Source organism: Selenomonadales bacterium 4137-cl, from assembly GCA_032334055.1.
GTDB classification, from domain to species: Bacteria; Bacillota; Negativicutes; order Sporomusales; family UBA7701; genus Anaeroselena; species Anaeroselena agilis.
The window spans coordinates 3010179-3052500 of sequence record JAUOZS010000001.1; the positions used below are offsets into that span (position 1 = coordinate 3010179).

A 42322-nucleotide genomic window follows, 5' to 3' on the forward strand; every position below is an offset into this window, starting at 1 on the left:
AGATAAGCAGCTCCTGACCCGGCTCGGCCGTCCACGGGCGGCGCGGCCAGCCGAAAACCATCACCAGCGCCGCGGCCGCCGTCAGCAGCAGGTACGCCCGCCGCACAAACCTGCCGCGCCAGAAAATGAACAACCGCGCCAGCAGCCGGTAATTAAGCCAACTCAAAAACACCGTCAGCGCCAGCAGCGAAAAAATGGCCACAACAAAACGCATCCATACCTCCGTTACCTTATCGACATACAATACAACCTTTGACACCCGCCGCCCCGATACCTGCCTCATCCCCCCGCCATAATCTTCCCCGTTCCGCCGCCGGAAATAAGCCGGTCGGCCCTCGAAAACGCCGCCTGCCGCATGGTATAATTATCCTGAAATCCCAATTCAGGAGGTGACGGCGGGACCACGTCCCGCGCCCAATGACCGACACCGTCCGCATCCACGACCTGGCCCTCGACGCCGACATGTTCGGCACCAGCATCACCATCCACCCCGTCCTCCTCTGGGACGCAACCGACGGCGCCACCCTCGTCGACGCCGGCGTCCCCGGTCTTTTCCCCCTCCTCCGGCAGGCTGTCGAACGCGCCGGCGTCCCCTTCCGCCAGCTCCGCCGCGTCATCCTCACCCACCAGGACTGGGACCACACCGGCGCCCTGCCCGACATCCTCGCCGCCGGCGAAGGCATCACCGTCTGCGCCCACCGCCTCGAAAAACCCTACATCGAAGGCGCCCTGCCCAACTACAAACTCACCCCCGAAAAAATCGCCGCCCGCATCGCCGCCCTCCCGCCCGAGGCACAGCCCAAGGCGGCCGCCGTCTTTGCCGCCCTCCCCGTCTCCCCCGTGCACCGCGCCCTCGTAGACGGCGAGCTCCTCCCCTTCCACGGCGGCCTCGAAGTCATCCACACGCCCGGCCACACGCCCGGCAACCTCTGCCTCTACCTCAAAAACCGCCGCCTCCTCATCGCCGGCGACCAACTCCGCGTCGTCGACGGCGCCCTCGTCGGCCCCGCTCCCGAGCACACCCCCGACATGCCGACAGCCCTCACCTCGCTCAAAAAACTCGCCGCCTACGACATCGACCGCGTCCTCTGCTACCACGGCGGCCCGTACGGGCCAAACGCCGCCCCCAGCATCGCCACCCTCGTCGGCTGCCGATAAGGCCCCATCTGCTGCGTTGCTCCTCGACTGCCATCCTCAGCGTACGTTCGTGTACGCTTCCGGTGTCAGCCTCCGGTGCGCCTTGCATCTGAAGCCTTCTCGGCAACCTTGGCTAGTCCCTATTTCGCTTATAGAGCCGGGCCGCTCTCACCCCGGAAACATAAAGGCTGCTCCGTTTGGAGCAGCCTTTATCATATATATTGCGCTACATCGTGCCCAGTTCTTCCGGCGGCGTCCTGGTGATAACACCCGCCGCCATCAACTGATTGACGATGTCCTCATGGACCGTCAGCGATCTCACAAAGCCCTCCAGCGGCATGATTATCCTGCTGCTGACGTCCATGACCGGCTGGCCGTTGTCGCTCGCCAGTTGAGGCTGCACCGTCACAAAATCGATGCGGACAAGATTTCCGGTTATGTGGATGGCGCTGATCCCGTCAGCGAAAATCTCCTGCTGCATTGTCTGTCATCCTCCCTCAATGCTTTTATAATACCCCCAAAAGCCAATTAAACAAGTTTCGTCGATAACCGCCTTTTTCCTCCTCCGGATCCGGCCCTCGCCGTATTTTTCCAGTCCCCGCTCCGTTACCATTCCCCCGCCGGCGTCGTTTAATAGTACGTGGCAAATAATAAATAAAGACAGGAGGTCTCGATGAACACCATGCGCACCAAAAAAGCGGCCAGCTTCTTCGCCGTGCTTCTGCTATCGGGAACCCTGCTTCTCGGCGGCTGCGTCAACCTCACCCAAACCGACTCCCCGTCCACGCCGTCCGTGCCCTCCGGACCGTCGACCGGCGCCAGGGAAGTCAAAGTCGTCTACAACTACAACGACACCGACAAAGTACAGCTTTCCGGCAACGACCTCGTGCTGAAAGTCGGCGAAAAACTCGTCCTCCAGCCCGCCGCCGGCCTCACCAAAAACACCCGCTTCAAATCCGCCGGCAAATACTTCATCGGCGACATCATGAAACAGGAAACCGACCAGCACGGCAAAGTCGTATTCACCGCCGTCAAAGCCGGCAAAGGTCAGCTCCAGATTATACCGGATACCGACAAAGAAGACCGCGCCGTCGATCTCCGAGTTACTGTAGAGTAAAGTTCAGGGGGATTGGCGATAAGGCCCCATCTGCGGCGTTGCTCCTCGGCTGCCATCCTCAGCGTACGTTCGTGTACGCACGATGCTGTTAAACCGATCCTGTGCAAACAACGCATCTAAACATCGTCGCGGAGGAAACGGTGGTGTCAGCCTCCGGTGCGCCTTGCATCTGGTGCCTTCTAGCCAATCCCGGCTGTCAAGGGAAGGCCGGAGGCGTCGGGGAAAGCAGGCGTGCTGCGCCGTTGGCGACGGTACGGCTGTGTCGGCCCGAGCCTACGGCGCGTTCAGCCGCAGCCACGCGAGCGGCGATGCGGCTTTCGCCCGCAGCACTAACATTGTGCCCAGGAACGATAAAGACCGTCTAAAGCAGTAGCTTCAGACGGTCTCTTTTTTATCCCCTCGCGAACGCTTCGCGGAGCTTGTCCGCGATCAGGTCCCACGCCGCCAGCGCCGCCTCCTGCGGTCCAAAGTGAGTGAAAGCGTGCATGCAGCCGGCAAACTCCCGGTAAGCGACCTCCACCCCCGCCGCCTTAAGGCGCGCCGCGTACCGCTCCCCGTCGCCCCGGATCGGGTCCAGTTCCGCCGTGATCACCAGCGCCGGCGGCAGTCCTGAAAGATCGTCGGCTAAGAGCGGCGAAAGCAGCGGATTGCGCTTATCTTCCGGGGAATTCACATAGCAGGCGGTGAAAAACTCCCGCGTCGCCGGCGTCAGCAGCTTGTCACCGGTCACCACCTCATAAGGGTCGACCGTCAGATCGAGTGGCGGATAATCCAGCACCTGATACACGATGGAAAACTCCCGCCGCTCTTTCGCCAGCAGGCATAGCCCCGCCGCCAGGTTGCCGCCCGCGCTGTGGCCGCCCACGGCAATCCGCCCGGCGTCCACGCCCAGCCCGGCCGCATTGGCGCACAGCCACCTCGCGACAGCGTAGCACTCCTCCAGCGCCACCGGGAACTTGTGCTCCGGCGCCAACCGGTAATCCACGCTGACCACCGCGCATCCCGCCGCGTCGGCGAGCCTGCGGCACCATCCATCGTCGTCCGCGGCGCTGCCCATCACAAACCCGCCGCCGTGCATGCTCACAAACACCGGCAGAGGCTCCTGCACCTGTCTCACTGGCCTGTACACGAGCACCCGCGTATCGCCCGCGCCCGTCCTCACGGCAAGCTCGTCCGCCCCGCCCCCGAGCGCGCCCCTGCGGCCGCCAGCCCCGCGGAGCGCGGAATCCCGCCGCGCCGCGATCGCCGCCTTCGCTATACTCACCATATCGAATGCCATCAGTTACTCCCCCGGGGTCCGGCCGCTCAACGCATAAAGAAATACCAGTACGACACGGCCGCCAGCACGAAGCGATAATAAGCGAACGACGCCAGCGTCGACCTGTTCAGGAAACGCAGGAACCACACGATCGAGATATAGGCGACGACGAACGACACCACGAAACCGACGGCGATCATCGCCAGATCGTCGCCGCTGAGCCTGTCCAGGATTTTCAGCAGGTCGTACACGCACGCCATCAGCATCAACGGCACAGCGATAATAAACGAAAACTCGGCCGCCGCCGTGCGGCTCATGCCGAACAGCAACCCGCCGGCGATCGTCGATCCCGACCGTGAAAAGCCCGGCCACAGCGACAATATCTGGAACAGGCCCACGAAAAAAGCCTGCCTGACAGTCATATCCTCTACGTCGCGGACCACCGGCCGCCTGGCGGCCTTCTCGGCGACCAGCATCAGCACCGCCCCCGCCACCAGCCCGATAATGACCGTTAAATCGGAAAACAGGTACATCTTGATCGGCTTGTGGAGCAGGTAGCCCACCGCTCCCACCGGCACGATGCCGGCGGCCACATGCCAGGCCGACAGCCCGTCGGTGCTGGTAAGGCGCCTGAGGTCCATCATCCGCAGGAACTTGTCGCGATACAGGATGAAAACCGACAGGATGGCCCCCAACTGGATGAACACCATGAAAACGCTGGCCTTCTCCCCCTCGTAACCCAGCAGCGATCCGGTCAGGATCATATGCCCGGTGGACGAAACGGGCAGAAACTCGGTCAGCCCCTCAACGATGCCGATGATAATTGCGATCAGGTACTCATTCAAAGATTATTTCCCCCCGCTGTTCAGACACACTAATATACATTATATCCCTCCGTCGGCCGAATGCAAGCGTTTCAGCATATCGATGACCGCCGCGTCCGTCGGGAAGGCCAGCGGCGGCGGCGCCTCCAGCGGGAAGTACCCAACCGCGTCAAGGTCGTCCCCTGCCGCCAGCCGGCCGCCCGTCGGCCGGGCCCGAAACCAGATGCCGACAGTATGCGCCTCGGGGTTATGCCAGTTCGACAACACCGTGAAAACCCCGTCCACCTCAATTGTCAATCCCGTCTCCTCGCTGAATTCGCGCCTGATCGCCGCGTACACATCCTCATCATATTCCACATACCCGCATGGTATGCACCACAGTCCCGGGTAAGTCGACCAGCCCGCCCGGCGGCCGAGCAGGATCTTCCCTCCGTCCAGCACGATCGCCGCCACGCCGACGACCGGATTCTCGTACATGACATAACCGCAGGCCGAACACGTCAGCCGCTCCCGCTCCCTGCGGGGCTGAAGGGCCAGCGCCCCGCCGCACTTGGGGCAGAAATTAAAACGCTGCTTTTTCGTCAAACTCCGTCACCTCTCCCCTCCCTTCGCCGCCCGCCAGCCCGTTTCCTCCGCTCAGTGCAGAAAGGAGCCGTTCTCGGCCACATCCTCGCGGATGACATGAATCTTCCCCTCCCGGTCCATCAGCGCGATAAAAACCTCTTCCAGCCGCTCGCCGTGCCGGTCGCGGAAGTCTTCGATCTGTTCGGCCGAAAACCCCATCTTCGCCAAGGTCTTCGCCTGCAGCTCGCCTTCCACCACCACCGGCACCAGCACCCGGTTGGACGCCACCTTATATCCCAGCTGGCTGGCGGTCAGCGGCAGATACTCCGCCTTTTTCAGCACGCTCAGCTTGCCGGTCGGCTCGAAAACCGCCAGCTCCACCTCGGTGATATCGAAAACCTCTTTCTCGCGCAAAAGCTGCAGCAGCATCTCGGCCGTCAGCCTCGCTCCCTTGAGATTCGCCTTGATGATCTGCCCATCTTCCACCACCACCGTCGGCGCATAATTCAGTCGCGTATACACGCCCCGGAACTTCAGGCTTATCATGCTGACCGCAACCTGGATCGCCCCCAGCAGCACCAGGGCGACCAGCGCGTGGCCGAGGCTGATGCGCGGGTCGGCGATGCTGGCCCCGGCCACCGTCCCGGCGGTAATCGACAGCGCGAAATCCACCGGCGTAAGATCGGCCATCTGCCGCTTGCCGGCCACCAGCCAGACGGCGACCAGCACCGCCATCGTCGCCAACACGGTGAAAGCGATCGAACCGAGTTCACCCACGTGCATACCTCCCGTAAAGATAGTGTAACCGCCCGCAGCCCCGAACAAACGAAAAAGAGGACGGCAAGAACCGTCCTCTTAAAACAGCCCCCATAGAAGTCAAAGGCCGTTCAGAAACGAGACTAGCGAGGCGCCGGGGCTTTCGCGACCGGAGGCGTACACGAAAGTACGTTGAGGATCGCGGAAGTCCCGGCAACAAAGCTAGGCGACGTTTATCAACGGCCGCGATTACAAGGTACGGTCGCCGGGATGCCAATCAATGGGACACATCCCCCCGCTCTGCAGCGCCTGCAGAACCCTGAGCGTCTCGTCCACGCTGCGGCCGACGTTGAGATCGCTCACCACCGAATAACGCAGCATCCCCTCGGGATCGATGATGAACAGGCCGCGCAGCGCGATGCCCTCCTCCTCCACCAGCACCCCGTAGCGGCGGGCCACCTCCTTCGTGATGTCGGACGCCAGCGGGTAGTCAAGACCGCCGAGGCCGCCCTCCTCCGGCGAGCTCTTCACCCACGCCCGGTGGCTGTAGACGCTGTCCACGCTCACCCCCAGGATTTCCGCCCCCGCGGCCCGGAACTCGGCGAGGCGGGAATTGAAGCCGCGGATCTCGGTCGGGCATACGAACGTGAAATCGAGCGGATAAAAGAACAGCACCAGCCACTTTCCTTGATAATCGGACAGCTTGGCTACATGGTCGAGCGCCTCAAGATTCCTGGTTGTCGGCATAGCGAAGTCGGGAGCTTTCTGACCTACCTTGGCTGACATATGTATTCCTCCTTTAATTTATAATTATTATTTATTAATAATTATTCTATTTATTTTAAAAAACTCCTGCCGGCGGATGAAAATAATTTTCGATAATCCTGAAAAAAATATACGCCGGTTGTTCTATGAACAACCGGCGTCGCTGTCAGATATGCCGTCAGAATATCAGTCAGGCATTTTGCCTGCTTTTGTCAGGGTAAATGTCAGGGTGGTCAGCCGATCTCGATAACCTTCAGCTCGGTCACGGGGTAGCGTTTGGGCTCCGGCAGCCCCGGCTCCATGTACCCCAGCCGGCTGTCGACGTAATCGCCCGGCCAGGCGGCGACGATGGAATGCTTCCTGCTAAGCTGGCGCAGCAGCTCCAGCGGCTCGAGATTCAGAATTGGGGTGAAAAGCACCTGGATATTGTCCAACAGGATAACATCCGCGCGCTCACGCTCCAGCATCTTGTCCATGATGCCCGGCGCCTCGCGCGGCCGCGCCTTGGGCACAAGCTCCAGCAGTTCGTCGGTCACCAGTTCGCGACAATCGACATAGCGCCAGCCCCGGTTAAGCCCGAGTTCGCGCATGATCTTGCTCTTGCCGCTGCCCGGCCTGCCCACTATCAGTACGAGGCGTTCTTGCGAATCCTTCAGTTCCTGGACGTAGTCTACAACCATCTGTATTGCTACCGGCATGGCACGGCCCCCTCGCCCCGCGAAATTTGCACTAGTCATATTCGGCAACTCGAGGCAAAATCCTGCCCGAATTGACAAAAAACTACTCGGCGACGGAAATGATCGCCCGCGCGTTGACCGCTCCGAGCGGCGGCCGGTGGTCGATGAGCACGCTCCGGCAGGCCATCACGAACTTGAGAACATAGTCGTCGCCACGATAACAGAAGAACTCGTCGGGCACAATATACACTATCAGGTCAATATCATCGACGACGCAGGCGCCGCCCGCGAATTCGACCGTCAGGTCGTGAGGCGCCTTGAACTCGATCCGCGACCCGACCCGCTGCTTGGCGATGATTTCCGGCGTTATTTCGGCCACCGCGGCCGGCTCACCCTCAGGCGTTTTGATGATAAATTCCAATGCCTGTCCCTCCGCTATCATAACCAAAGTATGTGACGGCGATAACATTCTCCTATGTAGGCAACGCCGGTTTATCGGCCGGCGAGCGGACAAGTGTGTTATAATCAATTTGGCCCTATTTTGACCGAAGGGAGCGAACCTGATGCAAAAATTCACCTGCGGCTGCGGGCGGTCTGTCCGCGACGTCTATTTCAAAAACGGCGAGTACATGTGCGGCAAGTGCTTCTGGCTCAACACCGAAAGCCCGTACGATTACCTCATCAACCTGCTGGCCTCCAAGGGCCTCGTCATCACTTACAAAAACACGCCGGTGCTGGTAGTCAAGCAGTTCAGCGCCGACGACGACCGCGAGGCGGCCATCCGTCCCGACGAAAACTGGGTGGTGGTGGAAGGCGACGACTTCTGGCAGAATTACTCCGGTTCGCCGGCCGACCTGCGCGACTACATCAGCGAATACGGCCAGAAGAAGGACAGCGGCTGCGAATCCAAGGAAGACTGATCTAGGCAAACCAAAAAACGACACCGTCTGGTGTCGTTTTTTTCTGCCTCAGTCGTCGATAGCATCCAGGTCGTCCAGCTCGCCCTGCAGTTCCTTGTTCAAGTTGGCCAGTCCCTTGTACATGCTGCCGACTTCGCTGTCGTCGGCGCGGTTGTCAAGGTAGCGTTCCAGCTTGCGTTTCACACGCTGCAGTGCGTTGTCGATCGACTTGACGTGCCGGTCGAGCTCGACCGCGATCTCCTGGTAGGATTTGCCGTCCAGATAGGACATGAGCACTTTCCATTCGAGATCGCTGAGGATTTCGCCCATCTTTTCCTCGATATCGACGAATTCCTCGCGGCTGATGACCAACTCCTCGGGGTCGGAAATCTTCGACCCGGAAAGCACGTCCAGCAGGGTGCGGTCGGAGTCCTCGTCGTATATCGGCTTATTAAGGGAGACATAAGAGTTCAGCGGGATGTGCTTCTGTCGGGTGGCGGTCTTGATGGCGGTAATTATCTGGCGGGTTACGCACAGCTCGGCAAAGGCGCGGAAAGAGGAAAGCTTGTCATTGCGAAAATCCCTGATGGCCTTGTAGAGCCCGATCATGCCTTCCTGGATGATGTCCTCCCGGTCGGCGCCGATGAGGAAGTACGATCTGGCCTTAGCCCGGACGAAATTGCGGTATTTGTTGATCAAATACTCCAGAGCGACCGTGTTGTCGTTGTCTTTTGCGTCGATTACAATTTCTTCGTCTGTCATGTTTTCGAAACAACCGTACAGATCGCGTTGGGTATTAGCCCGCATCACATCGCCCCCACTCTTCAACTTGCCGGCCGTAAAAAGAAAACGCACTAAATAACTTAGTGCCACAATCGATTGTACATGCCACTTTCAAACAGAATTATAACCCACACCCGCCACTTAGTCAAGCTATTCTTGGGCGCCGAAGGGCCTCAGAGCCCGCGGCGCAAGGCGTCAAGGCGCTTTCTGACTTCCTCGTCGACCCGCCCGCCGAGCTCCTGCCGTCGGTGCTGACGGTCGGCCTCCGTATACCCCGCGCGGACCTCCTTTTCGGCGGCCAACACGCTCAGGCGCAGTTCACGGGCCGATATCCGCCACGCCCCCGAACCGAGGACGGCGAACTGCTGGTCCCGGTCGGAGGTTACGACGTAAACCCCCTGGCCGGAGCGAACCAGTTGATAAGTTAGTCTTTCTATATAGCTGTCGGCCGTCTCACCCTCGGCGGTGAATACCACCTCCGCGCCGCCTGGCAGAGTCTCGCTCCTGCTCGCGGTCCCGGACACGGCATGGGCGTCGAATACGATGACAACCCTATAATCTTTATATGCGCCATAGCTCGCAAGAATGTCCATTAATTTCGCCCGGGCGTGCTCGAGGCTTTCTTCCTTCACCGCCGCGAGCTCCGGCCAGGCCCCGAGCACGTTGTAGCCGTCCACCAGCATGATGTCAGCCAAATCCGCTTCCTCCGCGCTTAGTTTTTCCCCTGGACCTGGTCGATTTTCTCCTGGACGAAAGGCGGCAGCTTCGTGCCCACCTTGACGATCGTGTTCTCCGGCTGGTAACGGTCCTTGGTCAGCACTTCGCGCTTAAGCTCCCGACCGCCCGCGCTCACCACTCTCAGGGTGGTCACCTCGTAGCCGGGCTTGCCCTGCTTGTCCACCTTGGTCTCGCCCAGGAATAGACCGGGGTCCTGCTTCTTGACCACCGCTGGCGGAATGACCTGGCGGTCGGCGGACAGCAGTTCGACCGCCACCGCCAGCGGCTCGCGACCGACGATACCGACGGTCAGCCTGTTCTTGGCCGTTTCGGCCATAATAACGACCGGCGAACCGGTATTGTTGGCGAATTTGAAGTCCAGCGCCCCGAACACGACGGTCGCATCACGCCCAAGGCCGACATAACCGAGCGGCTTGGAATGGTTGGACCGCTCGACGACCGTCAGGTTGGCGAGCAGCACGGCGTTGTACAGGGTGGACGACACCTGGCACACACCGCCGCCGATGCCGGGGACGAATTCCCCGTCCACGATCTCCAGCGCCTCCTTGAAGCCGTGCTCCCGGTCACGCGGCCCCACCACCTGGTTGAAGGAAAATGTCTCTCCGGGATAGACGATGTGGCCGTTGATGCGGCGGGCCGACAGGCGAATGTTGGCGGTGCGGTTGGCGTCGGCCGGATCGAAGGCGGTCGTGAACGACGACCACAGCTCCTTGATGCCGGTCTGGCGCAGGTCGGCCACGGTGACATCGGGATACAGCGGCGTTACTGGCAGCGGCAGGTTGGCGTCGCCGGCGTGCAGCGCCTTGAGGACGAGCGGCTTGACCGCCGCCACGTCGAGCCTGCGCCCCTGCTCCTGGGGCACGATGCCGCCTTTCTCAAGACTGAGGGCGGCGTTGCGCGGCGGCCGGTCGATGGCTTCCCGCCACGCTTCGAGCAGCGCGGCCAGTTTATTCTCATTATACCTGACCCTTAGCGGGATGCGATAGCCCTCCCGGCGGGCGGCGCCGATATTTTTCAACCGCTCCCCCCACGAGCCGCGGCGGCCGTATGCCCAGGCCTCTTCGGCGGTCGCTTCGACATCGAGGTCGTAGTCTATGCTGGCGGCGTCGAGCCGGAAGGCGGTATCGCCGTAATAAACGACAACATGGCGGCTATGGTATTCCTGCCGCCACGCCGCCAGAAGCTGCCCGAGTTCGTCCCGGCCGAGACCGCCTACGGCCACGCCTTCCACGGCCACACCCTCATAGACCCCGCCGCCGACAAGCGGACGCACCAAAACGGCGGCAAGGGCGAAGACGATAATTGCGGTTGCTGCGGCCAAGCGGGATTTCCGCGTCACTTAATTCAAGACTCCCTTTGTCGATAGACTTCGTACATCAATAGCGAGCACGCCACCGAAGCGTTCAGCGACGTGATCCGCCCCTTCATCGGGATGCTAACGAGAAAATCGCACGCCTCCTTGGCAAGCCGGCTGAGACCGCGCCCTTCGCCACCCACCACCACCAGCACGGGGCCCTTGAGGTCCGCCCGGTAATACGGCCGGTCGCCAGCCATGTCCGCGCCGACGACCCACAGGCCCTCCTTCTTGAGGGCCTCGATGGCCTGAACGACATTGCCGATCCTCGCGACAGGCACGTACTCGACCGCCCCGGCCGAGGTCTTGGCGACCGCCGCCGACAGGGGTGCGCTGCGCCGTTTGGGGATAAGGACGCCATGGGCGCCGGCGGCGTCGGCGGTGCGGAGGATGGCGCCAAGGTTGTGGGGGTCCTCCAGTTCGTCGAGGAGAACGATGAAGGGCGGTTCCCCAAGATCGCGGGCCTTGGCGAGGATGTCCTCGACCTCGGCGTAAGCCACCGGCGGCACCATGGCGACCACGCCCTGGTGGCGCATGCCGCCGGTCAGCTCGGCCAGCTTGGCGGCGTCCACCTCCTGGACAACCAGCCCCCTGGCCTTGGCCTGGCCGGCTATCTCCCGCAGCGAGCCCTGCCGCTCGCCTCTGGCCACCAGCACCTTATTGATCGGCCGGCCGCTCTTTAGCGCTTCGAGAACGCTGTTTCGCCCGGCGACGAATTCTTCGCTCATTTCCTCAGACCCCTCCGGCCGCAACAAGGCGGCCTTTTATTATTTGCCCGATGGGCGGGTGTTTATAAGTAATAGTCGGACACTTACAAAGAAACCGGGGATTCCCCCGGCTATTCCCGAATTATGCGGGCCGTTCAGAAGCTCCCAGATGCAAGGCGCACCGGAAGATGCGAAGCGCCGCGTACTCGGAACGTACGCAAGCTAGCATCTGAGGAGCAACGCCGCAGATGGGGGCTTATCAACGGCCCCCCTGTTTATTGAGCGAGTCAAGCCGCCCGCAGGTTAGATCGCCTTCGCCGCAGAGACCCTGCGTCACGCAGGTCGGCCCCGCCTTGCGGAATAGGTGCGGCGCGACCTTACGGACCTCGACCAGCATGGCGTCGGCCAGGCGGCGGATCTCCCACTGAGCGCGCGCGCAGCAGCGCAGCTCGAAGAAATGCAGCAGCGAGCGGGCGTTCATGGTGACGACGATCTTGGTCTCGGTGGCGTTGGCCAGCACGTAGCGGGCGTCCTCCTGGTGCACGCCGAGGGCGGCGAGCTCATCATAGGCGGCGCGGACCTGGTCCATGACGGCGGCGAACCTGGCCGCCGCCTGCGGGTTGGCCGCCACCGACGGCGGCACTATGTACTCGAAATCGTGCTCCTTGACGTAGCGCTGGGACTGCTGCGAATAGGAGGCTATCCGGTGACGGACGAGTTGATGGGTGAGCACTCGCGACACGCCTTCGACGGCGAAGGTGAAGCTGACGTGCTCGAAGGTCGAAAGGTGCCCCATTTCGACGATCTTGTCGACCAGCTTGGCCACCTGGTCGGGCGACATCTTCTCGACCAGCTGCTCGGCGCCGACCGCCGAGTAGCAGAGGCGGGCCGACATGGCCACCGTGCGTTCGGGGTCGGGGGTATGGCAGATAAGTTTGACCTTCATTTCTCTTCCCCATTTCCGTCCGGATTCGATAATTTCCGGGAAATAACGACAAATGCCTCGCCGGCGAGCGTCGTCAGCCGGGCCTCGTCGCCGCTAAGATACAGGTAACCGAGCAGGGCCTCAAACCCGGTGCTGGCGCGATAATCGCCCACCGAGGCGCTCTTCGGCACCGTCGATTTGGCGTTGCGGCCCCGCTTCACCACCGCCAGCTCGTCCTCACTCAGCACGCCCTCCAGCGTCCGCAGCGCGTGAGCCTGCAACGTCGCCGACACCATCCTCGCCCCGTGGCCGTGCAACACCCGTACGCGGCTCTGCTCGAAGGCCAGCAGCCTGGTGCGCACATAAAGATTGAAGTAGGCGTCGCCGATATAGGCGAGCACCAGCGGAGGGAGGACCCTGGCGTCGGCGGCGTCGAAGCGGGCCTTGGGAACGCCGTCCGCGTCCAGGTCGCCGAAGGTCCTGGCGGTCAGCAGTTCAAACTGGTCAAACTTCACGTTTCTTCCACCTTGCTCCCTGGGGAGAATCCTCGATCACGTAGCCCAGCTCGCCCAGCCGGTCGCGGATGCGGTCGGCGGTCGCCCAATCTTTTTTCTTGCGGGCCTCCTGGCGGATCTCGACGATCAGGTCGAGGAGGGCGGGGGCGGCGCTGTCCTGGGCAGACGAGCCGCCGACAACGTCGGGCGCGCCCATTCGCTCGGCCACCAGCAGGCCGAGGATGTCGGCCAGCTCGTAATACGTGGCCTGCACTGAGGCTATTGCTTCGCCGGCAACCGGCGCTTTCCCTGCCATGACGGCGCTGTAGTAAATGTTGATCTCCTTGGCCAGCCCGTGCATCACGCTTATCGCCAGGGCGGTGTTGAAATCGTCGTCCATGGCGGCGTCGAAGTCGGCGCGCGCTTGGGCGGCCGCCGCCAGCAGCGCCTGGGACGCGTCGCTCGCCCCGCGGGCGACGGTGGTGCCGGCGAGGTACTTCATGTTGTCGACCGCGGCGCGCAGCCTGTCGAGGCCGCGGCCGGCCTCGGCCAGCTGCTCGTCGCTGAAATTGAGCGGGCTGCGATAGTGGGTGGAGAGGATAAAGAAGCGGAGCACCTCCGGCGGGTAGTGGGCGAGGATATCCTTGACGAGGAAGAAGTTGCCCAGCGACTTGGACATCTTCTCCTCATTGACGGTGATGAAGCCGTTGTGCAGCCAGTAACGCACGAAGGGACCGCCGCCGGCGTAAGCCTCGGACTGGGCGATCTCGTTCTCGTGGTGGGGAAAGACAAGGTCGCTGCCGCCGCCGTGGAAATCGAAGCCGTGGCCGAGGTATTTGGCCGACATCGCCGAACACTCGATGTGCCAACCCGGACGCCCGGGGCCCCACGGGCTTTCCCACGAGGGCTCGCCCGGCTTGGCGCTCTTCCACAGGGCAAAATCCATCGGGTGATTCTTGCGCTCGTCCACGTCCACCCGCGCCCCGGCCTTCATGTCGTCGAGGCTGCGCCCGGACAGCTTGCCGTAGTCGGTGAACTTTTCGACGCTGTAGTATACGTCGCCGTCGACGACATAGGCGTAGCCGTCGGCGACGAGCTTTTCGACCATGGCGACGATCTCGCCCATGTGTCCCGACACGGTCGGGTAAAGGTGGGCACGGCGGATGTTGAGCTTATCCATGACCTCGAAATACGCCTTGATATAGCGGTCGGCGATGACGTCCCAGGTGACGCCCTCGGCGTTGGCGGCGTTTATTATTTTGTCGTCCACGTCGGTGAAGTTCTGCACATGGTAGACGGCGTAGTCCTTATGCTCCAGGTACCGGCGGATGACGTCCCAGGTAACGAAGGGACGGGCGTTGCCGATGTGGGGATGGTTGTAGGGCGTCACGCCGCAGACGTACATCTTTGCCTTGCCCGGTTCCGCCGGGATGAATTCTTCCTTCTTCTTGGTCAGACTGTTATACACTCTCAGGGTCACGGTTCTTCAGCTCCTCTTCTAACTGGGCCACCCGTTTCTCCAGCCGGGCCATGTTGCGGTGGAGGCAGAGCAGCATCTCGCCTTCCGGGTCGGGGAGGTTATCGTGGTTCAGGTCTATATTCGCCGCCACGTCGGATAATACCTTGCAGCCGTCCTTGACGACCACCTTGCCGGGGATGCCGACGACGGTCGAATTGGGCGGCACGGCGCTCAGCACCACCGAGCCGGCGCCGATCTTGGAATTCGCGCCGACGGTGAACGAACCGAGCACCTTGGCCCCGGTGGCGATGACGACATTGTCGCCGACGGTGGGGTGGCGCTTGCCCTTCTCCTTGCCGGTGCCGCCGAGGGTCACTCCCTGGTAGAGGGTGACGTTGTCGCCGATCTCGGCCGTCTCGCCGATGACCACCCCCATGCCGTGGTCGATGAACAGCCCCTCGCCGATCGTGGCGCCGGGATGAATCTCGATGCCGGTGAGGAAACGGGCGAGGTTGGAGATGAAGCGCGGCAGCACCACCCAGCCGCGCACGTAGAGGCTGTGGGCGAGGCGGTGGGCCCAGATGGCGTGAAGACCGGGATAGCAGAGCACGACTTCGAGCGCGCTCCGGGCGGCCGGGTCGCGGTCGAACACGGCCTGGATATCTTTTTTTAGGCGTGCGAACATATTGTTCCCCTCTCTTGCGTCAGGATTGCATCGAGAATAATACCGGCAGCCGCGGATTCAGACTCGGGACCAACAGCGCTTTACCGCTCTCCGCAATACAAAAAACCACCGCCTCCTCAGAGACGGTGGTTCCGTGGTTCCACTCTGCTTCGGGCGCTTGGCGCCCCTCTCGCTCCGGTAACGGCGGCGGCCGGGACGGCATACTATCTTTCCGCCGTCCTGCTCACGGGGGCATTTCGGTCGCGCCGCGCCCGGTACCGCTCGCAGCCTGTGACGGTACCTCTCTGCCGGGTGGTGTGCGCCTACTTCTCCCGATCTTCGCAATTCCAAGTATTATGATTGGTATTATTATATTTTGCTGATACTCACATTATAGAGGGGGACAAGCGTCGTTGTCAATGGGGGGCTAAACGGCGGCAAGAGTACTTTCCATTCTCGCCAGCACCCGCTCCCGCCCCAGCAGCACGATCAGGCGGATGAGGTCGGGGCCGTGGACCTGGCCGGTGAGGGCGACGCGGACAGGCATGTAGACCTTGTTGCCGCCCAGCTTGAATTCCTTTACGATCCCCTTGAGCACACCCTTCACGGCGGCGTCGTCGATTGCCGGCAGGGCGGTCAGCCGGTCGCGGAAGGCGGCCATTACCTGCGGAATGTCGGCGTCGCGCAGGATTGCCCGCGCTTCGTCGCTTTCGAACGTCACCTCGTCCTTGAAAAAGACGGCGAGATGGTCGACGGCCTGGGCGGCGTAGCTGATATGCTCCTGGACGACGGCCACCGCCTGCTCCAACCAGACCCGCTGTTCGTCCTTGAGCGGCAGGGCGATGTAGCCGGCCGCCTCCAGGTGGGGCAGGGCGAGTTCGGTGATGACGGCCGGGCCGGCCTGGCGGAGGTAGTGGGCATTCAGCCAGTTGAGCTTGTCGACGTCGAACACGGCCGAGTTCTTGGCCACCCGGTCGAGCGAGAATTTTTCGATCAGCTCCTCGCGGCTGAAAATCTCCTCCTCCCCTTCCGGCGCCCAGCCGAGCAGGGCGAGGAAATTGACGAGCGCTCCGGGCAGATAGCCCAGGTTACGGTACTGCTCCACCGAGGTGGCGCCGTGGCGCTTGCTCATTTTGGTGCGGTCTTTGCCGAGGATGAGCGAAATATGGCCGAACTCGGGCAGAGGCAGCCCAAGGGCCTGGTAAACGAGGATCTGGCGCGGGGTGTTGGAGAGGTGCTCCTCGGCGCGGATGACATGGGTGACGCGCATAAGGGCGTCGTCAAGCACGACGGCGTAGTTATAAACCGGGATGCCGTCCGATTTGACGATGACGAAGTCGCCGATGCCGTTCGACTCGAAGCTGACGGTGCCGCGCACGAGGTCGTTGAAAATGATCTGCCTGTTCTCCGGTACCTTGAAGCGCACGGTGGCTTTGCGGCCCTCGGCGGCGAACCGCGCCCGGTCGGCGTCGGTCAGTGAGCGGCAGCGGCCGAGATAGCGGGGCGTCTCGCCCTTGGCGGTAAGCTCCTGCCGCTCGGCTTCGAGCTCTTCCTCGCTACAGTAACAGTGGTAGGCGCGGCCGGCCGCCAGCAGCTTGTCCGTGTATTCGCGGTAAAGGCCGAGCCGCTCGGTCTGGCGGTAGGGGCCGTACGGGCCGCCCACGTCCACGCCCTCGTCCCAGTCGATGCCGAGCCAGCGGAGCGCCTCCTTGATATTCTCCTCCGATTCCCTGGTCGATCGCTCCAGGTCGGTGTCCTCGATGCGGAGGATGAATTTGCCGCCTTCCTTGCGGGCTAGCAGCCAGTTGAACAGGGCCGAGCGGGCCCCGCCGATATGGAAAGGGCCGGTCGGGCTGGGGGCGAACCGCACCCTAAGTTCTTTATCCATATGTAATCCCTCCAGAGTCGCGCTTATCTTTTAGTATTTTAATCCATATCGGAATAATACGCAAACCAAAGTTGACAAAACAAATGGAAACAGCACTTGCCTGGCAAGTGCTCTCCCCGTGAAATGTACCAGGCCGTTCAGAGGCCCCAGATGCAAGGCGGACCGGAAGAGCGCGACGCGACGCGTACTCGGACGTACGATAGCAAGCGCTCTGAGGACCAACGCCGCAGATGGGGCCTATCAACGGCCTGCATTGATTCAGCCTCAAAATTACTGGTTATAGACCTTGAGCAGGAACAATCCGCCCTCCACATCCGGCGCTACCACCGTCGTGTTGCCGACGGCGGGGCCCGAAACAGGCTGGGCGCCGTCGCTCGCTATCCGCAGGCGCCATACCACCCGGTCGTTGAACCACAGCTCGCCGGTCACAGTGCCGTCATCCTGGCGGCCGACGGCGACGTTCAAGCTGAACGCCGCGCTGGCCGTAGCCGCCGGCATGAGCAGAGCGCATATCAGCAGAAAAACAACCGCGATCCTGGCCATACTTCACACCCCCGCTAACCATATATGCGCGCGAAGCAAGGAATGTGCATAGTATGCGCCAGCTTACCGTTTTTATGCGCCCGCTACCCGGCCGGCTCGATCGCGGCGACCGCCTGGGCGGCGATGCCTTCGCGGCGGCCGGTGAAGCCCAACCCCTCGGTGGTGGTTGCTTTGACGTTGACCCGGCCGGCGTCGATCCCGAGGGCGGCGGCGATGTTGGCGTTCATGGCCGGGATGTGAGGGGCGAGCTTGGGCTTCTCGGCGATAACGACAGCGTCGATGTTGGCGGCGCGCCAGCCGGCGGCGGCCAGCTTTTCGCCCACCGCCGCCAGCAGCCTGACGCTGGAGGCGCCCTTGTAGGCGGGATCGGTGTCGGGGAAGTGGCGGCCGATGTCGCCTAAAGCAGCCGCACCGAGCAGGGCGTCCTTGACGGCATGGAGGAGAACGTCGGCGTCCGAATGACCCTCGAGGCCCTTCTCGTACGGGATGTCCACGCCGCCGATGATAAGCGGGCGGCCCGCCACCAGGCGGTGTACGTCGTAGCCGATGCCGATCCGCGACGTAGCCTTGGTCTCGTTTCCCAAAAGAGCCTGCGCCATGACCATATCCTCCGGGGTCGTTATCTTGATGTTGCGATAGCTGCCGGGGACGATCCTGACCTTTTGCCCCAGCCTCTCCACCAGCGCGGCGTCGTCGGTGGCCACCACGCCGGCGGCGGCGGCCAGCGCGTAGGCCTCGCGCAGCAGGGAAGCGGCGAAAACCTGCGGGGTCTGGATAGCCCACAGGGTGCTGCGGTCGGGGGTCGCGGCGACGCAGCCACTCTCGTCGACCGTCTTGATCGTATCCTTGACCGGGACCGCCACGCCCGCCGCCCCATGTTCGCGGGCGGCGGCGATAGCGGCGCTGATGGTTTCGGCGTCGACGAGCGGCCGCGCGCCGTCGTGGATGAGGATGATATCGGCAGCGTCCGGCATGGCAGCCAGCGCGTTGGCTACCGAATGCTGCCTTTCGGCGCCGCCGGCCACCACCCGCCACGGCTTGGCGAGCGCCAGCGGCGCAATTAGCGCCGCGGCCTGCTCTTCCTCACCGGGAGCGACGACGACCACCAGGTCGGCGACCTCCGGGCAGGCTGCCACCGCCGCCACGCTGCGGGCCAAGATCGGCCGGCCGGCCAGCGGCAGAAAGACCTTATTCATTTCCTTTCCCATCCGCCGGCCGCTGCCGGCGGCGGCGACAACCGCCGTCACCACAGGTTTCGTCCCCCTTCTGCATCTGCGGGCGTACCCCGCTCAGTGCGCCGCATCCCCTCGCCCGCTCCCAGGCTTTTCTCCGGGAAGAGCGGCGAGGCTGGCGATGGCGTCCGCCGCTTCGCCGTTGCTTCGCCCGAGATCGGCGAAAAAAGCGTCGAGCACGGCCGGGTCGAACATGGTTCCCCGGCCCGCGTGCATTATCCTAACGGCTTCCGGCACGCTTATCGCCGGCCGGTAAACACGGTCGGCGGTGATGGCCTCGTATACGTCGGCGACGCACAGGATGCGCGCCACCAGAGGGATCTCCTCCCCCTTCTGCCCGTGAGGATAGCCTGTCCCGTCAAAGCGTTCATGGTGCGACAATATGTATCCGGCTATTTTGGCCAATGGCTTGACGACAGCCAGCGTATTATAGCCGATCTCCGGGTGGCGGCGGATTACGGCGTATTCCTCCTCAGTCAGCCGCCCCGGTTTGTTGAGGATCGCCTCAGCCACCCCGATCTTACCGATATCGTGCAGGAGGGCGGCGATGGAGATTTCTTCGATGACTTCGGGAGAAAGGCCCAGCTGGCGACCGATGCGCAGGGCGATATCCCGCACCGCCACCGAGTGCCGGCCCGTCGCGGTGTCGCGGCTGTCGATCAGGCTGGCGAGAGCCCCTACCGTCTGAACGAAAACGTCGCGGTTTTCCCGTTCCAGCGTCACCTTGCGGGTGGCATCGAAAACTATCTCGAGGACGTGCCTTATTTCGCCACCCTTGCCGACCATCGGAATGGCCGTCTGTTCAATGAACAGCTCTTGCCCCGCCGCCGTTCTTTCCTGCTTGACATTCTGCTGAACCTCGCCCGTCGCCAGGGCGCGCTCCACCGGGCAGTTGTCACAGATCCGGCCGGAGCCGAAAAAGGCGTAGCATTTACGGCCAAGAACCTCGGCGGCGCTGAAGCCGGTCATTTTCTCCACCTGCCTGTTGACCCGCCTGACGGTGAACGAGGGGTCGAGAGCCACGACCGAGCACGGCAACTGTTCGAGAAGAGTCTGGAGCGAGGTGTCGCTCTCCCTGGCCCGCGCCACGGCGGCCTCGCGCTGTCGCCGGTATTTGCGCCGCTCGCGCACAGCCCGCCAGGCGGGCATGCACAGCCCGCCGATAGCGATTAAATTGATGACCGTAACCATGAGGCTGCCGTCGTGGGCCTGGAGTTCGTGGTACGCGTTCGACGCAACCGCAATCAAAGCCAGAATTCCTGCCAGCAAGTACACGGATAACCCTATCCTCCCTAACGGAGCCGGATGTTATTCTTTTCGGCCCGCCACGGCCTTTTTCCTCCAGCAGCCGGCCATATCCCGCCATTATCCGCGCCCGGACATAAAAAATAAGGCCGCAAACCGGTTGCGGTTTACGGCCGTCGCTGCGTCGGGATTATACTTTTATAGCGCTTTCGGTTTGGCGAAGATCATGCGCCCGGCGGCCGTCTGCAGCACAGACGTCACCAGCACGCCGATAGTTTCGCCGATATGGCGCTTGCCGCCGTCGACCACGATCATCGTGCCGTCGTCGAGATACGCCACACCCTGGCCGAACTCCTTGCCGTCCTTGACGACATGCACGACCATCTCCTCGCCCGGCAGCACCACCGGTTTGACCGCGTTGGCCAGCTCGTTGATGTTGAGCACCGGCACGCCCTGAAGCTCGGCAACCTTGTTGAGGTTGTAGTCGTTCGTCAGGATCTTGGCTTTAAGTACTTGGCCGAGTTTTACCAGCTTGGAATCCACTTCGGCGATATCGTCGAAATCGCGGTTGTCGATCTGGACGTACATCCCCAGCTCCTTTTGGATGCGGTTGAGGATATCCAGCCCGCGGCGACCGCGGTTGCGTTTCAGCAGATCGGAGGAATCAGCGATATGCTGCAACTCCTCGAGAACAAATCCGGGGATGAGCAGCGTGCCTTCGATGAACCCGCTCTTGCAGATGTCGGCGATCCGTCCGTCGATGATGACGCTGGTGTCGAGAATCTTGTACTGGGCGATATTCGTCGCCTTGTCTTTCGCTTTGTCCTTGGCCAGCCACGGAACCATGGAAATCAGGCCAAAAAGTTCCTCCCGCTTGCGGATGGCGACGTTGATGCCGATATACCCGAGGACAATACTGACAATGCCGGGAACGTACTTGCCCACGATGGGAATCGGCAGAAACGCGGAACCTAACAAATTAGAAATTATAAGTCCGACGGCTAAACCCAGAGAGCCGGCAATCACATCATACACGGGCATCTTGTTGAGTCTGGCTTCCATCCAGTAGGTAAACTGCCACAAGCGCTTGATGATCACGGGCGCCAGCAGGTAACCGATTAATCCGCCCGCAACGGCGCCGAACGCAAAGGACAGGATGGTCGCCATCGTGATGCCGAAGAAGCCTACGCGCAAGAATTCGGGATTGACGAAGGTGGCCAGGATCGGAATTATTCGATCAGCCAAAACTAATCCGGCGACAGCTGCAAGGACTGTGATTACGAATCTTAGTGCCTTATCAAGCAATATTTCACCTCCTTTCGGTCACTATTAAATTATATAAGACAATAGGCCTCCCGACAAGCAGTAAAATACATAAAATGGAAATATACTTTAGTTTATCCCGCGTTCACAAAAAAATACGTCAGTCGCCTGGCGTATTTTCGAGAAACAGGCCGTCGATCCAGGCTTCCACGCTGCAAAGGTCCTTGTTGCAGGCCAGTACGAGTTCGCTGACGAGAATCTGCTTGGCCGTATCCAGAAGCCGTCGCTCGCCGGTGGACAATTTTTTGATCCTGTCTTGCAGCATGAGGTTGCGAACCACCTCCGCCACCTCAAAGATATTGCCGCTCTTGATCTTCGACAGATTGGCGTTGAAGCGCCGGTTCCAGTTGGCATTGGTCTGCGCCGGCGCGGTGCGGAGAACATCGATCACCTTCGTTACGTCCGGTTCGTCGATCACGCCGCGCAGGCCCACATTGTCGGCGTTCTTCATCGGAATCATCACCCTCATGCCGCCGTAAGGCATTGTGAGGATATAATAGAGCTGCCGCTGGCCGAGAACTTCGTGTTCTTCGACAGCTTCGATCACCCCAGCTCCATGCATGGGGTAAACTACTTTGTCGCCAATCATCAACATCGCGGCACCTCCTTAACGTATACGATTAGTATAGCATAACAAGCTTGACCTGTCAAAATCAAATATTTTATCATAGCCCTCCGTTTCTTGTCAATCAATGATTTCTAGATTTTTAACGGCGGCTGAAACGCGAGGCTGGCTCGAAACCGATATACTTTTCGCCTGATAAGGTGGCAGCCATTGACAATGACGGAACGGTATTTATATAATAAGCCTAAAGCGAGGTGTTGGCCGAGTGGATGACAAATGCTGCGCAGACTTCCAAGCAGCGGTGGATGAGTATCTGATCCGCCATCGCAGCGTCCTAGATGTTCTCACCAAATACCAGGAAGCTACCGCCCGGGTAAACCGTGCGCTGGCCAAGGCCGTCACCGAGTGCGGCTGCGTGGAAATCAAAGCCGGCCGCCAATCCGCACCTGCCGAAGTACAGTACAGCGACCTGAAGAACTTCGTCTCCTCGCACGTCTCCGGCGAACCGTGCGAACATTGCAAGGAAATCCTCACCAAGGAATTGGGGCGCAGCCTGTTCTATACCGCCGCCCTATGCAACATCGCCGGCCTCAGCCTCCATGACGTCCTCCGCCGCGAACACCGCAACATTGCGACCCTGGGTATATTCCACCTCTCCTGAACTTCATAACTAGACCGCTGAGGGAACAGCCCTCAGCGGTCTTTTCACATAAAGGGCTCTTGCAGCGGTTATCCTAAATTCAGACTCCATCTAGCGAGGTGCCCACATGGGACGCGTTGCTTTCTACCTGGCGCTTTGCCTCTGCCTCGCCACGCCGCTGGCGCCGGCTGAGGCCGCCGACCCCCACGAGTTGACCGCCGGCTATATGACCGTCGCTGACGAGCGCGGCGCCGTAATACTGGAAACAGGACTGATAGTCCGTCCCGGCGATATGTTTATCGGCGAAGACAACCGTCTGTACGAAATCAACGCCGTCGAAGGAACGCTGGCCAAAGCTCGCTTCCTGCGCGACGAGCCCCTGGCGGCGCTTGACGCGAGCATTCCCGTCCAGGCCCCGGTCCCGCCGCCGGGCGGGCCTGTCCCTGCCGCCCCGGTCGCCCCCGACACGGTCCGGACGCCCTCTCCCGCCCCGCCGCAGCAGCTCATCGCCATCTACTACACCCATAACGACGAATCGTACATCCCCACCGACGGCAAGGCCACCATCAACGGCAACGGCGGCATCTTCAACGTCGGCGGCGCGTTCGCCCGCCGCCTCATAGAACTCGGCTACGCGGTCGAAAATGACCAGACCCGCCACGACCCCCACGACGCGAACGCCTACCAGCGCTCGCGCCGCACCTTCAAACGCCTGCTGGAGCAAGGGCCCGCCGCCTCCTTCGACATCCACCGCGACAGCGCGCCGCTAAGCTCCTACCAGGTCACCATCGACGGCCAGCCTGCGGCCAAAATGTTACTGGTCGTCGGCCGGCAAAACCAGAACCGCCAGACGACCCTCAACTACGCCAAAAAAATCAAAGCCGCGGTCGACTCCAGATATAAGGGCCTGATACGCGGCATCTTCATAGCCCACGGCAACTACAACCAGGACCTCAGCCCGCGAACGATGCTGGTGGAAATGGGCACCCAGTACAACTCCCGGGACGCGGCCGAACGAACCGCCGCTTTCTTCGCCGACACCGTTCCCCTCTTCCTCGCGCCGCCGCCGAAAACCCCCGTGGCAGCCGCCGCGCCCGGCAGTGAAGGCCCGCCAGCGGCGGATGAAGGCGGCTTCGTCCGCGACATCGTCAACATCGTCGCCGTCCTTGTCGCCGGAATCGCCGGCTTCCTCTTCATAAGCACCGGCAGTTGGCGGGAAGCCAGGCGCAAGCTGGCTCGCTTCCGCCGGCTCGAGTTCACCAATTTTCTCGGTAAAAAGCGCAAGGAATAAACAAGGAGAGAACGGCCGTGGTAGCCAAAAAGCGTCTATTCGTCCTTGTCGCCGCCTTGCTGGTCGGCGGCATCGCCCTTTACCTGCTGATCAACACGCTGCCCCTCAGTCTGCCGCCCGGCCAGCAAAAACCGGGGGAGACGCCGCAGAAGGTCTATGACCACTATGTAATCCTCGAAGCCGGGACCGACCGGATGCTCATGTACGTCCCCCTGGTGGTCAGCGTCGGCGACGAGCTCATCACCGAGGAAAACAAGCGCTATCAGATCGTGAGAATAGAAGAAAACCGGGCCTACGCCCGGTTTGTCGAATACGTCGGTATCCCAAAAGACGGTCAGGAAGATCAGAAAAAGAAATAAATAAATCCTGGGGCGATCACGAGTGGCGGCCGAGCAGCGCCTGTTCCCGCAAGCGCTTGAGGCCGTCCCTTATCGTTTTTGCGCGGACCTCCCCGATTCCGTCCACCTCGTCGAGTTCCTCGATGGTGGCGGCAAAAACCCGCTTGAGGGTCTTGAAGTGACTGACGAGGTTTTCGACCACCGGCATCGGCAGGCGGGGAATGCGATTCAGCAGTCTGAAGCCCCGCGGCACTACCGGCACGTCGACCGCGTTGGGAGTGACGCCGAAGCCGAGGACGCGGCAAACGTTGTAGATGTCGAGATTATCCTCCGGCAGGGCGGCCAACTGCTCGCGCACCGCCTCATGGGTCTTGATGTCCGCGGTCACGCAGTAATCGCGGATGAGCAGCAGGACATCGTCGTCCCCGGTGGTAAGCTCGGCCAGCTGCATGCTTATCAAGCGGCCCTCGCTGCCCAGCTCGATAATGTTGCGCCCGATCTCGGTTGCGATGCGGCTGACGTGCTCCGCGCGGAGGATGACCGCCGCCACGTCGCTCAGGGTGACAAGATCCTCGAACTCCAGGGCGCTTAGCGTCAGCAGCCCGCGCGTCAGCACCGACTTGTACTTCTCCAGCGTCTGCAAGGCCTGATTCGCGCGGCCGAGGATGACGGTGATATCCTTAAGGGTGTAGCGGAGATTGCCGAGATACACGGTGATAATGTTGCGCCGCTGCGAGATGGCGATAACCAGCGCCCCCGTCTGCCGGGCCACCCGTTCGGCGGTGCGGTGGCGGGTGCCCGTCTCGGTGGTGGGCACCGCGGAGTCGGGAACGAGCTGGGCGTTACCGTAAACGATCCGCCGGGCGTCGGCGGACAGCACTATCGCACCGTCCATCTTCGCCAGTTCGTAAAAACCCTCCGGCGAAAACTCGCAATTGATGGCGAAGCCGCCGTCCACCACCTCCAGGACCCCGGGACCGTCGCCCACGACAACCAGCGCTCCCATCTTGGCGCGGAGAACATTCTCCAATCCCTCGCGGAGCATAGTGCCGGGGGCCAGGTACTTGAGCGTTTTAACGAATCTCGCGTCCCACATTTGCTCTTCACGGTCCTTCGTCATGTCATAACCGCCTCCATCGCCTCCATCACATTACTTGCCCCGATTATCTCCAGCCCGGCCGGGCGGGTCTTAAGGCCCGCGAGATTGCCGGACGGGACGACGACCCGCTTGAAACCCAGCGCGGCCGCTTCCCTCACCCTCAGATCCACGCGGGAGATCATCCTCACCTCACCGGTCAGGCCGACCTCACCCATAACCGCCGTCCCCGGATCAATGGCCAGATTGCGGAAACTGGCCACCAGGGCCAGGCATACCGCCAGATCGGCGGCCGGCTCGTCGGTCCTGATGCCGCCGACGGCGTTCACGTAAGCGTCCTGGTTGCCGAGAGCCAGCCCGACGCGTTTTTCCAGCACCGCCATAAGAAGGATCAGCCGGTTATAGTCGAACCCCGCCGCCATGCGCCGCGGCATACCGAAGCAGGTGGTGCTCACAAGAGCCTGGATCTCGATCAGGAGCGGTCGCGCCCCCTCAAGGCAGGCCAACACGACCGAGCCGGGAGCGCCCTGCGGCCTTTCCGCCAGCAGTAGCGCCGAGGGGTTTTCCACCTGAGCCAGGCCGTCCTCCTCCATGCTGAACAAGCCGCTTTCCGTCGTCGCCCCGAAGCGGTTCTTCATCGCCCTGAGCACCCGGAAAGCATAGCTTCGTTCCCCCTCGAAATAGAGGACGACATCCACCATATGTTCGAGAAGGCGAGGTCCGGCGATATTCCCGTCCTTGGTCACATGGCCGATGATGACCACCGGGATGCCGCTCTCCTTGGCGAAGCGCAGCAGGCGGCCGGTCGATTCCCGCACCTGGCCGACGCTTCCCGGCGCCGACGGCAGGTCGGGACTGAACATCGTCTGGATGGAATCCACCACCACCATCGCGGGAGCGATAGCTCCGGCCTGGTCGAGGATTTCCTCAAGATTAGTTTCTGTCATAACGAGCAGATTATCACTCATTTTGCCGAGGCGTTCGGCCCGAAGACGCGTCTGGGCGGCCGACTCCTCACCGGAGACGTACAACACGCGCCCGCAGCCGGCGCCGATGCCGCCGGCCACCTGAAGCAACAGCGTAGACTTGCCGATGCCGGGATCGCCGCCCAGCAGGACAAGCGAACCGGGCACGATGCCGCCCCCCAGCACGCGATCGAACTCCGCTATCCCGGTGCTGATGCGCGGCAGGCCGGCGGTGTCCACGGCGGTAATCGGCAACGGCCTGGCCGCCGGCAGGGAACGGGCTGCCGCCCTCGCCGCCGGCTGTTTGGCCACAACCTCCTCGACCATGCTGTTCCAGGCGCCGCAGCCCGGGCAGCGCCCCAGCCACTTGGGCGAATCGTGGCCGCACTCCTGGCACGCGAAACGGATCTTCGTCTTGGACACCTATAGCGACCCCTTTCTGCAGGGAAGAAATTACGCGTGAAACCATCCGATAGTCACGGAGCCACCCGTTAAACGGGTGGCTTGGGTTAGCCCTGAAAGGGCATGATACTAGCTGAGTCTCAAGACTCACTGAAAGTTTGCCAACCGCATAGCGTTCTCAGTCAGCCCCTTAAGGGGCTGGCTTTTTTATGACCTTTTTACCGGTTCACCCGTGAACGGGTCAATCAATTCTTTAAGGCTCAGTTGGTCGGCAACTATATCCTCTTGCAATTGCTCCCTGATATACTTCTCAATCGCCTCTTTATTTCGCCCTACTGTATCTACAAAGTATCCCCGACACCAAATTTGTCGATTACCATACTTGTATTTCAAGTTCGCATGCCTATCGAATATCATAAGCGAGCTTTTGCCCTTTAAGTACCCCACGAAATACGCTACACTGATTTTGGGCGGTATGCTTACTAGCATATGGATGTGGTCCGGGCATGCATTGGCTTCGAGTATTTCTACCCCTTTATACTCACAAAGCTTTCTGAGTATCACCCCTATATCCGCCTTAATTTTGCCGTAGATGACCTGCCTTCTGTATTTTGGAGCGAAAACTATGTGGTATTTACAGCGCCATTTGCTGTGTGATAGACTTTGAGTATCCATTTTCGATGCGCCTCCTTTGTTATTTATGCGGTCGGCAAACCTGCATATATTTTAACAAAGGAGGCTTTTCTTTCCTCCGCATAGCTATAAGCTTTTTGATACCACCTGCTTAGCAGGTGGTTGCCGCTTACGCAGTCACGGAGCCACCCGTTAAACGGGTGGCTTGGGTTAGCCCTGAAAGGGCATGATACTAGCTGAGTCTCAAGACTCACTGAAAGTTTGCCAACCGCATAGCGTTCTCAGTCAGCCCCTTAAGGGGCTGGCTTTTTTATGACCTTTTTACCGGTTCACCCGTGAACGGGTCAATCAATTCTTTAAGGCTCAGTTGGTCGGCAACTATATCCTCTTGCAATTGCTCCCTGATATACTTCTCAATCGCCTCTTTATTTCGCCCTACTGTATCTACAAAGTATCCCCGACACCAAATTTGTCGATTACCATACTTGTATTTCAAGTTCGCATGCCTATCGAATATCATAAGCGAGCTTTTGCCCTTTAAGTACCCCACGAAATACGCTACACTGATTTTGGGCGGTATGCTTACTAGCATATGGATGTGGTCCGGGCATGCATTGGCTTCGAGTATTTCTACCCCTTTATACTCACAAAGCTTTCTGAGTATCACCCCTATATCCGCCTTAATTTTGCCGTAGATGACCTGCCTTCTGTATTTTGGAGCGAAAACTATGTGGTATTTACAGCGCCATTTGCTGTGTGATAGACTTTGAGTATCCATTTTCGATGCGCCTCCTTTGTTATTTATGCGGTCGGCAAACCTGCATATATTTTAACAAAGGAGGCTTTTCTTTCCTCCGCATAGCTATAAGCTTTTTGATACCACCTGCTTAGCAGGTGGTTGCCGCTTACGCAACGGCGAAAAAGGTACTTAGATGCCTCTAAGTACCTTTTTCGTTATATTTCGCGCATTTCCTTCCTAATCAGCTTTTTTTGCTGAAAGTAAGCTGGCCGTTATCGTCGGCGTCCACCACGACAGTGTCGCCGGCAGCCGCCTCACGTTTCAGCATCATTTCGGCGATGGCATCCTCGACCATCTTCTGGATGGCCCGGCGCAACGGGCGTGCCCCGTAGGCGTAGTCCTTGCCCTCGGCCAACAGGCGTGTCTTGGCCCTGTCGCCCACCTCCAGGCCGAGATCGTTGTCCTTGAGCCGCTTGGCCACGCTCCGCAGCATGATGTCCACGACCTCTTTCAGTTCTTCATCGCTAAGGCTGCTGAAGACGATGATTTCGTCGACCCTGTTGAGGAATTCCGGCCGGAAGGTGCGCCGCACCTCCTCCATGACCCGGCTCTTGGCCGCTTCCTTGCCCTCGCCGGTACCGGCCAGGAAGCCCACCGTGCCGCTGTCCTTGAGATGCTTGGCCCCGGCGTTCGAGGTCATGATAATAACGGTGTTCTTGAAATCGACCACACGGCCGTGGCTGTCGGTCAACCGCCCGTCCTCGAGGATCTGCAGGAGGATGTTGAAAACATCGTAATGGGCTTTCTCGATCTCGTCGAAGAGGATGACCGAGAAGGGCTTGCGGCGAACCGCGTCGGTAAGCTGGCCGCCCTCGTCGTAGCCTACGTAGCCGGGGGGCGCGCCCACAAGGCGGGCGACGGTGTGCTTCTCCATGTACTCCGACATATCCATGCGGATCATGGCGTTCTCGTCGCCGAACAGCGCCTCGGCCAACGCCCTCGCCAGCTCGGTCTTGCCGACGCCGGTCGGCCCGAGGAAGATAAAGGAACCGATCGGCCGTTTGGGGTCCTTGAGCCCCGAGCGGGCGCGCCTTACCGCGCGGGCCACGGCCTCGACGGCTTCGTGCTGGCCGACGACCCGCTGGTGGAGAACCTCCTCCAGCTTCAGCAGGCGCTCGCTCTCCTCCTCAGCCAGCTTCTTGACCGGGATGCCCGTCCAGCTTGCCACCACCTGGGCGATATCCTCGCCGGTCACGGTGATGCGTTCGCCGCCGGCCTGCTTCCACTCCTTCTGCTTGTTCTCCAGCTCCTCCTGGATCTTCTTCTCTTCGTCGCGCAGGCTGGCCGCCCGCTCGTACTCCTGGGCGGCGATGGCCGCCTCCTTTTCGGTGCGGGTCTTCGCCAGCCGCTGCTCGATCTCCTTGACATCGGCCGGCGGCACGTATGCCTTCAGCCTCACGCGCGAAGACGCCTCGTCCATAAGGTCGATGGCCTTGTCAGGCAGGAACCGGTCAGAGATATAGCGGTGCGAGAGCTTGACGGCCGCCTCGATGGCCTCATCGGTGATCTGGGCGCGATGGAAAGCCTCGTACTTGTCGCGCAGACCCTTGAGGATGGCGACAGCCTCCTCCTCGCTGGGCTCGCCCACCGTGATGGGCTGGAAACGTCGCTCCAGGGCGGCGTCCTTCTCGATATGCTTCTTGTACTCGTTGAGAGTGGTGGCGCCGATGGCCTGCAGCTCGCCGCGGGCCAGGGCGGGTTTGAGGATGTTGGCGGCGTCGATCGCGCCCTCGGCCGCCCCGGCGCCGATGAGGGTGTGCAGTTCATCGATAAACAGCACGACATTGCCGGCGCGGCGGATCTCGTCCATCACCTTTTTCAGGCGCTCCTCGAACTCACCCCTGTACTTGGTGCCGGCGACCATCGAGCCCATATTCAGCGAGATCACCCGCTTGTCGCGCAGCGTCTCCGGCACCTTGCCCTCGATTATCCGCTGGGCGAGGCCCTCGGCGATCGCCGTTTTGCCGACGCCGGGCTCGCCGATGAGCACCGGGTTGTTCTTGGTGCGGCGGCTCAGTATCTGGATAACCCGCTCGATCTCGTTCTCGCGGCCGATCACCGGGTCGATCTTGCCCTCGGCGGCCAGCTTGTTGATATCGCGACCAAACTCCTCCAACGTGGGCGTGCTCGTCTGCTGCTGCTTGCCACCGGCGGCCTTGGGCGCCGGACCGTGCTGGTGGGACTGGGGCGTAGGCCCTTGCAGGGCGTACCCGCCCAGCAGCTCGATCACCCGCTGGCGCAGCTGGTCGATGGCAATGCCCATGCCAGTGAGCACCTGGGCGGCCACCCCCTCGCCCTCGCGGACGAGGCCGAGCAGCAGATGCTCGGTGCCGATATAGTTATGCCCGAGGCTTTGCGCCTCCTCCACCGACAGCTCGATAACCTTCTTGGCCCTCGGCGTATAAGCGATCTCCCCGTTATGCTCCTCGCCGCGGCCGATGGTGCTTTCCACCTGGGCGCGAACGGTGTCTAGATTTATATTCAGCGTGCCGAGCGCCTTGGCGGCGACGCCCTCGCCTTCGGCGAGCAGCCCCAGCAGCAAATGTTCCGTGCCGATATAGTTGTGGCCAAGGCGGCCAGCCTCCTGCTGCGCGAGGGTCAGCACCTTGCGAGCGCGGTCGGTGAATCTGTTAAGCATCGGGTTTACCCTCCTTCAACTTCTCTCTTATCAATTGGGCCCGCAGCCGGTCGCGCTCGCCGGGGGAAATTTCCTCCCGGCCGGCTATCTTCTGCAGGAAATTAGGGCGGGTGGTTACGAGCAGTTCGTTGAATACCGCGGCCTCCACCCCGGTAATCAACTCAAGATCGATGCCCAGCCGCACCTCGCTCAGCAGGCTCATCGCCTCCTGGCCGGAAATGCTCCGGGCGTAGCAGAGAACGCCGTACGCCCGCCACACCCTGTCGGCGAGCGCATCCGCCGACTTCTTCGTCAGCGCTTCCCGCGCCACGCGCTCCTGCTGGACAACCTGCCTGGCGATCGTTTGCAAGTTGTCGATTATATCCTGCTCGCTGTGGCCAAGGGTTATCTGATTGGATATCTGGAAAATGTTGCCGATGGCCTCCGTGCCCTCGCCGTACAGGCCGCGCACCGCCAGGCCGAGCTGGGTGGCGGCGGCGACGATCCTGTTGATCTGGCTGGTGAGAACCAGCGCCGGCAGATGCAGCATCACCGACGCCCGCATGCCCGTGCCCGCGTTGGTCGGGCAGGCGGTAAGATAGCCTGCGCTCTCGTGGAACGCGAAGGTATGTTTGGCTTCCAGCAGATCGTCGACGCGGTTGGCCAGCGCGAACGCCTCCTGAAGGTTAAGCCCGGGCACCAGGCACTGGATTCTGAGGTGATCCTCCTCGTTGACCATGATGCTCACCGCCGCGTCGTCGCGCACGACGAGGGCGCGATGGCCGTCATCGTCCGCGTGATGCGGGCTGATGATGTGCTTCTCCACCAGCACGTTGCGCTCCAACTGCGGCAGTTTGTCCATTTCCACAAACATATATACATGCTTGTCGGCGGCGCCGAGATCGCCCACCGACTTGCGGATCTCACCGGCGACGGCGGCCAGCGTCTGGCCGTCGGCCCGCCCAGGGAAGGGCACATCCTCAAGATTGCGGGCCAGGCGGACGCGGCTGGAAAGGACGATATCCTCGTCAGGCCCCCCGCCCTTCATCCACGGGGACAGCGGTTTGTCCAGCAGATTCTCGATCGTCATCACTCTCACCCCTTCTCCGCGCTGATCCGCCCTTCGAGGGCCTTGATCTCGTCGCGCACCCTGGCGGCCTGCTCGTACTCCTCACGGCTTACGTGTCGGTCCAGGTCGCCTTTAAGCTGGCGCAGGCGCTGGCGAAGCGCCAGCTTGCCGCCGCCCCGGCGCGGCACCTTGCCTGTGTGGCAGCTGGTGCCGTGGATACGGCGCAGCAGCGGTTCGAGCCGGTCGCCGTAAACGGTGTAGCACTCGCCGCAGCCGATCTTGCCGCTGCGGCCAAAATCCCCGTAGGTCAGGCCGCAGCTAGGGCAGGCCGCCTCGCTCTTATGCTGGGGCAGCGCCGCGAAACTGCTGCCCATCATCCCCTTGAGAAAATCCTGGAAAGCGAAATTGACTTCGGTCGAAAAAGACAATTCGCCCGCCTTTTCGGCGCAGGAATCGCACAGATGCCTTTCGGTCTTCTGGTTGTTTACTATCTTGGTGATATGCACGCTGGCCGGTTTTTCCTTACAGTCGTCGCACAGCATTACCGATCCCTCCTCATTACTCGAAATCCGTCAGCCGCCTTAAGAGCGACCGCAGGATCCGGACCTTCTCGGCAGCGTCGAGCCGGTCCCCGGACGCCTGGAAAAAGTGCTGCATGATGCCTGCTTCCCTGTCGCTCAACATGCCGTACATCCTCAGCCGCTCGATGGTCCGTTCGAGCTCGTCGGCCCGCGCAACCTCACCCAATTGGCGGGCGGCGTCCTCATAAACGATCTGGCGCACCGGGATGCGGACGATACGGACGAACCCGCCCGAACCGCGCCGCGACTCGACGATAAACCCCCGCTCGACCGTAAAACGGGTGCTGAGCACATAACTGATCTGCGACGGGGCGCAATTAAGCTCGTCAGCCATTTCGTTGCGGCGGAGGACGGCGACTTGCTTCTCCTCGTCCGCCAGGCGGCTGAGGATAAAATTCTCGATAGCGTCTGCCAAATTTCCCATGTTGCCACCCCCCCTGTTTGATCAATAGGTTCTTGACATTTTGACTTTTAACTTTATTTTATCTGACTTTTTGACCTTTTGCAAGGGTCCAATGAAAAAAATAGCAACCCTGTCCGAAACCGGGCCGGGGCTGCTGAGCGATTGCTCAGGCGCCGGAATCGTGACTCCGGCGTTAACCAAGCAAATTCTGTCTACAAGACTTCCAATACCAAGAACTTGAGATAATTCGTCTCCGGCGCCGCCGGCAATATCGGGTGATCCTTCGCCTGTGTCCGGTACTCCACCTGGCGCACCGTCCTGCGGGCGTCGCGGGCGGCGTCGAGGACGATGGCGGCGAAGAAGTCGCGGTCCATGTGGTAGGAGCATGAGCAGGTCACGAGAAAGCCGCCCGGTCTGACAAGCTTGAGGCCGCGCAGGTTGATCTCCTTGTAGCCGCGGGCTGCGCCCTCGATGCCGCCGCGGTTCTTGGTGAAGGCCGGCGGGTCGAGAATGACGACGTCGTACTGCCGGCGCTCATCGGACAGGGCGCGCAGCACGTCGAAGGCGTTGGCCACCTGGAAATCGCAACGGCTCTCCATGCCGTTGAGGGCCGCGTTTTTAGCCGCCAGCTCAACGGCCGGCGCGGAGATGTCGACGGCGCTCACATGCTCGGCCCCGTACCGGAGGGCGTGCACGGCGAACGAACCGGTATGGCAAAAGCAGTCGAGGACGCGGGCGCCGGCCACAAAATCCTTCAGCACGGCGCGGTTCTCGCGCTGGTCGTAGAAAAAGCCGGTTTTCTGGCCGTTCTCAATGTCGGCGTAAAAGGGAATGCCGTTCTCGCGCACCTCGATCAGGGTCGGGAACTCGCCCCGCAGATAGCCCTTGCGCTGCTCCAGCCCCTCCAGCCCGCGCACCGGCACGTCGTTGCGCTCGTACACCCCGGCGGGGTTGAACATCTCCTCCAGGATGCCGACAATCATATCCTTATATATGTCGATGCCGAGGGCCAACGTCTGAATGACGAGGTACGGCCCGAACTTGTCCACGATCAGGGCGGGCAGGAAATCGGCCTCGCCGAACACCAGCCGGCAGTACTCCGGCTCGGCCACGAACCGCTGCCGCCACTGCCAGGCGGCGGCAAGGCGGCGCCTGAAAAACTCGCGATCGATCGGCTCCTGCTCGCGGCTCAGAAGGCGTACGATGATCTGCGAACGGGGGTTTATGTAGCCGCGGCCGATGAACCGCCGGCGGAAATTATACACGTCGACGATATCGCCGGGGGCGAAGTCGCCCTCCACGGTGTCGAGCTCGGTCTGGTAGACCCAGGGGTGGCCCGCCTCCACGCGGTGCTGCGCCCCTTTGCGCAGGATTATCTTGGCGGTCGCATCCATAGTCAGTTCCTCTCTCTTCGCTTTTTCCACCAGTGATATATGAGATAGGCTGCCGCAAGCCCCATCAACGTGCCGTTGACGAGCTTGAACTCGTGCGCGAAGAAGGACGGTTCCCAGTAGGAAACCGGGCTGTGCGCCGCCAGCAGCGACAGGGGATACAGGAAAAGGTTGGCGTGAGCGCCGTGGGTAAGGCCGTCGATGAGCAGGTGGGTGCCCCAGCCGACGACGAACGCCTGGGCCCGGCGGAAAGGCGGCAGCAGCGCCAGGGCGAAAGCCGCTCCCCAGAAGACCGCCGAATGACCGGCGAGATCGATATGCATCGCCCACGGGTATTGGGGCAGATAGGTCATGAAGGTCGTCGGCGAAAGGCGCAAGAGTTCGCGCCAGCCGAACTCGCCCCGCGTAAGCAGGACGGCCATCAGCAAAACGTATACGTAATCCGGCAGCATCGACCCGACGACAAAATGCCACACCTGGGGGTGCCGCCGGGAAAAGAAGTATATCCAGAAGCCGTGATGAAGAGTAAACATCCGCACCTCGCGCCCGTTTTCTCCCCTTATTGTGGCACGAGGCGCGGAAGGGTATGCTTGGAGCAACGTGGGACCTCTGTCCAAATACGTGCCTTACTTCGGCATACCCAAAATACTCTGGCCTACTTCACCAGCCCGGGCGCCCCGGCCAGCACGCGGCCGGCCTCGGCGACGATCGCCGCGATGATATCCTTGACCGGCTCGATCTTCTTGAGCGGCAGCAGGCTCTGCCCGGCCTGCACCATGCCGTTCTCGATGTCGCCCTCCACCGCCGCCAGGCGGTTGGTGCCGGCGGCCAGGCGGTTGAGCTCCTCTTCCGGGGTGCCGCTGCGCTCTAGGGCCAGGAACTTCTCGGTGAACTTGTTCTTGAGGCCGCGCACCCCATGGCCGATGGTCGCGCCGGTCACAACGGTGTCGGTATCGACCGACGCGATGAGCTTCTCCTTGAACTTCGGATGGACCGGGCACTCCTCGGCCACCATGAACCGCGTGCCGATCTGAACGCCGGCCGCGCCCATCACGAGCGCCGCCGCCAGCCCCCGCCCGTCGGCGAAGCCGCCGGCGGCGACGACGGGGATGGACACCAGCGGAATAACCTGCGTCATCAGCGCCATCGTCGTCAACACGCCGATATGGCCGCCCGCCTCCATGCCCTCGATGACGATCGCGTCTGCGCCGCTCGCCTCGACGCGCTTGGCCAGCCTGGCGTTGGGCACGATCGGCACTTTCTTGATCCCCGCCTGATCGAAAACCGGGAAATACGGCACCGAATTGCCGGCGCCGATGGTTACGAACGCCACCTTCTCTTCGCAGATAACCGCGATAACCTCGTCCTTCGTCGGCGACAACAGGGTCACATTAACGCCGAACGGCTTGTCGGTCAGTGACTTGGCCAGGCGGATCTGCTCCCGCACCCAGGCCCCCTCCCGCCCGCCGGTGGCGATTATGCCGGCTCCGCCGGCCGCGGACACCGCGGCGGCCATGCGCGCATCGGAAATCCAGGCCATGGCGCCCTGCAAAACGGGATACTCGATACCCAGTAAAGACGTCAACTTGGTCTGCATGTTCATTCTCCTTCACACAGCGATTATCGTTGCCTTCCATGGGAAGATTTTACTATGCCCCCGCCTTCCTTGCAAGATAGTATGCCACCCGGCCCCGGGCGAAAGTGCGGGGCGGAAAAATTTTTTGGGGATTTTAGAATTTACTCTTTACATTCATGTCCAAGAGACTTATAATGAAAAACTGTATAAAGCATATAATAATGGGAGAAAGACAGCAATTCCTCTTGGAGAATGGCGCTTTTCATCAAAAACTTCCGGGTTTTCGGCCGTTTTTGCGGAAAAGTTGCTCTTCAGGGGTAGGAAATACCTGGCAAAGGGGCGATGATTATGAAAGTGATCGGCAAACATATCACGGTCGACATGTATGGCTGCAGCTTCGAGCGCCTCGACGACCTGGAGTTCGTCAAGACGGCCATGCACACCGCGGTACGCGAAGCCAACATGACCCTCCTCGACTTCTCTTATTACAAGTTCGAACCGCAAGGTTTGACCGCCCTGGCGCTTTTAGCCGAAAGTCATATGAGTATCCATACATACCCCGAACTGGGGTATGCGGCTGTAGATGTCTTTACCTGCGGCGACCACGGCCGCCCCGACAAGGCCGTCTCCATCCTCAAGAACTTCCTCAAGCCGGAAAAGACGAAAATCACCAATATCAAGCGCGGCGACTTCGGTTCGGAAAGCGACATGAAGCCCAAAATCAAAGTGAGCATGACCCCCCTGCGCCGCGTACGCACCACCGGCGCCAGGGTGCTTAGTTTCCTGTCCCGCGCAAAATAACGACGACCCCGTTTTTTTTATGCAGCCCGGCGATGCCGGGCTGCTAATTTTCCCGGCACGGGCGGCCGGGAAGGTATAAAAACGGCGGCGGCGGCAAAAATACGGATGATAAATATGGTAAAAAGTACTTGACAGATTGCCCATAATAAATAATAATATTTAGTGAGTGATAATAATTATTGTTTGGAGGGATTCTCGTGTCCACCGATAAAAACCTTGCCGCCGCGTTCGCCGGCGAGTCACAGGCCAACCGCAAATACCTCGCGTTCGCCAAACAGGCTGACCAGGAGGGCTTCCCGCAGATCGCCAAGCTGTTCCGGGCCACCGCCGAAGCCGAAACCATCCATGCTCATGCCCACTTCAAAGCCATGGGCGGCATCAAGTCGACCGCCGAAAACCTCAAGGCTGCCGTATCGGGCGAAACGTACGAGTTCGAAGAAATGTACCCGCCGTTCATCAAGGAAGCCGAAGCCGAGAACAACGCCGCCGCCGTCCGCACCTTCAAGCTCGCCAACGAGGCCGAGAAAATCCATGCCGAGCTATACAAGAAAGCGCTGGCCAACCTCGACAACAAGGAAGTGTTCGACATTTACCTCTGTCCCGTCTGCGGCCACGTAGCCGAAGGCTCCGTACCCGACGCCTGCCCCATCTGCGGCGCCAAGGCCGCGGCCTACAAGAAAATCGACTGAAAACAGCCTCAAAAGCCGCGGTTTATGCCGCGGCTTTTTTGTTTTACATCCATCACCGCAGCATATTATAATAAATATACTGTAAAATATTTACATTTAGTTGGGAGGTTTGATCTGGTGTCCAAAATGATTGCCAAACGAATGGCACTACTACTGTGCGGAGCGCTTCTGCTGACAGCGCTGTGGCTGCCGCAGACTGCGCTGGCGGCGGAAACAGGCGGCCTGCGCTACACCATCAGTGTGACCAAGTTCGAAAACAGGGCCGGCTGGCACGGTCAGTGGGACCTCGGCCGCGCCTGGGGCATGGTGCTGACCGACCTACTCAACCAGAGCGGCCGCTTCATCGTCCTCGGCGAAAAAGATATGCGCAACGAAGCGATGCGCGAGCAGGACCTCGCCGGCTCGGGCCGAACCGCTCAGGGCGCCAAAGCGCCGGTGACCGGCCAGTTGACCCCCGCGCAGCTGCTTGTCAAGGGAGCAATCACCCATGTCCAGGATACGGGCCGCAGCGGCGGCGGAATCTCCATCGGCGGCGTAACGGTCGGCGGCGGCGGCAGCAAAGCCGAAATCAACGCCACCATGTACATCGTCGACTCCACCACCGGCATGGTGCTCGCCTCCACCAGCGTCGTCGGCAAATCGACCAGCAGCAGAACTTCGATTCACTATTCCGGCCACGGTTGGTCCGGCGGTTACGGCAACTTCCAAAAGAGCAACATCGGCAAAGCGGTCGAAGACGCCGTGGCCCAGGGCGTCCAATGGATGATCGCCCAACTGCCAAAAGTCCCCTGGCGGGGCGAGGTGGTCATGGTCCAGAACGGCAGCGTATACGTCAACCGCGGTGCGCGCGAAGGCGTCACCGCCGGCACGGTCTTCCTCGTCGGCACCGCCAACATCATCCGCGACCCCAGCACGGGCGAGGTGCTCGACGAGAGCGTCGACGAAGTAGCCCGCCTGCAGGTGGCGACGGTCAAGGAAAAACTCTCGATCTGCGAAGTCATCGGCGGCGATCCGGGAGCGATCAGCCAGGGGATGATGATCCAAAAACAATAACAAGTCGGGCGGCTGCGAATGCAGCCGCCCTTTCGTATTCATAGCGCTCTTCTAAAAACACATCCGCTTAGCGCGGCCGTTCACTCCTCAGCGGTTTTCTCCGCCGCCGGCTTGTTCTTCTTCAAGCCTTCGAGCACCTCCGGCACCAGCTCGATCAACCGGTCGAGCGGCGCGGCGTTCTTCAGCTTCATCACCTGCACCTGGCCGTCGCGCACCACGATGACCGCCGAAGCGGAAATCTTCGCCCCGGCACCGCCGCCGCCACCCTCGCCGCGCTCGCCCTTGTCCGGGCGCGTTCCGCCGCCCGAGCCGGCCCCGAAAGCGATATCCACCACCGGGATCAGCGTAACCTCGCCAACCGTGATCGGATCGCCGAAAACCGTCTTGGCCTGCAGCATCTTCTCGAGATGATCGAACAACACCTTCATCGAATCGGTTATGCCTGTACCTGCCAATTCCTTCTGCCTCCTCTCAGTCTATCTATTATCCGTCGGCAACAAAGCTCGCCGAAAAACCTCGCCACTGCCAGCGCCACATAGGCCGGCCTCAGCGTCAGCACCGCCGCCGCCTCACCGGACCAGCCCGCATCGGCAAAATCGGCCTCGGCGCAAAATCCGGGCAGCCTTCCCGTGCCACGGGCGGCGCAGTACATCGCGTGCGCCCAGGCGGTCGCGGCCGGATCGGCGAAACCGTAGCGGATATTACCTTCAACCGCGACATCCATCGTCGTCCAGAATCTTTTCAGCATCCTCAGCAACGCCTGACGCTCGCCGCCGGTCAGACCGTCCCACCTGCGGGCCAGCGCCCTGCCCCGCTCCGCCGGCGCAGTCGCGTCCGCCCTCTTCGCGGGCGGCGTCAAGGCGCGTCGCCACCGCCAGCAGGCCCAGTAATACCCGCCGCCATCGCGGCCCAAACGCGCCAGCCCGCCCAATGCCACAAGCTCCGCGAACCAGCGCGCCCGGCCGTCGCCGTCCGCCCCGGCCCGCAGCCGGAGCGGCGCAAACAGTACCGCCGCTGTCGCCGCTATGGCCACAGCCACGGCAACCATCCACCCCATGGCATCGCCTCCCCGCTCAGTCGGCTTATCCTTTCGCCATCGCCCGCCGGCTACCCTGCCGCTGCCGCCCCTATTTTCGGTTCTGCGGCAACAGCCTGATTATCCACCCCGGCGTAACCACCCGCACCAAGCGGTCCAGTTCCGCCTGCCGGCGATGATAAAACCACCCCGCGTAGACCACCACCAGGCCCACCAGCGTCAGCGCAAACGGGAAAAACAGCGAATCGCGGAATACCGTCCAGGCAAGATGCCCGATGTATCCGAACATCCCGATCCCGCCCAGCACCAGGAAAACCTTCCGCTCCAGCAACACGCCGCAAAACATCATGACCACATTGATAGCGCAATATATCGCCCTGTTCAGCTCCGACTTGCTCTGCAGCATCGACAGGCCGCCCCAGAAAGCCAGCGCCCCGAAAATATACAACCACTTGGCGTAATCCACCTTCCGTCGGCGGTCGATAACGAACGCCGCGGCGATCATCGCCACCCCAAAGCCGATGGAAACATACTTGTGATACAGCCAGTATCGGTCAGGTCCAAACAGGATCGGCGTGACATCCATCGACATATACCAGAGCGTGAACGCCACCGGCGCCATCGCGAAAGGAATCCGGGCGAACCTCATGCCGATGAGGCCGGCGGCCAGCGTAGCAACCTCCATGGTAAACCAGCCGCTTTTCACCCATACATGGAAATCGCGGTAAACTCCCGGATAGCCCTTCGGCCACAGCCCCAGCCACTTCTGCAACCCGTACGCGCCCAGCGGCGTCATACAGACCGCCATAACGATCAGCAGACCGCTAAGCACGACGGACTTATCCCGGAAATGGCGGGCAGCCGCAATAAATGCCAGCGCATAGGCGGCGGCGATCGAAAACAGCCCCGCCCCGCCGAATACTTCCCAGGCCGAATTCATAAACCAGCCCATCGCGCCGATCACGATCAACGCTCCCAAATAATAAAGGAACTGGCTCAAGGTCGAGCTTGCGTCCGGCCCGTCCGGCCTCTCGCCCTTATCGAGCGCCCGCCAGAGCGCGTCCGCCTGCTCCCCGGTTATTATCCCTCTATCAACAGCTTCCGCCAGATCTTCCCGTCCGATGGTGACCTTCATCTTCTCACCTCACAGGGAACATTCGACACCCTGAGCGACAGTTCCTACAAACAGGCAAAACCCCGTTCGTGAATACGAACGGGGTTTTGTCTAACCGGCGCCTACCTATCCTCCCAGGCCGTTTCCAGCCAAGTACTTTCGGCGTATGTGGGCTTAACTGCCGTGTTCGGTATGGGAACGGGTGGGACCCCACAGCTATCGGCACCAGATTGTAGAGGTAAGCATCTCTTAAAAGTACGCTCCCTCAAAACATCACAGAAGAAAGTGTATGCACATTTGCTTGGATTAGACATAGGTGTTCTTCGCTACGCTCAGAACTTGCCGCCCACATCAGCGCTGAAGCGCTGTGTGTCTGGCCATAAGTCAAGCCCTCGGCCTATTAGTACCAGTCAGCTGAAGACATTACTGCCCTTACACTCCTGGCCTATCAACCTCGTGTTCTACAAGGGGCCTTACCAGCTTACGCTGTGAGAGACCTCATCTTGAGGCCGGTTTCACGCTTAGATGCTTTCAGCGTTTATCCGTTCCCGACGTAGCTACCCAGCTGTACCCCTGGCGGGATAACTGGTACACCATTGGTCAGTCCACTCCGGTCCTCTCGTACTAGGAGCAGTTCCCCTCAAGTCTCTTACGCCCGCGATGGATAGGGACCGAACTGTCTCACGACGTTCTGAACCCAGCTCACGTACCACTTTAATGGGCGAACAGCCCAACCCTTGGGACCTACTTCAGCCCCAGGATGTGATGAGCCGACATCGAGGTGCCAAACCTCCCCGTCGATATGGACTCTTGGGAGAGATTAGCCTGTTATCCCCAGGGTAGCTTTTATCCGTTGAGCGATGGCCCTTCCACTCGGTACCACCGGATCACTAAGCCCGACTTTCGTCCCTGCTCGTCTTGTCTGACTCGCAGTCAAGCTCCCTTCTGCCTTTGCACTCTGCGCGCGATTTCCAACCGCGCTGAGGGAACCTTTGGGCGCCTCCGTTACACTTTCGGAGGCGACCGCCCCAGTCAAACTGCCCACCTGGCACTGTCCTGAGAGTCGTTACTTCTTCAGTTAGAACTCCAGTAAATCAAGGGTGGTATCCCAAGGGCGACTCCACCAAGACTTGCGTCCTCGCTTCTAAGTCTCCCACCTATCCTGTACATGATTTACCAAAATCCAATGCCAGGCTGCAGTAAAGCTCCATGGGGTCTTTCTGTCCAGTCGCGGGTAACCTGCATCTTCACAGGTATTTCAATTTCACCGGGTCCCTCGTTGAGACAGTGCCCAAGTCGTTACACCTTTCGTGCGGGTCGGAACTTACCCGACAAGGAATTTCGCTACCTTAGGACCGTTATAGTTACGGCCGCCGTTTACTGGGGCTTCGGTTCACACCTTCGAATTGCTTCTAAGCACTCCCCTTAACCTTCCAGCACCGGGCAGGTGTCAGCACCTATACGTCAGCTTTCGCTTTAGCAGGCACCTGTGTTTGTGGTAAACAGTCGCTTGGGCCTCTCTTCTGCGACCCCAGGACGCTTCAATCGTTTCTAATCTACACGTCCCAGGGCTCCCCTTCTCCCGAAGTTACGGGGACATTTTGCCGAGTTCCTTAACGAGGGTTCTCCCGCGCACCTTAGGATTCTCTCCCCGCCTACCTGTGTCGGTTTGCGGTACGGGCACCCACAAGTCTCGCTAGAAGCTTTTCTTGACAGTCTAGGGTCAGTAAGTTCGCCAATATCGCTATCGGCTCCCCGTCACTTCTCAGGCTTTTCGTTTGGGGGATTTGCCTCCCAAACACCCTACTAGTTTAGACGCGAATTTCCATCCTCGCGATTACCTACCTTACTGTGTCACTCCATCACTCAAACGACTTGGGGTGGTACTGGAATATCAACCAGTTGTCCATC

Annotated in this window: 46 protein-coding genes and 2 rRNA genes (2 of these 48 only partly in view); 9 read left to right on the forward strand and 39 right to left on the reverse strand. The window is 60.9% G+C overall.

All coding sequences use genetic code 11. The annotated features are described in order from the left end of the window. A protein-coding gene (locus tag Q4T40_15795; protein ID MDT8902707.1) for a metallophosphoesterase crosses the window boundary here: on the reverse strand, positions 1-214 show its 5' end (the start). 986 nt of this gene lie to the left of the window's left edge; only the first 214 of its 1200 coding nucleotides appear in the window; the start codon lies at positions 212-214; the stop codon falls past the left edge of the window. Between the two features lie 203 nt (positions 215-417). Here Q4T40_15795 and Q4T40_15800 point away from each other — a divergent pair, with 203 nt between their 5' ends. Further along, a complete protein-coding gene (locus tag Q4T40_15800; GenBank protein ID MDT8902708.1) occupies positions 418-1158 on the forward strand; it encodes an MBL fold metallo-hydrolase in 741 nt (246 codons plus the stop codon). A 205-nt stretch (positions 1159-1363) separates the two neighbouring features. Here the strand turns inward: Q4T40_15800 and Q4T40_15805 are convergent, their stop codons facing one another. Then, positions 1364-1618, reverse strand: a complete 255-nt coding sequence (locus Q4T40_15805; GenBank protein ID MDT8902709.1) for a hypothetical protein — start codon at positions 1616-1618, stop codon at positions 1364-1366. Positions 1619-1810: 192 nt separating this feature from the next. Here Q4T40_15805 and Q4T40_15810 point away from each other — a divergent pair, with 192 nt between their 5' ends. Continuing rightward, the gene (locus tag Q4T40_15810; GenBank protein ID MDT8902710.1) at positions 1811-2254 is read left to right on the forward strand and encodes a hypothetical protein; all 444 of its coding nucleotides are present in this window, start codon (positions 1811-1813) and stop codon (positions 2252-2254) included. Positions 2255-2645: 391 nt separating this feature from the next. Here the strand turns inward: Q4T40_15810 and Q4T40_15815 are convergent, their stop codons facing one another. The 7 genes from Q4T40_15815 to Q4T40_15845 form a co-directional block, all read right to left on the reverse strand. Next, positions 2646-3533: an alpha/beta hydrolase gene (locus Q4T40_15815; GenBank protein ID MDT8902711.1), complete on the reverse strand. Its 888-nt coding sequence runs from the start codon at positions 3531-3533 to the stop codon at positions 2646-2648. 26 nt (positions 3534-3559) lie between these two features. Further along, the gene (locus Q4T40_15820) at positions 3560-4357 is read right to left on the reverse strand and encodes an undecaprenyl-diphosphate phosphatase (protein MDT8902712.1); all 798 of its coding nucleotides are present in this window, start codon (positions 4355-4357) and stop codon (positions 3560-3562) included. Positions 4358-4396: 39 nt separating this feature from the next. Next, positions 4397-4921: an NUDIX hydrolase gene (locus tag Q4T40_15825; GenBank protein ID MDT8902713.1), complete on the reverse strand. Its 525-nt coding sequence runs from the start codon at positions 4919-4921 to the stop codon at positions 4397-4399. A gap of 51 nt (positions 4922-4972) precedes the next feature. After that, positions 4973-5677 (reverse strand): DUF421 domain-containing protein, encoded by a 705-nt coding sequence (locus tag Q4T40_15830; GenBank protein MDT8902714.1) that lies wholly within the window; start codon positions 5675-5677, stop codon positions 4973-4975. A 228-nt stretch (positions 5678-5905) separates the two neighbouring features. Next, on the reverse strand, positions 5906-6442 hold the full coding sequence (locus Q4T40_15835; protein ID MDT8902715.1) for a peroxiredoxin: 537 nt from the start codon (positions 6440-6442) through the stop codon (positions 5906-5908). A gap of 212 nt (positions 6443-6654) precedes the next feature. Next, positions 6655-7119, reverse strand: a complete 465-nt coding sequence (brxF, locus tag Q4T40_15840) for a BREX-3 system P-loop-containing protein BrxF (protein ID MDT8902716.1) — start codon at positions 7117-7119, stop codon at positions 6655-6657. 82 nt (positions 7120-7201) lie between these two features. Further along, entirely contained in the window at positions 7202-7519 is a 318-nt protein-coding gene (locus Q4T40_15845) for a hypothetical protein (GenBank protein MDT8902717.1), read from the reverse strand. 142 nt (positions 7520-7661) lie between these two features. Between Q4T40_15845 and Q4T40_15850 the strand changes: the two genes are divergently transcribed. Further along, the gene (locus Q4T40_15850) at positions 7662-8018 is read left to right on the forward strand and encodes a hypothetical protein (protein MDT8902718.1); all 357 of its coding nucleotides are present in this window, start codon (positions 7662-7664) and stop codon (positions 8016-8018) included. 48 nt (positions 8019-8066) lie between these two features. Here the strand turns inward: Q4T40_15850 and sigH are convergent, their stop codons facing one another. The 14 genes from sigH to Q4T40_15920 form a co-directional block, all read right to left on the reverse strand. After that, on the reverse strand, positions 8067-8804 hold the full coding sequence (gene sigH / locus Q4T40_15855) for an RNA polymerase sporulation sigma factor SigH (GenBank protein MDT8902719.1): 738 nt from the start codon (positions 8802-8804) through the stop codon (positions 8067-8069). 149 nt (positions 8805-8953) lie between these two features. Next, positions 8954-9475 carry an NYN domain-containing protein gene (locus Q4T40_15860; GenBank protein MDT8902720.1) on the reverse strand — a complete coding sequence of 174 codons (522 nt, stop codon included), beginning with the start codon at positions 9473-9475 and terminating at the stop codon, positions 8954-8956. A 17-nt stretch (positions 9476-9492) separates the two neighbouring features. Then, positions 9493-10857 carry a VanW family protein gene (locus Q4T40_15865; protein MDT8902721.1) on the reverse strand — a complete coding sequence of 455 codons (1365 nt, stop codon included), beginning with the start codon at positions 10855-10857 and terminating at the stop codon, positions 9493-9495. A gap of 5 nt (positions 10858-10862) precedes the next feature. Continuing rightward, positions 10863-11600, reverse strand: coding sequence for a 23S rRNA (guanosine(2251)-2'-O)-methyltransferase RlmB (gene rlmB / locus Q4T40_15870; GenBank protein MDT8902722.1), 738 nt, complete (start codon positions 11598-11600; stop codon positions 10863-10865). 238 nt (positions 11601-11838) lie between these two features. Next, positions 11839-12525: an FAD-dependent thymidylate synthase gene (gene thyX, locus Q4T40_15875; protein MDT8902723.1), complete on the reverse strand. Its 687-nt coding sequence runs from the start codon at positions 12523-12525 to the stop codon at positions 11839-11841. Beyond that, the gene (locus Q4T40_15880) at positions 12522-13019 is read right to left on the reverse strand and encodes a ribonuclease III domain-containing protein (GenBank protein MDT8902724.1); all 498 of its coding nucleotides are present in this window, start codon (positions 13017-13019) and stop codon (positions 12522-12524) included. Before Q4T40_15880 ends, thyX begins: the two co-directional genes overlap by 4 nt. Then, positions 13009-14478 (reverse strand): cysteine--tRNA ligase, encoded by a 1470-nt coding sequence (cysS, locus tag Q4T40_15885; protein ID MDT8902725.1) that lies wholly within the window; start codon positions 14476-14478, stop codon positions 13009-13011. The genes Q4T40_15880 and cysS overlap by 11 nt, the downstream gene beginning before the upstream one ends. Beyond that, positions 14459-15142: a serine O-acetyltransferase gene (gene cysE, locus Q4T40_15890; GenBank protein ID MDT8902726.1), complete on the reverse strand. Its 684-nt coding sequence runs from the start codon at positions 15140-15142 to the stop codon at positions 14459-14461. The genes cysS and cysE overlap by 20 nt, the downstream gene beginning before the upstream one ends. A 406-nt stretch (positions 15143-15548) precedes the next feature. Continuing rightward, positions 15549-17009, reverse strand: coding sequence for a glutamate--tRNA ligase (gene gltX / locus Q4T40_15895; protein ID MDT8902727.1), 1461 nt, complete (start codon positions 17007-17009; stop codon positions 15549-15551). 270 nt (positions 17010-17279) lie between these two features. After that, complete coding sequence (locus Q4T40_15900) at positions 17280-17552, reverse strand: hypothetical protein (protein ID MDT8902728.1); 273 nt, start codon at positions 17550-17552, stop codon at positions 17280-17282. Positions 17553-17635: 83 nt separating this feature from the next. After that, positions 17636-18802 carry a 2-C-methyl-D-erythritol 4-phosphate cytidylyltransferase gene (ispD, locus tag Q4T40_15905; GenBank protein MDT8902729.1) on the reverse strand — a complete coding sequence of 389 codons (1167 nt, stop codon included), beginning with the start codon at positions 18800-18802 and terminating at the stop codon, positions 17636-17638. A 39-nt stretch (positions 18803-18841) separates the two neighbouring features. Further along, complete coding sequence (locus Q4T40_15910; GenBank protein MDT8902730.1) at positions 18842-20059, reverse strand: HD domain-containing phosphohydrolase; 1218 nt, start codon at positions 20057-20059, stop codon at positions 18842-18844. Positions 20060-20227: 168 nt separating this feature from the next. Continuing rightward, complete coding sequence (locus Q4T40_15915; GenBank protein MDT8902731.1) at positions 20228-21334, reverse strand: PIN/TRAM domain-containing protein; 1107 nt, start codon at positions 21332-21334, stop codon at positions 20228-20230. 118 nt (positions 21335-21452) lie between these two features. Further along, positions 21453-21947 (reverse strand): CarD family transcriptional regulator, encoded by a 495-nt coding sequence (locus tag Q4T40_15920; protein MDT8902732.1) that lies wholly within the window; start codon positions 21945-21947, stop codon positions 21453-21455. A gap of 235 nt (positions 21948-22182) precedes the next feature. On the opposite strand from Q4T40_15920, the gene Q4T40_15925 reads away from it, so the two are divergent. The 3 genes from Q4T40_15925 to Q4T40_15935 all read left to right on the forward strand — a co-directional run bounded on the left by Q4T40_15925 (position 22183) and on the right by Q4T40_15935 (position 24207). After that, positions 22183-22578 carry a DUF1573 domain-containing protein gene (locus tag Q4T40_15925; protein ID MDT8902733.1) on the forward strand — a complete coding sequence of 132 codons (396 nt, stop codon included), beginning with the start codon at positions 22183-22185 and terminating at the stop codon, positions 22576-22578. A 106-nt stretch (positions 22579-22684) separates the two neighbouring features. Continuing rightward, entirely contained in the window at positions 22685-23848 is a 1164-nt protein-coding gene (locus Q4T40_15930; protein MDT8902734.1) for a stage II sporulation protein P, read from the forward strand. Between the two features lie 17 nt (positions 23849-23865). Next, positions 23866-24207 carry a stage II sporulation protein P gene (locus tag Q4T40_15935; protein ID MDT8902735.1) on the forward strand — a complete coding sequence of 114 codons (342 nt, stop codon included), beginning with the start codon at positions 23866-23868 and terminating at the stop codon, positions 24205-24207. 16 nt (positions 24208-24223) lie between these two features. Here the strand turns inward: Q4T40_15935 and disA are convergent, their stop codons facing one another. The 11 genes from disA to Q4T40_15990 form a co-directional block, all read right to left on the reverse strand. Beyond that, positions 24224-25306, reverse strand: coding sequence for a DNA integrity scanning diadenylate cyclase DisA (disA, locus tag Q4T40_15940; protein MDT8902736.1), 1083 nt, complete (start codon positions 25304-25306; stop codon positions 24224-24226). Then, positions 25303-26670, reverse strand: coding sequence for a DNA repair protein RadA (gene radA / locus Q4T40_15945; protein ID MDT8902737.1), 1368 nt, complete (start codon positions 26668-26670; stop codon positions 25303-25305). The genes disA and radA overlap by 4 nt, the downstream gene beginning before the upstream one ends. Before the next feature lie 186 nt (positions 26671-26856). Beyond that, a complete protein-coding gene (tnpA, locus tag Q4T40_15950; protein MDT8902738.1) occupies positions 26857-27324 on the reverse strand; it encodes an IS200/IS605 family transposase in 468 nt (155 codons plus the stop codon). Between the two features lie 268 nt (positions 27325-27592). After that, a complete protein-coding gene (gene tnpA, locus Q4T40_15955) occupies positions 27593-28060 on the reverse strand; it encodes an IS200/IS605 family transposase (GenBank protein MDT8902739.1) in 468 nt (155 codons plus the stop codon). Positions 28061-28262: 202 nt separating this feature from the next. Next, the gene (locus tag Q4T40_15960) at positions 28263-30719 is read right to left on the reverse strand and encodes an ATP-dependent Clp protease ATP-binding subunit (GenBank protein MDT8902740.1); all 2457 of its coding nucleotides are present in this window, start codon (positions 30717-30719) and stop codon (positions 28263-28265) included. Continuing rightward, a complete protein-coding gene (locus tag Q4T40_15965; GenBank protein MDT8902741.1) occupies positions 30712-31788 on the reverse strand; it encodes a protein arginine kinase in 1077 nt (358 codons plus the stop codon). Before Q4T40_15965 ends, Q4T40_15960 begins: the two co-directional genes overlap by 8 nt. Positions 31789-31793: 5 nt before the next feature. Further along, entirely contained in the window at positions 31794-32309 is a 516-nt protein-coding gene (locus tag Q4T40_15970; GenBank protein MDT8902742.1) for a UvrB/UvrC motif-containing protein, read from the reverse strand. A 16-nt stretch (positions 32310-32325) separates the two neighbouring features. Beyond that, a complete protein-coding gene (locus Q4T40_15975) occupies positions 32326-32772 on the reverse strand; it encodes a CtsR family transcriptional regulator (GenBank protein ID MDT8902743.1) in 447 nt (148 codons plus the stop codon). Positions 32773-32963: 191 nt separating this feature from the next. After that, positions 32964-34145 carry a class I SAM-dependent rRNA methyltransferase gene (locus tag Q4T40_15980; GenBank protein ID MDT8902744.1) on the reverse strand — a complete coding sequence of 394 codons (1182 nt, stop codon included), beginning with the start codon at positions 34143-34145 and terminating at the stop codon, positions 32964-32966. Between the two features lie 2 nt (positions 34146-34147). Next, positions 34148-34675 carry a hypothetical protein gene (locus tag Q4T40_15985; protein ID MDT8902745.1) on the reverse strand — a complete coding sequence of 176 codons (528 nt, stop codon included), beginning with the start codon at positions 34673-34675 and terminating at the stop codon, positions 34148-34150. A 122-nt stretch (positions 34676-34797) separates the two neighbouring features. Continuing rightward, positions 34798-35739, reverse strand: coding sequence for a nitronate monooxygenase (locus Q4T40_15990; GenBank protein MDT8902746.1), 942 nt, complete (start codon positions 35737-35739; stop codon positions 34798-34800). A 327-nt stretch (positions 35740-36066) separates the two neighbouring features. On the opposite strand from Q4T40_15990, the gene speD reads away from it, so the two are divergent. The 3 genes from speD to Q4T40_16005 all read left to right on the forward strand — a co-directional run bounded on the left by speD (position 36067) and on the right by Q4T40_16005 (position 38261). After that, positions 36067-36519 carry an adenosylmethionine decarboxylase gene (speD, locus tag Q4T40_15995; GenBank protein ID MDT8902747.1) on the forward strand — a complete coding sequence of 151 codons (453 nt, stop codon included), beginning with the start codon at positions 36067-36069 and terminating at the stop codon, positions 36517-36519. Positions 36520-36716: 197 nt separating this feature from the next. Next, positions 36717-37208: a rubrerythrin family protein gene (locus Q4T40_16000; protein MDT8902748.1), complete on the forward strand. Its 492-nt coding sequence runs from the start codon at positions 36717-36719 to the stop codon at positions 37206-37208. A gap of 126 nt (positions 37209-37334) precedes the next feature. After that, positions 37335-38261 (forward strand): CsgG/HfaB family protein, encoded by a 927-nt coding sequence (locus Q4T40_16005; protein ID MDT8902749.1) that lies wholly within the window; start codon positions 37335-37337, stop codon positions 38259-38261. 80 nt (positions 38262-38341) lie between these two features. Here Q4T40_16005 and Q4T40_16010 read toward each other — a convergent pair whose 3' ends face one another. From Q4T40_16010 to Q4T40_16030, 5 genes are all read right to left on the reverse strand, one after another. Beyond that, complete coding sequence (locus Q4T40_16010) at positions 38342-38716, reverse strand: spore germination protein GerW family protein (GenBank protein ID MDT8902750.1); 375 nt, start codon at positions 38714-38716, stop codon at positions 38342-38344. Next, positions 38698-39318: a hypothetical protein gene (locus Q4T40_16015; GenBank protein MDT8902751.1), complete on the reverse strand. Its 621-nt coding sequence runs from the start codon at positions 39316-39318 to the stop codon at positions 38698-38700. Before Q4T40_16015 ends, Q4T40_16010 begins: the two co-directional genes overlap by 19 nt. A 70-nt stretch (positions 39319-39388) precedes the next feature. Further along, complete coding sequence (locus tag Q4T40_16020) at positions 39389-40432, reverse strand: DUF2157 domain-containing protein (GenBank protein ID MDT8902752.1); 1044 nt, start codon at positions 40430-40432, stop codon at positions 39389-39391. Positions 40433-40524: 92 nt separating this feature from the next. Beyond that, positions 40525-40641 (reverse strand): 5S ribosomal RNA (gene rrf, locus Q4T40_16025). Between the two features lie 150 nt (positions 40642-40791). After that, positions 40792-42322: ribosomal RNA gene (locus Q4T40_16030) — 23S ribosomal RNA — on the reverse strand (it continues 1376 nt past the right edge of the window).

Excerpts from the sequence above, each read along its gene's own strand:
- Q4T40_15800 (MDT8902708.1), top strand. The coding sequence starts at position 418 with ATGACCGACACCGTCCGCATCCACGACCTGGCCCTCGACGCCGACATG.
- Q4T40_15805 (MDT8902709.1), bottom strand. The coding sequence starts at position 1,618 with ATGCAGCAGGAGATTTTCGCTGACGGGATCAGCGCCATCCACATAACC.
- Q4T40_15810 (MDT8902710.1), top strand. The coding sequence starts at position 1,811 with ATGAACACCATGCGCACCAAAAAAGCGGCCAGCTTCTTCGCCGTGCTT.
- Q4T40_15815 (MDT8902711.1), bottom strand. The coding sequence starts at position 3,533 with ATGGCATTCGATATGGTGAGTATAGCGAAGGCGGCGATCGCGGCGCGG.
- Q4T40_15835 (MDT8902715.1), bottom strand. The coding sequence starts at position 6,442 with ATGTCAGCCAAGGTAGGTCAGAAAGCTCCCGACTTCGCTATGCCGACA.
- brxF (MDT8902716.1), bottom strand. The coding sequence starts at position 7,119 with ATGCCGGTAGCAATACAGATGGTTGTAGACTACGTCCAGGAACTGAAG.
- Q4T40_15850 (MDT8902718.1), top strand. The coding sequence starts at position 7,662 with ATGCAAAAATTCACCTGCGGCTGCGGGCGGTCTGTCCGCGACGTCTAT.
- sigH (MDT8902719.1), bottom strand. The coding sequence starts at position 8,804 with ATGCGGGCTAATACCCAACGCGATCTGTACGGTTGTTTCGAAAACATG.
- rlmB (MDT8902722.1), bottom strand. The coding sequence starts at position 11,600 with ATGAGCGAAGAATTCGTCGCCGGGCGAAACAGCGTTCTCGAAGCGCTA.
- thyX (MDT8902723.1), bottom strand. The coding sequence starts at position 12,525 with ATGAAGGTCAAACTTATCTGCCATACCCCCGACCCCGAACGCACGGTG.
- cysE (MDT8902726.1), bottom strand. The coding sequence starts at position 15,142 with ATGTTCGCACGCCTAAAAAAAGATATCCAGGCCGTGTTCGACCGCGAC.
- gltX (MDT8902727.1), bottom strand. The coding sequence starts at position 17,009 with ATGGATAAAGAACTTAGGGTGCGGTTCGCCCCCAGCCCGACCGGCCCT.
- Q4T40_15900 (MDT8902728.1), bottom strand. The coding sequence starts at position 17,552 with ATGGCCAGGATCGCGGTTGTTTTTCTGCTGATATGCGCTCTGCTCATG.
- Q4T40_15920 (MDT8902732.1), bottom strand. The coding sequence starts at position 21,947 with ATGTTGATGATTGGCGACAAAGTAGTTTACCCCATGCATGGAGCTGGG.
- Q4T40_15930 (MDT8902734.1), top strand. The coding sequence starts at position 22,685 with ATGGGACGCGTTGCTTTCTACCTGGCGCTTTGCCTCTGCCTCGCCACG.
- disA (MDT8902736.1), bottom strand. The coding sequence starts at position 25,306 with ATGACGAAGGACCGTGAAGAGCAAATGTGGGACGCGAGATTCGTTAAA.
- tnpA (MDT8902738.1), bottom strand. The coding sequence starts at position 27,324 with ATGGATACTCAAAGTCTATCACACAGCAAATGGCGCTGTAAATACCAC.
- tnpA (MDT8902739.1), bottom strand. The coding sequence starts at position 28,060 with ATGGATACTCAAAGTCTATCACACAGCAAATGGCGCTGTAAATACCAC.
- Q4T40_15960 (MDT8902740.1), bottom strand. The coding sequence starts at position 30,719 with ATGCTTAACAGATTCACCGACCGCGCTCGCAAGGTGCTGACCCTCGCG.
- Q4T40_15965 (MDT8902741.1), bottom strand. The coding sequence starts at position 31,788 with ATGACGATCGAGAATCTGCTGGACAAACCGCTGTCCCCGTGGATGAAG.
- Q4T40_15970 (MDT8902742.1), bottom strand. The coding sequence starts at position 32,309 with ATGCTGTGCGACGACTGTAAGGAAAAACCGGCCAGCGTGCATATCACC.
- Q4T40_15975 (MDT8902743.1), bottom strand. The coding sequence starts at position 32,772 with ATGGGAAATTTGGCAGACGCTATCGAGAATTTTATCCTCAGCCGCCTG.
- Q4T40_15980 (MDT8902744.1), bottom strand. The coding sequence starts at position 34,145 with ATGGATGCGACCGCCAAGATAATCCTGCGCAAAGGGGCGCAGCACCGC.
- Q4T40_15985 (MDT8902745.1), bottom strand. The coding sequence starts at position 34,675 with ATGTTTACTCTTCATCACGGCTTCTGGATATACTTCTTTTCCCGGCGG.
- Q4T40_15990 (MDT8902746.1), bottom strand. The coding sequence starts at position 35,739 with ATGCAGACCAAGTTGACGTCTTTACTGGGTATCGAGTATCCCGTTTTG.
- speD (MDT8902747.1), top strand. The coding sequence starts at position 36,067 with ATGAAAGTGATCGGCAAACATATCACGGTCGACATGTATGGCTGCAGC.
- Q4T40_16005 (MDT8902749.1), top strand. The coding sequence starts at position 37,335 with ATGATTGCCAAACGAATGGCACTACTACTGTGCGGAGCGCTTCTGCTG.
- Q4T40_16015 (MDT8902751.1), bottom strand. The coding sequence starts at position 39,318 with ATGGGGTGGATGGTTGCCGTGGCTGTGGCCATAGCGGCGACAGCGGCG.
- Q4T40_16020 (MDT8902752.1), bottom strand. The coding sequence starts at position 40,432 with ATGAAGGTCACCATCGGACGGGAAGATCTGGCGGAAGCTGTTGATAGA.